Raw genomic sequence first — 57671 nt, 5'->3', positions numbered from 1 at the left:
GAGAGCATCATCACGAGGAGCATCATCGATGCCCGTCGCATGGCGCCCAGCCCCAAGGTCGAGGGCGCGAAATAGTTTTTCCTGTTGGTCTTACTCATTGTTGTTTATTGTTTGATTTTTATTGATTTCTCTGGTGAATGCATAAAAAAAGCCTTACGGCTTCACTTGCATTTCTGCAAGCCAAGCCGTATATGTCGCCTGTCGCGCCGCCCATCGGGCGTCGCTCCATTCTGATGTTTAGAGTTGAGTGAGTGAGTGAGTGAGTGAGTGAGTGAGTGAGTTAACGAATTATTTGACGTAGCCAAACAATTCGCGTTAAACATTGTTATCATCTCAATCTTTCTCATCGCCCATGGTTGAATATTCGGCTTCAAAGTTACGACAATTTTCTTAAACAGCAATATTCTTTCGTCAGTTTAACGTTGATTTTTGAACATTTTGTAGCATCTGGGCACAAAAATAATAGAAATAGGAGTAGTGAAATTTGGGGAATCCCAAATTTTCTGGTTAAGGGTTAAGGGTTCATGGTTAAGGTGATTAGCAAATAAAGGCTTTAATTAACTTGAATGAGGGCTTTAATCGGGTCGAATAAAGCCCTTAATCGGTATGAAAGTGGGCTTTAGTCGGTATGAAAGTGGGCTTCAGTCGGTAACAAAACAACAGTTAGTCGGTAACTGAGCGTCCTTCAGTCGGTAACTGACTTCCTTCCTCATTGCAACGGCAAAGGTACAACATTTAACATGCGATGTCAAGAGTTCCTGCCCCAAACGTGTACGAAAACGTGCACAATAAAACGGTGACGGTGACGGTTACAGTTTTCCAAAAATGAGAATCCCAAAATGCGAATAAAACATGTATATTTATATTACTATATATATAATATATATATTATATATATAGTAAAAGTTATAGTCAACCTTTTCAGTACGATTTCACTAAACTGTAACCGTCACCGTCACCACTTTACGTGCTTTTCTTTTCAGTAAAAGTTGTAAAAGTGTTTGCAAATTGAGAAAGCTGGGGTTCTCAGTGATCCACCACAAAGGTACAACATTTCTATCAAAAGAAAATATTTGGATAGGAAAGTGGATCAGGGAGAGTCCCGGATTTTCGGCGGATTTTCTTTGCCGCTCATAGGCAGACTGTCTGTCGCATCCTGCCAGCACGATGACATAAAAGAAGAGAAGTACCACCATTTCCCTACACGTAATTTTTAAAACCCTTGTTACCGTTGCCGCCTTGCAAAAGTGTTTGATTGTCAAGGGATTGTGGGTAACAACGAAGCGGCAACGGTGACAAGGATTATGAAGAAGTATCTCCTATGAAAGTAAATTCAGTGTGTTTACTCGGTAAATTCAGTGAATTTACTCACCAAATTCAGTGAATTTACTGAGATAGGAGGCATCGGAATAAAAAGCAACCAACAGGGGTGTGTTACGAAGGCGGCACCTCCTGCCTGCGAAGGTGCCGCTTCCTCGGGTCGAAGGCGGCACATTCGACCCTTGAAGGTGCCGCCTTCATAGGTTCACGGTTCAGGGTTCAGGGTTAGGGTGATTAGCAAATGAAGGCTTTAATCGGGTCGAATAAAGCCCTTAATCGGTATGAAAGTGGGGGTTAGTCGGTAACAAAACAACAGTTAGTCGGTAACAAAGTGGGCTTCAGTCGGTAACTGATTTTTATGAATTTTCGAAAAACATATAACCATATAACATGATGTGGCTCAAATGCCGATAAACAGGGGCTTTGCGGTATGTTAGATGTTCTAACAACATATAACATACATATAACATGGATATATCTTTTTGGTGAGATGTATGTTAGATGTATGTTACATGTTTGAGCAACATATAACATGCTTCAAACCCTTTGTACAAGGGCGTTTGAAGCATGTCATGTTATATGGTTATATGTTTTTGAAGAAATGATTATTCCTCTGCGGGAGCCTGACCGATGAGTTCCATGAACTCGTCAAGTTTCGGTGTGATGATAATCTGTGTACGACGGTTACGCTGCTTACCAGCCTCAGAGCTGTTAGGCTGAAGAGGGTTATACTCACCGCGACCACCAGCTGTCAGGCGTTTAGGATCGACACCATACTGATTTTGAAGAGCCTGTACTACAGAAGAGGCACGAAGACATGAGAGGTCCCAGTTGTTACGGATATTCTCGCGCTTGATGGGTACATTATCCGTATTACCCTCGATGAGCACGTCGTAGTCCTTATAGTCCTTGATGATCTTGGCAATCTTCGAGAGCGTCTCAGAAGCCCGGTCGCTAATCTCGTAAGAACCACTCTTATAAAGCATGTTGTCAGCCAGTGAGATATATACCACGCCCTTCAACACCTGAACGTCAACATCCTTCAGCTCCTCCTTGGAGAGCGAGCGGGTCAAGTTGTTGGTGAGCACCATGTTGAGCGAGTCACTCTTCGACTTCACCTCCACCAAGTGGCGGATATACTTATTCGACTCATTGATCTGGTCAACCAGTTTCTCAATGCTGACATTGTTCTGGCTAGTATTCGCCAGACTCTTTTCGAGTGCGTTTTGGAGTGCGGCGTTAGCCTTCTCCGCCTGGCTCAACTGTTGTTCAAGACTTGCCACGCGAGCCGTTGATGCAGCCAGCTTCTCTTTTGTGTCGGTATAATTAGTCTGAAGGGCTTTATTCTCCTCCTGACAAGCCACCAGTTCTTTTTTTGACGAGCAGCTTGTAATCAACATAGAAGCTGCAGCAATAGTCATCACTAAAATACTTTTTCTCATCATTCTATTTCTTTTGATTAAACATGAATACGGGTGCAAAGATAACGATTTATGTATTATTTCAAATCAAAACGATGTTGTTTTAGAATATTTTAAGTACCTTTGACTAACGTCGAAAGTACTCCCGTTCGAAAATGCTCAAATAAATTTGGCATTTTACTCACTTATTCGTACCTTTGACTAACGTCGAAAGTACTGCCGTTCGAAAATGCTCAAATAAATTTGGCATTTTACTCACTTATTCGTACCTTTGCAACAAAATTATAAATAAATCAAGGTAAAAGACATGATTCTCTTTTTCAAGACCCCCCAAAAGAGCGTGATTGCCACACAGGCAGACCATCAGCTCAATCAAGACGAAGTAAAGGAACTCTGTTGGCTTTATGGTGAGGCAGAGATGTATAATGAAGAGACGCTGGAAGGCTACTATGTCGGTCCGCGTCGTGAGATGGTGACCCCTTGGTCAACCAATGCCGTTGAGATCACCCAGAACATGGGACTGAAAGGTATCCAGCGTATTGAGGAATATTTCCCTGTTGAATCAGAGGACGCGGAGCATGACCCCATGTTGCAGCGTATGTACAAAGGGCTGAACCAGGATATTTTCACGATCAACATCCAGCCGGAGCCCATCAAGTACGTAGACAACCTGGAAGAGTACAACGAGCAGGAAGGACTTGCCCTTTCTCCCGAGGAGATAGAGTATCTCCATAAGATAGAGAAGGAGAACGGTCGTCCACTGACCGATTCCGAGATCTTCGGTTTTGCCCAGATTAACTCCGAGCACTGTCGTCACAAGATTTTCGGTGGTACCTTTATCATCGACGGCAAGGAGATGGAGTCAAGTCTTTTCGCGATGATCAAGAAGACCACCCAGGAGAACCCCAACAAGATTCTCTCTGCCTATAAGGATAATGTCGCTTTCGCCCAAGGTCCCGTTGTAGAGCAATTCGCCCCAGCCGACCAGTCGACCAGTGACTATTTCCGTATAAAAGACATTGAGAGTGTCATCTCGCTGAAGGCAGAGACCCACAACTTCCCCACGACAGTAGAGCCCTTCAACGGAGCCGCTACAGGTACCGGTGGTGAGATTCGTGACCGTATGGGTGGTGGTGTCGGCTCATGGCCTATTGCCGGAACAGCCGTCTATATGACCGCTTACCCCCGCATTGAGGATGAGGAGCGTGACTGGGAGAATATCCTTCCTGTCCGCCAGTGGCTCTACCAGACACCAGAACAGATTCTGATCAAGGCATCCAACGGTGCCTCCGACTTTGGTAATAAGTTCGGACAACCGCTGATTTGCGGATCCGTGCTGACCTTTGAGCACCAGGAGCCTAACGACACCAAATACGCCTATGACAAAGTGATCATGCTGGCAGGTGGTGTTGGTTACGGCACGAAGCGAGACTGTCTGAAGAAAGAACCCCAGAAGGGGAATAAAGTGGTGGTCGTAGGTGGTGACAACTATCGTATCGGACTCGGCGGTGGTAGTGTATCCTCCGTAGACACAGGTCGTTACAGCAATGGTATTGAGCTGAATGCCATCCAGCGTGCTAACCCAGAGATGCAGAAGCGAGCTTATAACCTCGTCCGTGCCCTCTGTGAAGAAGACACCAACCCTGTTGTGTCCATCCATGATCATGGTAGTGCCGGTCACCTGAACTGTCTCTCCGAGTTGGTAGAGGAGTGTGGTGGTGAGATCGACATGACGAAGTTACCTATTGGTGACAAGACCCTCTCCAGCAAGGAGATCATCGCCAATGAGAGTCAGGAGCGCATGGGTCTGCTCATCGACGAGAAACATATTGAGCATGTGCAAAAGATCGCAGAGCGTGAGCGTGCCCCGATGTATGTAGTCGGTGAGACCACCGGTGATGCCCATTTCTCCTTCAAACAAGGAGACGGTGTGAAGCCTTTCGACCTTGATGTGGCACAGATGTTCGGACACTCTCCCAAGACCATCATGCGTGACAATACCGTAGAGCGGAAGTATGAGAATGTAGATACTACAGGAACTATAGAGACGATAGATAAACTCGTCAAGCGAGTGCTTCAGCTGGAGGCTGTCGCCTGCAAAGACTGGTTGACGAATAAGGTAGACCGCTCCGTGACAGGTAAGATTGCCCGTCAGCAGTGTCAGGGTGAGATCCAGTTGCCGTTGAGCGACTGTGGTGTCGTTGCCCTCGATTATCGTGGTCGCAAAGGTATCGCTACCGCTATCGGTCATGCCCCACAGGCAGGACTCGCCTCCCCGGAGGCAGGCAGTGTCCTCTCTGTCGCAGAGGCACTGACGAATATCGTATGGGCACCCCTTGCCGACGGTATGGAGTCCCTCTCTCTCTCCGCCAACTGGATGTGGCCCTGTCGCAGTCAGGAAGGAGAGGACGCCCGTCTGTATACAGCCGTCAAGGCATTAAGTGATTTCTGCTGCGAGTTACATATCAACGTGCCGACAGGTAAGGACTCCCTCTCACTGAGTCAGCAATATCCCAATGGTGAGAAGATCATCTCCCCAGGTACTGTCATCGTCAGTGCCGGTGGTGAGGTCTCTGACATCCGCAAGGTGGTCAGTCCTGTTATCGTCAATGACAAACACGCCTCCATCTATCATATCGACTTCTCCTTTGACGAGCAGCGTCTGGGAGGTTCCGCCTTTGCCCAGAGTCTAGGTAAGGTAGGCAGTGACGTGCCGACCGTGAAGAACGCAGAGTATTTCGCTGACGCCTTCATGGCTGTCCAGAAGATGATAGAGAAAGGATGGATCATGGCAGGTCACGACATCTCCGCCGGTGGTCTCATCACCACCCTCTTAGAGATGTGCTTTGCCAACACCAAGGGAGGTATGCATATCAACCTGCACGACCTCTGTGCTGACGGAGACATCGTCAAGACCCTCTTCGCAGAGAACCCTGGTGTCGTCATCGAGGTCAGCGACGAGCACAAGTTCGAGTTCAAGGAGTTCATGGAGGACCTGGGTGTCGGTTATGCCAAGATCGGTTATCCTGTAGAGGACAGCCGTACCATCGTCGTGAAGGCTGGTGACGAAGAGCACACCTTTGATATCGACGCCCTTCGTGACACATGGTATAAGACCTCCTATCTGCTTGACCGCAAACAGAGTTTCAACGGTAAGGCAAAGGAGCGTTATGAGAACTACAAGCAGCAACCTATTGAGATGAAGTTCAACAAGAACTTCACTGGTACCCTTGCCCAGTATGGCCTGGAGCCTCGGAGAGCTCAGAGTTCTCAGAATACTCCGAAGGCAGCTATCATCCGTGAGAAAGGAACCAATGGTGAGCGTGAGATGGCATACTGTCTGTATCTTGCCGGCTTCGACGTGAAGGACGTGATGATGACAGACCTGATCAGTGGTCGTGAGACTTTGGAGGACATCAATATGATTGTGTTCTGTGGTGGTTTCTCCAACTCCGACGTACTCGGCTCCGCCAAAGGATGGGCAGGTGCCTTCCTCTATAATCCCAAGGCAAAAGAGGCCCTCGACAAGTTCTATGCCCGCAAGGACACCCTCTCCCTTGGTATCTGTAACGGATGCCAGTTGATGGTAGAGCTCGGACTGACAGGTGCCAAAGGTGCCAAGATGCTGCATAACGACTCCCATAAGTTTGAGAGTGAGTTCATCAGTCTGACCATCCCACAGAACAACAGTGTGATGTTTGGTTCACTGAGTGGCAACAAGCTTGGTCTGTGGGTAGCCCACGGAGAAGGAAAGTTCTCGTTGCCAGAGGCAGAGAGCACCTATAACGTGATTGCCAAGTATAACTATCATGGTTATCCCGCCAACCCCAACGGCTCAGACTATGATGTCGCAGGTATCTGCTCTGCAGACGGTCGTCATCTCTGTATGATGCCCCACTTAGAGCGTGCCATCTTCCCTTGGCAGAACGCCTGGTATCCACGTGAGCGTCGCATGGATGAGGTGACCCCATGGATAGAGGCATTCGTCAATGCCCGCAAATGGGTAGAGGGGAATAAAGATTAAAGATTTAAGATAAAAAATTAAATTGAATATCTATTTAGAGTCATTCAAGACTTTCTTTAAGATTGGCATGTTCACCCTTGGGGGTGGATATGCCATGATTCCTTTGATAGAGGAAGAGGTTGTCAACCACCACAAGTGGGTCAGCAAGGAAGAGATGCTCGACCTGATAGCCATCGCCCAGAGTTGTCCGGGTGTGTTTGCTATTAATATCAGTATCTTTATCGGTTATAAGTTGAGGAAGACCCAGGGAGCCATCGCCACAGCCTTAGGGACGGCACTCCCCTCTTTCCTGATCATCCTTGCCATTGCCATCTTCTTCCATCAGTTTGAGGACAACAAGGTGATTGCCGCTATGTTCAAGGGCATCCGTCCTGCGGTAGTCGCTTTAATAGCAGTACCGACATTCAATCTTGCCCGTCGAGCCCAACTGAACTGGTTTACGATATGGATTCCCATTGTGTCCGCCCTTGCCATCTGGCTGTTGGGTGTATCACCAATCTGGATTATCATTCTCGCAGGCATCGGAGGGTATGTTTATGGTAAGTTGAGAGTTGAGAGTTGAGAGATAAGAGAGTTTATGATATTCCTTTATTTATTCATCACATTCTTTGAGATCGGGCTCTTTGGTTTTGGAGGGGGCTATGGTATGCTGTCGCTGATACAGAACGAGACGGTAGAGCACTGGGGATGGCTGAACGCCGCAGAGTTTACGGATATCGTCGCCATCTCGCAGATGACCCCGGGCCCTATCGGTATCAATTCCGCCACCTATTGTGGTTATACGGCGATAAAGAACGCAGGCTATAGCGTCCCCATTGCTGTCCTCGGCTCCTTTACCGCCACCTTCGCATTGGTATTACCCTCCCTTATCCTGATGATCCTGATCAGCAAAATGTTCATGAAATACATGAACTCCCATCCCGTACAGTCTGTATTCAAAGGACTGCGACCAGCAGTCGTAGGACTCCTAGCCGCAGCCACCTTATTATTATGTACGCGGGATAACTTCTCGACTCCCTCAGAGAATCCCTGGCAGTTCTATATCAGTTGTGCGCTCTTCGCTGCCACAGCTTTCGGGACCGGAGTCTTGAAGATCAATCCCATCCACATGATCTGCTATAGTGCCCTGGCTGGGTTACTCCTCTTCTATTAGTTATTCCCACCTAAGCACAGCACCGTTCCGGCGTGCAGGATCAGCACCAGGGAAGTCCATCGAGTAAGGACTCCCCGTTGTCGGGCTCTTGCCGATATAGCGATGCGTACGCATAGACATCAGCATAAACTCATGGTCGAGATAGTCCTGCCATAAGAACACCTCCGCTTTCGACTCGTCTGTAGTCAGTCGCACATCACCAGCCAACCCATAGCCGGCACAGAACACATACCGTCCGTCCGCACATTGCAGGATCACCTTACCCTGTCCTTTATCTACCAGACGAAACAGTGTCTGCTTTTCAGACATGGTACTATCGGCATCATAAACCAGTCCGTGCTCCAGAGCAGCCATCGCCTTCCCTGTTCCAAGGTTGATGATACGGAACGTCTTACCATAAGGGATATTCCCACTACGATCCGCCTTCGGCTCCTGGACAGTAAAGTTGTCAAACTCCGCATAGCCGCCCCGCATTCCTTTATGATTGAAAGCGAAGAGCGACGGACGTGATCCTTGGAAGGTGATGAGCTGATACGACAGGGGCATCTCGCGCCCCAGCGGACGGTAATACTTACCGTTCAGCGAGAACTCATAGTGCGCCTTATCATTGTCGAAGTCGCCTACCAAACGAAGCCATACCTTCTGCAACGGTGCGTCGCAGGAGGCGATGCCCAGAGTGACGGTGTCGTTGGTAGCTTGCTCAAAGCAGCGCAGGAGCAAGCCATAGTGACCCTGCTCGACACCAATCCAAGAGCAGGGCACGTTGATATTGCCCAGTCCGGCAACGTCACCTTCCTTCATACCCTGTACATAGAGTTCTACAGTAACAATGCTGGTTGGTCCGATGGCACGCTGGGTCAGTGTATTACGAGCCCACATCAGTTGTTCGGCAGGCATGGACTGCAGACGAAGTCGTCCGTTCTTCAGGCTCCATTTCGTATCATCAGGGTTGTGGTTCCATTGCCATACCCTGCCAAGAGTCTTGCCATTGAAATCCTCGTTGCGCTGGTAGGGAGCATGGGGGGCTGTTTGTTGCTGTGGCACCGCAACAGACTGGACGGTGGGTTTGAACCACGTACGGGGTGCACGACCGAGGTTGCCCTCCAGTCCAAGCATAGGCCAACCATCCTTCCATGTGATGGGAGCAAGGGTCACTGTGCGTCCGATGCTATGGAAGTCCATCATCAACAAGGCCCACCACTGTCCACTCTGATCCTGTACGATACCTCCCTGATGGATATTCGTACAAGCCGTAGCATCCTCATCGACCTTTGGTATACCAAATTGCGTCCCATCCTGCCCGATACGATATTTCTCACCCTTGGGCACCTGTGTCAATGATGCCGCATGATAGCCGAATGTCTCATCAGCAGTAATAGTGATCGTCTCGTATGGACCCCAGATACTCTTAGAACGAGAGCACAAGGTACGACCATTGGGTTTATAGTCAGTAGAGATCAGGTAGTACATACCATTGATCTTGTACATGTGATGACCCTCACCCACAGCATTGCCCTCCGGTATAATCGTACGCTCGGTATCCTCAATAGGACCACTCATGTCCGGCTTCAATTCCGTACATTTCACCTCCCCATAACCATGAATAGCATAGATCTTGCCATCATCATCAAAGAGCACACTCAGGTCGTAGATACGTCCCTGCATGTTATGGTGCTTCCACGGACCACGAATATCTTTCGAGGTATAGCACTGCAACCCCTTGCCATTGACATTCGAATAGACATAGAACTGTCCGTTGGCATAACGGATGCACGGAGCCCAGATACCCTGTCCATAGATCTCCTGATGGTTTCTCAACGAGAAAGCATCATCCCCGAAGTCAAAACGGTCAAAGCAATAACTGATATTCTCCCAGTTCACCAAGTCTTTCGAATGCAGGATGACCAGTCCTGGTACTGTATGCATCGTCGTACCAGCAAGATAATAGTCATCACCCACCCGCAGGATATCAGGGTCTGAGAACTCATCATAGAACAACGGGTTCGTATAGGTCCCGTTCCCATTGTCCGCCGTCCACGACTGCGCGGCAGATGGAAGAGGCAAGAGGTAAGAGGTAAGCAGTAATAAAAGGATCCGTCGCATAACTATGAACTATAAACTATAAACTTTCAACTAATTCCGGCCATCCGTCGGCAGTCCAGTGGATAGGACGCTGTACCAAGACAGCCGCCCCCTTATGTTCCACACTATAGCCATGACTGATATATATATCCTCGCCATTAAAATGGTAGACAGCACAATGTCCGACAGCCTCAAACTTTTTCTTGTCACCAGCGATGACCGGAGTACCACCGCCCTCTCGCATATCCACACCATCACGATCCACGTATGGACCATCCACCGTCTTGCTGCGTCCTACCACCACGCGATAGGTACTCTTGCTGCCCATGCAACAATAGTCCCAGGACACGAAGAGATAATAATAATCTCCGTGTCTCATGATAAACGGAGCCTCGATAGCGTTCGTTCCAGCATACTTAGAGGTAGGATTCTCCATACGGTTATGGTTCTTGGGTGAGTAGCGGCGAGCTATCGTTCGAGGAATCTCGCCCTTGGCGATATGCATCGTCGTATCCAAGCGGGCCATTTGTATGCCATCCCAGAAAGAGCCCCATACCATCCAAGGTTGGTCGTCCTCATCAATCACGAAGTTAGGATCAATAGCGTTCCAGTTGTCCCTGTTCGCACGAGAAGTCACTATACACCCCTCATCTTTCCAGATAGGAAAACTCAGGGAGGGAGTACTTAACAAACCTATTGCCGAGCCGTTCTTGCCAAAGGTAGAACAACTATAGGCAAGCCACCATTTGTCATGCCAACGGATGATATCCGGAGCCCACACATGATATTTGAATCCAGGTACAGAGTCCTGTGTCCATCCCGGCATCACCGTCATCACAGGCTCAGGCATCACCGTCCATGTCTTACGGTCCTTGGAGGTCATCTGCTGGATACCCATACCTGTGCAGAACAGATAATAAGTGCTGTCCGCATACGCCATCACCGGGTCGTGCGTCATGGGTGTCTCCGTCTGGAAAGCCCTGGGCGGATGTCCTTTGCGTTGGGGTTGAGAATATAGAGTGGTGCTCATTGCGAGCACCACTACTATAAATAGAATTCGTTTCATCGTTTAGTTTTTTACTATTGCAGAGGAGCCTTATAACCCCAGATGGTAACACCAGTCTTACTGTCAAGAGCAGTGAAGCAAGGAGCCTTTGTATCCGTCGGCTCCAACGTCTGAGGAACCATGACACCCTTATAGTCTGAACCAATATTGATGGTGATATATGACGTACCAGACTTGATTGACCAAGTACCAACAGCTCCACCGGAGATAGAACCATCAGCATTCAGGGTCACATCAACAGGCGCAGCATATTCCTTGGCAGCATGATCCAGTCCATATCTATGAATCAGCAACTTATAAGCACCAGGGATGTCTGTTGTAGCCACCTTCTGTGCGACAGCAATACCAGCACTCTTGATACCTTCACCAGTGTACTCAAACGGAGCGGCGACGAGCCAGCCTTCCTCGTTCTGATAAACCTGGTGAACACGTACCTGGTGACCCTCTCCCTGATCCTGGAAACGCGTATGATATACCAGATAGGTACGTCCGTCTTGTGCGGCAATGATACTGTTATGACCCTGGGCACGCTCACCCCAAGCACCTACAGTCTGGGCACCCCACTCATCATAAGCACCGAAGATGTTTACACCACGGAAGCCGTCATTTTCCGTAGGACCGAAGTTCAGCTGGTAAGTATCATAAACGGCAGAAGTTCCCTTGCTGTCAACAAAAGGTCCGTCAGGATTCAGTGAACGGAACACACGCATCTGATAACCACCAGCAGCATCCAGACCACCATAGGTCATGAACAGGAAGTAATAGCCACCGATAAACTCGATATAAGAAGCCTCACCAGAGACATAATGACCACCTGCGATCTTCTTACCGAAGTAAGGATCTGAGGTCTCGCTCTCTGCATAAGTGACATCATAGTCACGCAGACCAGTCTCCTCGTCGAGCTCCAGCATGAAGATACCACCGCTCCAAGAGCCATAGGACATCCACAACTTGCCATTCTCATCATAGAACACACAGGGGTCGATACAGTTAGGCCAGTGATTGCCGTAGTTATCGCTTGGAGCATAACGTGAAGGCAGAGAAGCCTGCTCACCCAGGACAATCTCCAAATCGGTAGACTTATAGGAGTCACCAGAACGGAATCCACTAATGACAACAGGTGACTGATAACGATAAGGACCAACGATGTTGTCAGCTGTCAGCATGATGATACTTGAATACCAGAAATCACCGTTAATGCTGAGATACATACACCACTTACCCATCTTCTTGTTGTAGATGACATCAGGTGCCCACATATTACCACCGATATCGTATGTCTCACTACCACGCTGAGACCAAGCAAGAGCGTTGAAGTTGAGGTCGTACTCTACTCCACCCTTCTTTACCTTAGTCACCTGAGGAGTGGTAAACGCATCTTCATTAGCAGCATCTTTGCTGGTAGCAGTAGCCCAAGGAGCAGTAAATGCCTCCCATGACATCATATTGTTACACTTAGCAGCGGCACGGTGTGAGCCGAAGATATAATAGCTGCTTGTCGTCGGATCCCAAACCACACTTGGATCATGAACACTGACACGTTTCAATGCCGACGGTCCCTCTGTCTGAGGATCATCGTCAGTAGATTCTGAAGACGAAGTCGTGAAAGACACCTCATCTGAATAAACGATATCATAACTCGTCTGGGCGAAACCACGAACGTAGTAGGTAGTGCTCTTGGCAAGACCGCCAATGGTCAGAACCATATCCTTACTGGTAGAATATACCTTATCATCACTAATAGTAGGATTAGGGGAAGTAGAGTAACATACACCACGATGGGTGATGTGCGAGCCAGTAGCCGTCAAAGTCACAATAGCAGAGCTACCGGAAACAGATGTCACCGTGGGGGCAGTAACCGTCAGAGGACGGTTTACCTCATTAACGTCGTTGCTACAGGCTGTTGCCATCATTCCGATGGCAAACAGCGCTAATAGTTTAGATATATATTTCATAATACGATTCTTTTTAAATGATTATTCAAATACCAAGTGAGCACCCTCACAGGTGAAACGGAAGTAGAAATTATCCGGATCAATGGTATTAATACCTAGGTAGTCCTGAGTATAGTCTTTTCCATCAGTACCATGCATCACGATCTTGATATCTGCTGTACCATCACCATTATTCACGATTTTGGCAGTACACTTAGCACCATTCATAGCATTACGCCACGCAGCCCACGCAGCATCGTCAGCGCCAAAGCCACCAATCTTCTGGAAGTTAGCATTACCGTCAATACCGGCACCCCAGCCCCAGCAGTCGGCACGTACTACGCCATACTCAGTATTATCAGCCTTATTCAGAATGATAACAAAGTTCTTGAAGTTGGCATCGCCAGCAGTGTAGTTGATGAAGTTGACGGTACATTCAGTATGAGCCGGTACTTGCACATTGGGGGTGAATACTGACCACCATGGAGTGGTATTATCCGTAGCACCGATTGCATTGTCGAATACAAGGTGAGCACCCTCACAGGTAAAGCGGAAGTAGAGATTATCCGGATCAATGGTATTGATACCTAGGTAATCCTGAGTATAGTCTTTTCCATCAGTACCATGCATCACGATCTTGATATCTGCTGTACCATCACCATTATTGGTAATATAAGCAGTACACTTGGCACCATTCATAGCACCACGCCAGGCAGCCCACGCATCATCGTCAGCGCCAAAGCCACCAATCTTCTGGAAGTTAGCATTACCGTCTATACCGGCACCCCAGCCCCAGCAGTCGGCACGTACTACACCGTACTCTGCGTTATCTGCCTTATTCAGAATGATAACAAAGTTCTTATAGTTGGCATCGCCAACAGTGTAGTTGGTGAAGTTCACCACCTTTGTCTCCTTGGGAGCAACCTTGATATTATCGGTAAATGCTGACCACCAAGGAGTCGTATTGTCCTCAAGACCAATCATCAGCGGAGTAGGAACAACAACCGTCTCTGTGAATGCGGAGAGTTCTTTTACGATACTGAATGTCTTGCTGGCAACAACAGGCTTGCTACAATTATTACCCATGTATGTCTTGTTGTAAATGGCAACAAGCGTCTTCTGTCCCAGCTCCTCAAAATCAGGAATAACCTCAAACTGCAGTTCCTCAGCGGTTACATCCTTGGTAACACCCTCTGCGAAAGTCACCGTAGCAGTAACATTAGCGATAAACTCGCTAAACTCTGTGCCAACCACCACTTCACTCGGAACACCATTCAGTGTAAGGGCTGTAGGCTCACTATCCTCTACGTCGACATCTCCAAACTCAACGTGGCTGTTATCCACAGTGAAAGAGAAATACAGGTTATCTTTTTCTACAGAGATACCGGTGTACTCTTGAGTATAGGTGTTACCATCAGCACCTAACATAGTGATTTTAACATCAGCTGTACCGTCACCATTATTATAGAGATTCATCGTACACTTTGACAAGCTCATGGCTTTTGCCCAAGCACCCCAGTCACGATTTTCGTTTTCTATCTTCTTAGAGAAGTGCGCATCCGACTCCTCACCTGCATAGCCTGTACCCCAGCCCCAGTTATCGGCACGAAGCACAGCATATTCAAAGTCCTTTGCCTCATTACGCAGAATGAGTACGAAGTTATTCCAGTTACTGGAACCACCATAGTTCATGAACTTAATCTGGTAAGCCTTGCCGGCTTCAGTCTTGTAATCATCTGTGAACACAGTCCACCATGGTGTAGTGTTGTCTGTGGCACCCAATACATTGGGATTGGGAGTGACAGAGATGATAGACTCTTCCTCTTCATCACCGCCCATCTCAGCTAGCCAGTCAGGAGCACCTACGTTATAAAGGTCTCCACCCTCACAACTCGTCATAGTCAGCAAGGCAAGGGCTGCCATGAAAAAGACAGATGCTAATTTATTGATATATTTCATAATTGTATCTTTTTACAGTTTCACTTTACTTTTTGGGCAACTCAACAACTGGATGAATCTTCCATCCCTTCTTTGAGAAGTAGCCGGAGTTGTCTCTATTAAGATTGGCAGAATTTCCTCTCAGGTTAGCATTATTGTTCAATGTTGACTGGAAGATAGGCAGGAACTCATGTCCTGGAACATAGTCGTCGAATGAACTGATAACACCAGTATCACCATATTTCACCTCATCCTTCACCTTTGAGCAGTCAGGAGTCAGGATGTATGCGGAATGCTCCTTCATCTGCTTCAAACGATCTGGGGTATGGAAGAATCCCCAGCGGATCAGGTCGAAGCCACGACCGTGCTCACAACCGAATTCCGTCGGACGCTCCACGTTGGCAATCTGCTCGAAGAGTTTATCGGCATTCCCTACATAATCAGACAACTGCAGGTCTTCCAGATTGGCGCGACGTCGTACCTCATTAATCCAGTCGATAGCCTGCTGCGTGGGACCGCTCACCTCATTCTCGCACTCAGCGGCACGCAACAGTACATCAGAGTAACGCATCAATCGGAGGTTGATACCACATCTCAGACCAGTGATAGCAGAGGAATAAAGGTTTGTGCGCAGGTTAGTCCACTTGGCAATAGGCAGACCACCATTATCGCTTGGACGTGTAACTGACTTCACCTGTTTGGGTGTCTCTCCTGGCGCAGGCTTCACATAAACATAATCCTCTTCTGTCAGCGTCTCTGTATAGTATGAGTTGCCAAAAGCATAGTTGTCCCACTCTGGCTCATAAGTAGCAATCGTCCAATAAAGGCGGGGGTCAAGAGAGTTACCCTTTGTCCTCTGGCTTTTGTAAAGATGGTAGAGCCAAGGAGAAGCAGACAGGTCTGCCCAACCACTTGCATATTCACCAGCGAAGTTAGCCTCTAAAGCATGCCCTTGGGCAGAGTTCTTACTAACATTCACCTGAGTCCACTCATCGTCTGAGCCCTGTTGGGTGCCATAATCCATGAACTGGATCTCAAAAAGGCTTTCGGCATTGTTCTCGTAAGCGGAACCTTCACGGAAGTTGTCACCATAATCCTTCACCAACTCATATTTGCCATATGTGCCGGCAATAATGGTTTTCAGCACATCGAGAGCCTCGCTGTACTTATGACGTTGCATCAGAGCACGGGCATAGAAGCCTGCGGCGGCTCCCTTGTTGGCACGACCTTTCGCCCACTCACCACCTAAATCCTTAGTAGGCAGCAGTTCCAAAGCTTCCTCAAAGTCTTTCTCCACCTGATCCATGACGCGGTCATACTGGTCGAACTCATCCTCATCGCCTTCCTGCCAGTTATAAGCATACAGACCTTCCATCGTGGAGTAGTCGTTGTAACTGGTAATAAGTGCAGGATTCTGGTAATAGTTGGCAAGATTAAAGTAAGCGAGACCACGAAGGAACAATGCCTGTCCCTTGATACGCTTCATCGTTTCCGTCAGTACTGTATCATCCTCACCGCATTTGGTGATGACAAAATTACAAACGTTGATGGCAAAATACTGGTCACGCCAGATCCAGTCTGCGGCAACATCGTAGGTGGCAGCCGCATTGAAATGGTCAATACCTAAATACCATGCATGTTGTGGGTTCCACATCTCATCACCGCGAACCGCATCATGAGCATAGCCGACACGAGCATAGGTGCCTTCCATACGCATGTGATGGTAACATGCAATCACAGCCTCCTCCAAGTCATCTACTGTATTACCGAAGGTTGCCGTAGTCGGTTCGTTAGGGTTTGCCAAGTCCAGTTTTTCGCTGCACGAAGTCAGCGAACCGATACCCAATATCAGGGCAAATGTTACTTTATATAGTTTCATAATAATTACCTCTTTTATATATTAGAATGAGAAAAGAATACCAGCCATAAAAGTGCGTGCGCTGGGGTAAGAACACCAGTTGTTACCTGGCTGGAAAGGAGCACCGGCAAAGTCTACATTGTAGCCCTTATACTTGGTAAAGGTATAGAGATTCTGAGCCGATACATAGACACGGGCACCGGAAACCACTCCCTTAAACCACTTGTCGGGGAAGTTATATCCTAACTCGATGTTGGCAATCTTCCAGTATGCAGCATTCTGGATCCTACGGTCACTGAACAAGTCGTTCCATGGCTGAGACGCAGTGCTTTCTATATAAGTACGAGGAACATTGGAAATATATGTCAGACCATCGTCAGACCATCGATTGGCTCCTGATACAGAAACCTCCTTGTTGAGATAGCCATAGGAAGAGGTCAGTGTGTTATACAGACCGTCTGTAACATGATAGTTCATCGCACCGAAGGTAGAGATAGCCAAGTCGAAATTCTTATACTCGAAACGTGCGCTGATGCCGAAGTTTACCTTAGGCATACCACTGCCGATGGTCGTGCGATCATAGGTGTCAATGACACCATCGGGTGTACCGTCAGGACCACTGATGTCCTTATAAAGACAGTCACCGACATTGGCACCAACCTGTGCGGCGTGATCGTCCAAGTCTGCCTGTGTGCGGGCAATACCCTCATAGATATAACCGTAGAACTGACCGACTTCCTCACCTACCCTTGTGATACAGTCGCCTTCCAAATATGGCTCATTGGTGAAACCGAGCGAGGTCACCTTGTTCTTCAGAGTGCTTAGGTTGGCACTCACCTGCCACTTGAAAGGATGGTCGTTGTTTCGATAGGTAGCAGAGAACTCGAAGCCACTGTTCTGCATGGTAGCAGCATTCATCGTCACCTTATAGGCGGGGTTATTCAAAGAACCTGCGCCTGCCGTTGTGGGAACAGGAACACTGTACAACAACTCAGACGACTTGTTCTTATACCATTCTGCGGTGAACTCTAAACGGTTATTGAACATGGCGAGGTCGATACCAATATTGGTTGTCTTCTTCTTCTCCCATGTAATATTCTCATTCACATATCTCTCAATAGCAGAACCAGAAACTACATTGTTACCAAAGCTATAGAGAAGGTATCCATAACGCATTGTTGCCTGATACATGTATTCTCCGATATTCTCGTTACCGAGTTCACCGTAACTGGCACGGATCTTGAACATGTTGACGATGTCACGGCTGATTGGGAAGAACTTCTCCTTGTCGAAACGCCAACCTATAGAAACAGACGGGAAAGTACCCCAACGGATATTTTTGGTCAGACGGGAACTACCGTCACGACGGATAACGAAAGAGAAAAGGTACTTGCTGTCATAATCATAGATCAGACGACCGATGAATGAGGTCAGAGCATGCTTGCTTTCGTAGGAGCTGGAATTTCTGTCGCTTGCATTACCCAATTGGAGGAAATAAGGCTCTGGGAAGTTCTTTCCCTCACCCCATAGAGAGTTGTAGTTTTCCTCCTCATAGGTGATACCGCCTAATAAATTAAAATGGTGTAATCCGAATGTTCCGTCATAGGTAATGGTATTTTCCACCAGGAAGTCAGACCATTGACGTGTTTCCTTGCTTAGTTTCTCATTACTCTTATCCAAATATACTTTACCACTTTGGATCCATGCTGATGTCCAGTTCTTATACGATGCATAGGTCTTGCTGTAAGAGAGGTTGAGCTTATAGTTCAATTTGTGATTCTTGCTGTCGATACCAATCATCTTCAGCAGGTTCACATCAGCAGAACCGGTAGCAAGTACACGGTCCACCAAAGTGTTACGTGTAATCAAGTTGTTGACCAACAGAGGGTTGGCACGCATGATAGGTCCATGCACTGACTCGTAGTAAGTGCCATAGCCATAACTGTCATAACTGTAATTCTTGGCAGCAGAGACAACATCGTCCAGATACCATGTTGACTCGTCGTATGCTTTGATAGTTGGCGGCATCAGCAAAGAGTTGCTTAACACGTTGGCACCGTCCATACCATAAAGTCCCTGGATGTACTCCTGATCATTACCGATACCAATACCATCCTGGTTGGAGTGAGAGTAAACGAGGCTGGTATGGAAGTTGATGAACTTCGTCTCCATCGTGTTGTTCACACGTGCCGTAAAACGTTGGTAATTAGGACCGGCGCCCTTTAAGGTTCCCTTCTGCTGGAAATAGTCAAGACCCACATTATATGTATTATGTGCGCCACCACCACTCAAGTTAACATTGTGGTTCTGGCGGAATCCTGTCTTAAATGCCTCGTTTATCCAGTCGGTATTGGTGTTATCCTGGAATGCGTATCTGCCAGTCTCGGCATTATAGTTGTAACCGCCAGGCAGAGCTCTTTGGACACCTGATACCTGACTGGTGTTGGCAAAAGCCTGTCCTAAGTATTGGCTATACTGATCGGCATTCATCATCTTATACTCACCAGTAGGAATCCAGTCAACACCGAAATAACCTTTATAGTCCACCTTCAGGGGTTGATCCTTCTTACCGTTCTTAGTCGTGATGATTACCACACCATTAGCAGCACGGGAGCCGTAGATGGCACCTGCTGACGCATCCTTCAACACCTGAATGGTCTCAATATCGTTAGGAGAGAAGTCACGGATACTGGTACCCATGGGCACACCGTCAATAACATACAACGGAGCGGTACTGCCAAAGGTACCCAAACCACGAATTTTTACAGCAGGGTCTGCACCAGGCTGACCGTCAGAGGTAATCTGCACACCGGCGACCTTACCTTCCAGCATCGTAGAGATGTTGGAGTTAGAGACACGCTTCAACTCATCAGCGTTGACGATAGAGACAGAACCCGTCAGGTCTGCCTTCTTCTGTGTACCGTAACCCACGACGACCACCTGATCGAGAACCTGAGAGTCAGACTCCATCTGGATGGCATCAATCACAGCACGACCACGGACAGCGATTTCACGGTCCTTGTAGCCCACATAACTAATCACGAGAGTTGCGTTAGAGGCTGCGTCAATCGTGAAGTTACCGTCAATATCGGTCACACTTCCCGTCTGAGCACCCTTCACTCTAACTGTTGCACCAATCAGGGGTTCCCCGTCCTGGTCCACAACCTGACCCTTGACTTTGATCGTCTGCTGGGTCACTGCCGCCTTCACAGACACAGGAGAGACGGTAAGTCCACCCATGACACCGAAAGACAGCATCAAAGAGAATAATACTTCTTTTCTCATTGTTAATGTTTTTAGGTTAGAACTATTGTTAATTATTAATAATTTGACGGCAAAGATATTGCTTTTGTACACTTCAAAGGTGGACAAAATAATATAAAAGGTGGACAAAATGTATTGAAACGCTAATTATCCTCTACATAATTGCTTGGACTACACCCAAACTGGTTTGTAAAGCAACGAGTAAAATACTTAGGATCGTTGAAGCCTACCTTATAGGCTATTTCAGTAATGTTACGATTCGCATCGTTTTCGAGCAACAGGCGTTTGGCAATGGTCAAACGATAGTTGCGGATAAACTGACCTGTGCTGACACCAGCTTCGGCATTGAGACGTTTAGACAACAACGGTTTACTCATGCCTATCGCCTCCGCAAATTCCGTCACACCGAACTCGCTGTCAGAATAGTGAAGTTCCATAATCTCCATGGCACGGTCCATGAAAGGCTTATTAGAACGCATCACTTCCTTCTTGTCTGCCTCCACACTCTTATGGAGACTTTTCTTCATCTTCTCATGGTTGTCAAGAATGTTCTGGATACGAGTCTGCAACTGCTGTGGTTCCTCCGCCTCCTCCAACACCTTGCGAATGGGGGTCAGCAACTTCTCTGACTCCTGTTTCCTCCATTCTCTCTCCTTATAGCGATAGAACCAGACAACAAAAGCGATGAGAGCGAAGACAAGCAACAGGTTGAACCACCAGCTCTTCCAGAAATAGGGAGCGACAGACACCTGGACAGAGATCATCTGCTCATCCTCACTACTCAAGTCACTACTGTATTTCACCTCAAAGGTATAGTTGCCGGGCTTCATACTCGTATATCGCACGGTATGCTCCCCGGGCTTCAAACTGATCCAGTCGTCTTCGAAACCTTTCAGGCGATAGCTGTAATGACCTGTTGTCTCACCAGCGTATGTCAAAGCAGAGAAGGCAATGGAAAACGATTTGGTAGACTCATGCAACCGGATGACTTTCGCCTGTGTGATGTCTAAATCAATAACATCACTGTTATCAACAGTTACAGTTTGGTTGTCAACCATCAACTGCGTGAAGGTGAGATGGACAGGATAAACGGCATCCCGATTTTCGTCCACCACCTCTGTCAGACCATTCATCCCTCCCAGGTAAAGCGTTCCATCGACGCCTTTGACAGCAGAGTTCCAATAAAAGCGCTGACAGAGAAGACCGTCTTTCTCCCCATAATTAATAAAGGTACGCGTGAGAGGGTCAAACAAAGAAACACCGTTTACCGTAGTAATCCACAACCTTCCTTTGGCATCTTCCACAATACCACGGACCGTATTGTTTGCCAAGCCGTCATCTGTCGTAAATGACTCAAAGGTCTCTTTACCCGACTGAGGGTCCACCACACGCCGGTAAATGCCATAACCATTAGAGCCAAGCCACAACGTACCATCCTTTGCCTCACAGAAGCAACAAATCTTCTCAACAATACGAGAGTCAGGATGATCAAGTTTCGCAAAGAGACTCCTATACCGGAACTTGCCTTCTCCCATCTGGCGAGAGCGTAAGTCAATGTCACGCAGTCCTGTGATACATCCTATCCATAAATGGGCTTTCTTATCGATATATCCGCCGATACACCCTCTGATCAGGTCATTACCCTCAAAAGGCACTTCCAACTTACCCGTTTTCAGGTCATAATAGAACACACCATCATTAGAACCGACCCACAGGGCATCATGGTATTTGTCGTAGACCAATACACCTATATAGTTTGTCACAGCAGTCAGCTCCGCAGGCATATCAATATGTGTCAGGACTTTGTCTTTAAGAGAGATCTTGTTAAGACCACCGCCCCATGTGCCAATCCATAACTGTCCATGGGCATCTGCCTCTAACACCGAGACAGAGTTATGCGAAAGGGCAGAATTCTGCATCGTCCAATGCTCAAAGCTCCGACTTCCTGCGGCTTTCCTGTTCAGTCCACCCTCCACCGTACCTACCCATAGGGTTCCATCAGGCTCAACATACATCGCATTCACCGGACGAGGTGACAACGAGCCAGGATCAGCAGGCTGATGGGCATAGTTACGAAGCAATAACGGACGAGGAGACAGTTTTGCGATTCCCGCAGTCTCCGTACCTATCCATACCTGACCATCACGCACCATCAGACAGTGTACAAAGTCACTGGGCAATGGATTCTCCGCACTAGTATTATCCCAATGAATAAAAGAATCCTGTTGATCCGTGAGGATATTGATTCCTCTTAAGGAACCTATCAGCAACCTGCCATCAGGAGCCTTCGCCAAGGAAGTCGTGAAATCATGAGACAATGACGATACCTCGTTGGAGTGATGGAAAACCTGTAACGAATGCGTATAGGGAGCATAGACAAAAAGCCCATTATTAGTGGATATCCATATTTTGTCATCACGCTTCAGTAGGTCAGTCACATAAAGTCCCTGCAACTGGCTCATCACAGAAGCTATCTCCTCACGGACGATCTTACCGTCACGCTCGGCAAGACGGTAAAGACCTCCGTCAACACATGCCCATACCGTACCATTCTGCTCGATGTCCTCAATACACACGTCTGGGGTATTACCGATATAGCGATAATGACTGACATAACTGACATTCCCCTTCTCATCAAAGGTATAGCGATAGATGGTGTCAGTGGTCACCTGCCATATGGCACCTTTGGCATCGTGATAGACGGCAACGGAGGGTCTGTCGAGCATCCTGCTGATATTATCCTTGCCATAAGGAGGGGTCGTGCGGCTCATCGTCCTCATATCGATAACATCAGTACGTTCATCGTATGCTATCCAAAGACGCTGGAACAGGTCTTCCGTCATCCCCTTACAGGAGATACTACTTAGGCCTTGGGAACTTTTCTGTCCGATAGGCATAAAAGAGAAACCGTCATAACGCACGGCACCGCCGCCATAGGTGGAGATCCACACAAACCCTTTACTGTCAACAAAAAACTGGTTGACATTATTATTCGGAAGCCCAGTGGAAAGGTCAAGGGTGGTCATTTGATAATGACCTGTCAGCGCATCTTGTGCCGACAGACTGCCTGTAAGTGCCACAAGCATCAATATAATAGGTATTATCTTCCGCATAACAATGCCACAAAGTTAGCGCAAAATAGAGAAAAAACAAAGAAAAACCTGACTTTTCTTCATCATCGGGACACGTTCTGTCAAGACTCCCGTCTTTTGAGACACTATTCCCCAAACAAAAAATGCGCCCCCTGGAGGGAGCGCATTCGTCTTTGTATCTAATTGTGATTAGAGAGCGAACTTGTAACCAAGAGTAATCTGGAATACACTGTTGCGGCATGTCTTGTTGCTGATACCCAATAACTCAGCAGCATCTGCGTCTATATCCTTGTAAACCTTGGTCAGACCAATGTTGTAACGTGCATCCAGAACAAAGCTCTTGTACTCGTAAGAAATACCTACAGGAATAGAGAAATCAAACTTCTTGCAACCATCCTTAATGTCTCCGTCAGTGTGAATTGCAATACCACCATTCTCATAGTCATACTTTTGCTTTGCTCTTACTAGGAAACCAGGCTGAATACCTGCCTTAATGGCAAGACCAGGAATTACATAGTACTGAGCCATGATGGGGATGTTGATGTAGTCAAGTTTCTCACTACCAGATCCAACTTTGGGCTTGTCACCCTGCATAGAATACAAAAGTCCAAGAGTTACACCAAAATTCTCAGCAACACCATACTCAGCCTCAACACCTGCAGCGAGACCTACTTTTGCTTTACTATCTGAATTGGTTACTGTAGAGATATTGATACCAACCTTTGGCTGCAAGGTAATCTGACCAACCTCGTTCTGTGCGTTTGCGCTAACTGCTGCAATCATCATAGCAGCGATCATCATAATCTTTTTCATAATGCTATTCAAATTTAGTGAATAATGTTTATTAACTCTGCTGCAAAGATAGAATAATTTTTTTAAATGACAATGAAATTTAGTTAAAATTTGCACTTTAAAATGCATTTTTCTTGTTTTTCGCTAAATGAAGGACATTTTAGGTTGTAAAAACAAGCATTATTCTCCAAACTTCCCAATGAATTGTAGGAAAAGTAAATCGGGTAGGAAGTTAAGTTCCTGCCCGATAATTGTCATATAGATTTATCTTTATTTCTTCAATTCACATGGACGAAGAATGTTTTTCAGCACAGCAGGCATAGCCTCCTGACCATCCCTTGTACGGATAGCACGAGTAGCGCTGCGGCGTGCTCCAGCATTTTCAGGTACCTTATACAAGTATGGATAAATCAACCAGTCATAATATCCACGACCATAAGTGCTGCTGAACTCTGGTGCGCTGCATCCCCACATGAACCAACAGTCAATCACCCTTTCGCTTTCTCCGAATGTTCCAGTCAGTTCGTCAATGTACTGGTCACCCTCTTCGAAGACAACATTCATTGTGGCACTCTCTGTTCCATTATAGGTAGACCAATATCCTTCGTGATTACCCCAAGCAAGGAAGAAGTATAAGGCTGTTCCATAATTACCGATAGGTGATCCTGCAGGACCCACTGTCAGCTCATAGTCACCTGTCTTTACGAACGGATAAGTAAGCGTCAATCCTTCCATGTAATCATAGTACAGACCTTTGTCATCCAACATTGATTTATAATAATATGTCTTACCGGTTTCTGCGTCCGTATACAAGAGGTAATATTGTCCAAACAACTCATACTGCTCGATAGTAACAGTCTTTGTCAATGAGCCAGAAGTCAGTGTAATATTACCTGAACGTTGCACTTCCGTGCTTGCCGCAATGCTCACCTCCAGTTTGTTCGTCTCCTCATTGAAAGTAGCAGTTAACCAGTCAGCATCGCTAGTAACCTCTACCTCAATACTACGAATTACTGGAATAGAGAGTTTTGAGGCCTTGTTAGTGGAAGACACATACTTGTCTTTCGCTACTTCCAGCACGATACCACCCTGCTTAATAGTGATCGTCTCGGTGACACCCTCGCCCTGAACGGTGATATGGCCTTCACGAGGATTCTCATCCACGTTGTGCATGATGGTGACATTAATAACGTGATTCTCCGCATCATAGACAGCTGTAATCCATTCAACATCTGAAGTTACTGTAAGAGGCACTGTCGTCTCCGCTTCAATCACATACTCCTGAGTAGAGCCGTTCACATCTAATTCCCCAACAGACAATGAGAGAACCAAGCCATACTGAACAACGCTTATCAGCTGCTCGTCACCATTGCTGGCAGTAACAGTGACATGAGTAGCACGTGACTCACGCATAGGGTTGGCTGTAGCGGTAGCCACAATCGTATTGCCATTGACAGCAACGGACAGCCATGAGGCAGCTGAAGTAGCCTTAATTCCCGTTCCTGTTACTTGAATAGTGGCAGTGCCACCTGCAGCGGCAATCGTTGTCTCAGCACGCTCCACCTGCACAGAGTTTACTTTCTCCGTGTAGTCATCGCTGCTACAGGATGTCCACATCAGACATCCCATAGCCAAAACGAATAAACCTAATATCTTTTTCATATTACAATATTTCATCGATTATTAATTATCGGCTGGAATTAAAACCTGATCCTTTACCAGTTTCATGACGTTCTTATCATTGTTAACATCCGTCAAAATAAAGTAGGTAGGATTCTTCGCATCATCATTTGTCAACTTGAATGTACTGAAGAACGGTGCAATGGCACTGGAGAAATTACATTTAGTATTGTAGTAGCCACCATTTCCAACAAAGCCGGCGTTTCCAAAGGTTATCAAATCCTCGCCTTCTGTCTCAACACTGAATTCACAGGCTCCGACATAACCGCCACTATTGAACCAATATCCGAAAGCAGCAGTTCCTTTGAAGGAACCATTTCCGATAAAGCAGTAGTAAACGGTTTCGCCCTCTTCTTTCATACAAGCATCTGTGAATCCTAACAAAGCAGGCTTACCTACCTCGCCCAAGTTACTTGCTGCAAGATACCAGGAACCTGCCTGGAATACATCAACAGGATCAGTAGATACAGTGATAGATAGACCCTTGGTGTCAATCAAAGGAAGAGACTCTGCCCCGTCGACATAAAGGATACCAGAAATAATATTGTCTCCTAAGGTGATAGGCTGGTTGAAGAGAACGCCTTCATCCGTGAAAGTAAAAGGAACCGTCAGGGTCTCTTTCTCACCATTCTCATTGATATAACTAATGGTATAGTTATCGCCATACATGAACTTCGCCGTAAACGAACCGTCAACGTATTTCATTACCGCGAATTGAGACATACCCTCTTCAACAGCATCAGCAGCATTTAAATACTCTGATGCATCTATCTTAAGGCGCTCCATAATAATAGTATTACCATACTTCTTGCCTTTCAGTTTAATGGTGTTCTCATCCTCACTGATGCTCATGATGACAAACTCATAGTCAGCCTCCCATCCGTCAACCTCTGTGGGCGCACCATTCTTGTCCTTATCAGGGTCACCCCAGTTATGCAGCATATCATTATATGTATCAAAGGCGAGAACTGGTCCCTGGTCACGAGTCAGTTTATATGTAGAGGTAAGAGCGACATACTCGCCGGCAGCATCTACCACCCCTGCCTCACGCATCGTTACTTTGCCATTTTTAAATGACATGGTAATATTGATACCTCCGTAAGTGTAATCATGACCTAAATAATAATGCATTACCCAGCCTTTCTCTGCGCTTGTCAACACTTTTTCAGCACTCTCAATCGCCGTATTAATACGCTCGGCGGCAGACTGCTCGAAGATTTCATCGTTGTCATGCAGACAAGACTGAAGTCCCAGTCCCACTGCTGCAAACATTATATATAAAAATAGTTTCTTCATAACCTTGGAATTAGTTTAAGTGTTCGAAATCAAGTTTCATATACTCTGCGGAACGACGCTGAACACATGCACGCATCTCCTCCAAGTCGATATTCCAGTTCTCACGCATGTAGTTGCGGATATGAGCCAGTTTCTGCTCGATGATAGCCTGACCCTCTTTACCAGCATATGCCATCTTGGAAGCCCACAACGCATCGTTGTTGGTCAGATACTGAGAATAGAGCTCTGCATAGTCCTCACGAGGCTCCACCATGGCATAGTTGCGGATAAAGCCCTTAGGCAATGCCTGTGTATTGGTGTTATACTGATACCAGTCACCACTCACATAGTCACCCTCAGAAATAAGGTCGAATGTAGGATCATAAGGTTTCTTCTGGTTCAGGATATGCTGGAACTCATGGTGCAGCGTGGTGAAATACCACTTGTTCAGTGCATCATAGTCATCCAAGGGGACTCCATAGCCACCATCAGCCACGCCTAGATTATTCACATTATAAAGAGTAATCTTATAACCACCCTCGGCAGTACCCATTACCACTGTTCCATTGCTCTCCATGGCGAGGGAACCAATGAATTGGAGCGTACGGGGGACGTTCACTTTGACAAAGTCAGGACCTGCCACCTCTGCGTAGGCATCGAACCAAAGATACTTCACAATGATAGCCAACTTGGCACACTTAGCAGAGTCTGCCGGGGTCAGTGTATATTTGTGGTCAATCTCAATATCCTTCATACGATAGAGCACATCTATATTATAAGGATAAGTGAAGTTCTCCAGCAGCCACTGTTCAAATTTGTCGTACTGCGTCGTGGGGTTGGTGGGGAAGATACTCTCTCCACCAGGTTTATCCTCAGAGCAGGCAGTGAAGTTCAACATCACTGCAGCAGCTATAAGTAAAATATATATTTTTTTCATTGTCGTCATTTTTTAGTATTCTTACTCAAAAAAGTATGATGCATCAGAGAAACGCTCTTCGCCTTTGTCAGCAACAGTCACACGGTCATTACCTTCCAGACCGGCGGTAATAACATCTTGTGGCAACTGGATGGCACGGCGTGGGTCTTTCGCTGTCATGGTATCCGTCACACCTGTGATGACGTTGTCGCTGTCCGTCTGACGACGGTAGATGACAATACCATAACGCTTCACATCCTGCATACGGAATCCCTCATGAACAGTCATGATACGACGCATGTGAATGATTGCTTGCAACAGGCTCTCCTGATCTGAACCATCTTCGTCTATCTGATAGACTGGAGCCTCGAAACGTTTCTTGACCGTAGGCTCTTTTGGTTGGTAGTATGCAAGATTCTTGTAGAAAGTCACCAATTGGGTCAGCGTATATTTCTTCGGACTCCTCATGTATACTGAGAGTAGCGTATTATAGTCATTAACAGCCAACTGTAGTTCACCACTCAATGCGTAAGCCTCTGCACGCTCCAGCAAGAGTGTTTCAATATTGAATACAGAGAACTCAGAATGTGCATAACCAATACCTGCCTGAAGGTCGGTATACTCAAACTCGTATGGGATTTTTCCGTGGAATAAGTCAGCACAAACAGGATTATACCACACAGAGTTCTTGAACAATGTTCTATCACTAGCTTGTCCCCAAGGACCGATAGAACAAATGTCCTCATCGTATGAGATACGGTAACTATGTGCATACTGGTCTCCATATTGATAACCTCCATAGATAACGGCGCCCCACTCAGAGTAAACTGTCTGCAAGAACATATTTGTCTTCTCGTTAGCATTGACGTATGCTTCTGGACGAACCTGACGGTTAGCATTCAGTGACGCATAATAGTCCCAGTCACGAGCCTTGGCAGCGGGGGTGGCGCCTAACGCCTTGCTAGCATACTGGATGGCCTTGTCGAAATCACCTTTATAGAGGTAGAAACGGGCTGCAAAGGCATTACCGGCATCCGGCGTGAAGTGGAACTTAGGTTTATCATAAGAACTACCCAGCAAAGGAAGTGCTTTCTGGATGTCCTCATCAATCTGACTATATAAATCTTCCAAAGTTCCACGCTCATATACTTGTCCAACTACCGTCTCTGGATGAGTTGGGTAAGGAAGTCCTTTCTCCTGTGCTGCAGTTGCTGGATTATAGGCGTTACAGAATATCGTGGACAACTGGAACATGGCATATGCACGACACATCAGCGCCTCACCCAGCTGCTCGCTGAACTTAGCCTGATCACCACTAGCCTCGATAAAATCGATAGCCGCATTGGCAGAAGCGATGGCACGATAGTGGGAATTCCACAACATCTGAGGTGATTCATCATCACCCGTCTCTGTGATATCCTCCCAGTGGTAAGCTTGACGCTGGAAACGGTCTGCCTCAGACCAGTCAGGACCAATACACTCGTCCGTATTGTCGGAATACATCTCCAACAGATAAGCAGGATGACGATCCGGATAGGCACTCACTAACAAACCTTTGACATCATCCACTGTCTGAAGCTCCATACGATTATCAGGCAGTTTGTCCAGCCAGTCGTTGCAGGAGGTCAGTCCCATGCTCAAGGCAATGATGGATAATCCTATATATTTCTTCATAATAATATCTTTTTTACTTTATATACTGTTATACCTTTTTAGAATCCCACCTTCAGTGTAGCTGTGAACTGCTTGGGCACAGGGGAAGAAACACCACCAGAGCGGAAGAATTCAGGATCCTGACCGTTCAGCTTCTTGTCGGCATAAATCAGGAACAGGTTGGTTGCCTGAAGTTTCAGAGAGAGGTTGTTCAACGGCTTAATCCAAGTCTTGGGGAAGTCATACTGCAAGGAAATCTCCTTCATGCGGATGAAGTCACCCTTGGCGATACGCACATCAGAGTAATTATAGGCATTATAGCCATAACGCAGGTAACGGTTGTTATCATATTGCGTCTTGCTCAAGATAACAGGAACGTTCGTGCGGAGCTCGTCACCAGGAACCATCCAACGATCCTTGAACTCCTTCGTCATAGAGGTCAGATCAGTATATTTACCTGCGAAGACAGGATCCAGGCGAACTACATTACCAAAGCTGTAAGTGATAAAGAGGTTCAGGGTGAAACCCTTCCACTTGAAGAGGTTACCGAAAGAGCCCTGTACTGTCGGGTCTGTCGGTCCTTCATACTTCAGAAAGTCCAGTTTCTCACGCTCCTGGAAATTGATGTCATAAGTAGTGATCTCACCTGCCTCATTCAAGAAGGTAGGCATACCATCCTCGTTCAGACCCATGAAAGGAATAGAGAACAAGGCGCGGACAGGATAGCCCTCACGACGACCACCGAAGTTGGTAATCAAGTCGATGACACGATCACGGCTAGCAAGGTTGGTAATCTCTGTCGTGGAGTGAGAATATACCAAAGAGGTTGTCCAGCTGAAGTCTTTGTTCTTGATGTTGGTGGTACTGATTGACAGCTCCTGACCACTTGACTTCATGTCGGCGGCATTTGCCCAGCGGATGATCTGACCACCGATACCCTGTGTGGCAACAGGACCAATCTCATCGAAGTTCCTACGAGAATAGATATCGAAGGCGACATTGATGCGGTCGTTCAGGAAACCTGCCTCGAAACCGAAGTTGAACTCGTGCTTCTTCTCGTAGGTCAGCTCACTGTTCTCCAGGTCGCTCAACTCGATACCCGTCTCCTTGTCTTGAGTGAAAATACGGTAGGGGTTATATGCCTTAAACACATTGGTAGAGCTACAATAAGCTGTGGGAGGAGGTGTAGCGGTCAAAGAGTAAGACAGCTTCAATTTCAGGTGAGAGAGCACCTTATTGAACTTCTCGAAGAACTTCTCCTGGTCTACGTTCCAAGAACCAGAGATGTTCCATGTCGGAGTCCAACGGGCGCTGCGGCTCTTACCCATGGCGTTAGATCCCTCATAACGATAGGTACCGTTGATGACGTAACGGTTGTCAAAGCCATAAGTGGCATTCGCGAAGAAAGCTACTGAACGAGAGTTCGTATTACTCAATGAATAATAGTCTGTATTCTCCTCCAGGCTCTTCTTGAAGAACTGGTATACATAGTAAGGAATCTCACCCTTTGCATATTGCATACCCCAGCCGTTGAACCAAGAGCGGCTACGCTCGATACTGGTACTCTCCATACCTCCGAAGGCATTTACATAGTGCTTGCCGCCAAAGGTGTGGGTGTAGTTAGCTGTCAGACGGAAGTTAAGGTCTGTCATTTTGTTATCTGTACGTTTGTACATACCACCATTAGGAAGAACGGTGATAGGCAGCGCGTACAACTTATCCGGGTCAGTATACAGATACTTGTTGGCATCACGGATGATAGAGTTACCTGCAGCACGATAAGCCTCTGCCTGGTTAGAGTCATCCAGGATCTTATACTCCTGGGATGTCGTTGTATATTTCAAGGCACCCAGCGCTGACAGTTCGAGGTCAGGGATGGGCTTGTACTTCAACTCTGCCTGGAACTTGGTATCAACGAAGTTCACGTCGATATAGTTGGTATTCAACTCATGCATGATGTTGAAAGGAGCATAGTTGGACTGATAGTAGGTGTCAGGATCCAAAGCACGGGAAGTGTTCAACGCATAAGAATAGGGGTTGATATCGAAGTCACGCTTCACATTACCGGAAACGACGTCGACATCCTGACTCAGCGTACCAGGGGCGCGCTGCTTACGATAGCTGCCACTACCAATCAGGTTAATGGTCAGGTTATCCAGAATCTTATGGCTGACATTCAAGTTCATGGTATAACGCTCTACCTTAGACTGTTTGTACCATCCTGGATCAACCATAGCAGAGATAGAAGCGTAGTAGTTTGACTTTGCCGTACCACCGCTCACGCTGAGAGAGTGGTTCTGCTGGATAGCGCCAGAGAAGAGCTCAGAGAACCAGTCTGTATTGCGGAACTCCGCATTCTGCAGATAAGCATTACGGGCAGACTCTGTGTTGGCAAGTGCGAAAGCACCAGTCTCTGGGTTATAGGTATTAATCAACTCATACATCTTACCATAGACACCATAATCAGAGCCGTTCAATACATCACTGAAGGTCAACCAACCCTTATCCTGCAACTCACGATAGATGCCCATCTGATCCTGAGAGTTCAGGATGTTGAAGTTGGAGTAGCTGGGCTTCAGACGAGTGGTGAACTCACCCGTATAGTTGATGTGAGCCTGTCCTGACTTACCTTTCTTGGTGGTAACGACAATCACACCAGCCATGGCGCGGGCACCATAGATAGAGGTAGCACTACCGTCTTTCAGAATCTGGAATGACTCAATATCATCAGAGTTCAAACCTGCGATAGCTGAGGAAATCAGCGTCTCAGGGTCACCAGAGGACAAAGCGTCTGCGTCGATATCCGTTACGTCCTCCATGATGACACCGTCAACAACCCACAATGGCTTTGACGAACCATAAATAGACGTAGCACCACGCACACGGATCTTGGGAGCTGTACCAAAGGTACCTGTCACGTTCTGCACGCTGACACCGGCAGAACGACCTTCCAGAGAACGGCTCACGTCGGCAATACCGTTCAGAAGGGCATCTTCTGCGTTCACCTTATCGGTGGCACCTGTAAACATACGGCGGTCCATACGAGTCATACCCGTTACAACAACCTCCTCAAGGGCGGCACTGGGCTGCAACGTAATGGTCATACCGCTTTTAGGAGTCACTGTCTGTGTCTCCATACCGATATAGCTCACTACAATCTTTTTGCCGGAGGGTACTGAGATGGTGAACTGACCGTCGGCATCTGTTACAGTACCTGTCTTCTGTCCCTGTACCAAGACTGTAGCGCCGATAATGGGCTGGTTGTCTTCTCCAGAGATGACGGTACCAGAAACTTTCGTTTGGGCAAGTGCCATTCCTAAGCTCAGGAACAAGCACGCCATAAACATCGTTAGTCTTTTTTCCATAAACACTCTCTTGTTAATATTTTATTTTGAATATACTATTTTTATCCAATCAACGTCTTATTAACATACACCTCCCCGCGCGAGGTCCACGCACAAGATTTTGCAAAATTACAACAATTATTCACAATCCGCAAATAATTTTTATAAAAAACTACCTTTTTGCGTCCATTTTTAACATTTTACCTCCTTTCTGTACCAAACTATTGTGATAAATTGCAAAAAATGATCTATAGAGAGAAAAAGGGGGAAAGCTCCTATATAATATAATTAAGGTACGCGCGCGAGACTTTCTACACATAATTTTTTAAACCCTTGTCACCGTTGCCGCCTTGCAAAGCTATTTGATTGTCAAGTATTTGCGAGTAACAACGAAGCGGCAAGGGTGACAACGATGCCACTTTTTTTGCATTTTTAGGGGTATTTTACTTGCAATTTTGCTCGTTTTTTTGTAACTTCGCAGCATCATATTTCAAATCAGATCTTTAACCTACTATCGATTATTCTATATGGTAGAGAACGACTTTATTTTCAACGAAAACACAGGTAACTTCCTGATGTGTTTCAATCGCGAGTGTACAACTTGCAGTGAATGCCTGCGCTATGTCGTGGGACAACAGATTTCCCAGAAGCGGACATGGGGGCTGACCGTATTTCCGAATGCCCTGCACGACGGCAAGTGTGAGTATTTCCAGAAAGCCGAGCTGGTGGAACTTGCCTACGGGTTCCATAAGGTGTATGCCGGAGTGCCGAAACATCTGCGCTCCTCCTTACGCCATGATATCACTGGTTTTCTGGGCAGCGTGGGCACTTACTATCGTTATGACAAGGGTGAGCGTAAGCTGTCACCTGCCCAGCAGGAGGTCATCAAAGGCTACATGGCAGAATACGGAAGCAAAGAGGAGCGTCCTTTCGACCACTACGAGATCGGCTACAACATGAGAGATTAATCAGCCACCCGCCGTCCCATTGCCTGGAACAATGTATTCCAGTGCTTGGAAACCATGTATCAGGATAAAGGGGAGCAAATGTTCCATGGGGTGGAACAACTTGTTCCATAGGGTGGAACAAAGTGTTCCATAGGGTGGAATAAACCGACAACCGTAACATAACTCAACATAACTTACTAAGGAATATGAAACTAACATGTATCAAAACAGACAAGAAGAACAAACAACACGTGAGTCTGGTACCCTTTGAGTCCTTCATGGAACGGGTACAGGAAGACAACTATTTCGAGGATGTGGACGCACTGCGTACCTTTGTGCGATATGCAGAGTCGTGGAGTATCTTTGAGAGGATGCACAGACTACCTGTCATCTACCCGTCGGCTGTCATGAAGACAAACAAGGAAGGCAACCTCATCGCCCAGCAGTTTAACGGACTCTTCACCTTGACCATCTCCCCTCTTAAGGACGAGGAGGAAGCAGAGGCAGTCAAACGCATGACCGCCATCCTGCCAAGTACGATGCTTTCCCTGCTGGGAAGTAGTGGCAGGAGTCTGAAAGTCATCGTGAGGGCATGTCGCCCAGATGGCTCCCTGCCCCAGACGGAAGAGGGGATGGAGGCGTTCTGCAAACAGGTATACCCAATCCTCTGCGGACTCTATGAGCCTTTGGTGACGATGACACAGACTGCGGATGTCCTGCAGGTGGCACCTGCCATCCGGGGAGAGGGACAACCCTCGTGGATGACTGGTTTCCGCATGACGGCAGACCAACACCCTTACTGCAACACGGAGGCGACACCCTTGCTCATCCCCGATGGTATCACGATGTCGGAGAAAGGAAAGGTGACGCTCGCCGATACGCAAGAAAACGCCTCGGAAACAGTCATCCAGAACACGAAAGAACTCATTTCCCTGATGGATCAGCGTTATGCCTTCCGCATGAATATGGTGATGGGCTATGTGGAATACCGGTCGAAAGAGAAATGGCACTATGGATGGCGACCTGTTGACGAGCGGGTGCAGAACGGTCTTGCCATGGAGGCACGGCTGGCTGGTCTGAACGTGTGGGACAAGGATATCACCCGTTACCTGCGCTCCAACTTGGTACGAGCCTATAACCCTGTGGAGGAATACCTCTGGGGGCTGTATCGCAAATGGGACGGACACGACTATATCACCGACCTTGCCAAACGGGTGCCTACCAAGAATCCCCATTGGGAGGAGTGGTTCCGCATCTGGTTCTTAGGGATGGTGGCGCAATGGCTGGGAAAGAGCCGCCGCTATGGAAACTCCATCGTGCCCCTGTTGATCTCCAAACAGGGCTTTAACAAGTCGACATTCTGCAAGTCGCTGATTCCCACGGATATGCAATGGGGCTATAACGACAGCCTCGTCCTCTCGGAACGTAAATCGGTATTGCAGGCGATGAGTCAGTTCCTACTCATCAACCTCGATGAGTTCAACCAGATATCACCTAAGATACAGGAGGGTTTCCTGAAGAATCTCGTACAACTCGCCTCCGTGAAGGTGAAACGTCCCTATGGCAAACATGTAGAGGAGTTCCCACGTCTAGCCTCCTTCATCGCTACGGCTAACGTGACGGATATCCTCTCTGACCCCACAGGAAGTCGTCGTTTCATCGGTATCGAACTGACAGGACCTATCGATATGTCACAACCCATCAATTACGACCAGCTCTATGCGCAGGCTGTGGCATTGATAGACCAGAACGAGCCCTATTGGATGGATGAAAAGCAAACCTTGGAAGTCATGGAGTCGAACCGCCAGTTTAAACTCCGTTCCCCCGAGGAGATGTTCTTCGAGGAATGCTTTAGGATACCTGAGCATGAGGGAGAGGGACAATATATGACGACTGCCGCCATCTTCGCCGCCGTCAAGAAGAAAGGCGGCTCCGCCATACGAACTGGTAACATCCGTGTCTTCGGACAATTCCTCTCTAATATCGACAATATCAAGCGCCGACGCACTCATTTTGGTACGGAATATCTCGTCATTCCATACCAAAAACACTAATCGTTGTCACCGTTGCCGCTTCGTTGTTACCCACAAATTCCTGACAATCAAGCTGTTTTGCAAGGCGGCAACGGTGACAAGGGTTTTTAAAAATACGTGTAGAGAATTCTGACCTATCTACTCGTAATTTAAGAATTAACGAAAAATATTTTGATATTCTAAAAAATTACCTTATTTTTGTACCCAAATACAAGCGTGTAATAATGAGAGTCATTTCAAAAAGCACAATAGTAGAATACTATACAAAGGTACCACAGGCAAAAACCGCATTAGAAGAGTGGTATGAGAAGACAAAGAGGTCTGAGTGGACATGTTTTGCTGACATTAAGAATACATTCAACAGTGTCGATGCCGTTGGTAACCAACGTTACGTGTTCAATATTAAAGGCAATGACTATAGATTGGTGGTACTTATTCAGTTTACCCCAAAAACGGTTTACATTCGTTTTGTGGGAACTCATAAGGAATATGATGCAATTAGGGACATTCAAAATATTTAGGACATGGCACAGATAAAGAGTGAAGCTGCTTATCGTGCAGCATTGCAAAGAATAGAAGAACTCCTTCCGCTGGTGAATGACGAGACGCCTGCTGATGACAAGAACTATCTGGAATTGGACATGATTTCAGATATGGTAGAGGAATATGAGGATATTCATTACCCAATAGGAAAGCCCTCATTGGTTGACATCATCAAACTTCGCTTGTATGAGATGGGGCTCAATCAGACTAAACTTGCGGAAATGCTTGGGTTAAGCAATGCCAGAGTCAGTGAGATTATGAATGGTAAAAGTGAACCGTCACTTAAGATAGGAAGAGAGTTAAGTATAAAACTGAATATTGATCCAGCTATTGTATTAGGTATTTAAATTGATAACCATAAAAACTATGAAGGGCAGGAATTTGTGTTCCTGCCCTTCATAGTTTAGCTCACTAATACCACCAGGTACTTGCTGGTAGACCAGAACAGTTGCGGGTTGGTGATGCGGAGCACATACTGTTTGTTGGCATCACGCTCCAGTACATAGCTGGAAGCAGGGTGAGCCGTCAGCAGTTTTGCCGAACGGGAATAGAGCTTGATCTCTTTGTCGACACGGATATCAATCTTCGTGAAATACTCACGATTGAAATTCGACTGGAGCACCTTGCCGTCCTCGATGATACGCTGTTCCTTCAACTCTTTCTTCGTGCCGAACACAAACCAGGCGGTATTGAGCGCCTTGTCCTGAGCCGAGATGGTCTCTGCCTTCTGTGAGATCTCTGCTTTCTGCTGAGAAGTCTCCACGGTAAGGTCGGCAACCTCATTACCCAGTTCGGTAAGACGGATGTCACGAGACTTCAAGTCGAGTTTCAACTGGTTGATCTCCTTGTCTTTCGCCTCCATCTGTGCCACGAGGTTCTCGATGGTCTTACGTAACTCGTCACCCTTCACGGAACTGGTACGCAACTGGTTCTTGAGTTTGTTGATGAGCTCACGGTTGTGCTGCATCGTCTGCTGGATCTGTGCGATATTGTCACGGATACGCTGGGTACGGTTGGAGCCCTCACCATCCTTGGCAAGTGTCACACGGTCCTGGGCGGCATTGATGGCGCGGAAACCCTCCTCGATCTCGTTGAAGGTAGCCATCATGTCATTAATCTCATTGTCTTTCTGCTGGATGATACGGTTCAGCGAGTCAGCCTGCTGTGCCATCATCAAATCCTCTGTCTTCGGTCCCTGCTGTTTGCAGGCTACCACTGCTACGGCACCAAGTGCCAAAATCAATAACTTTTTCATATTCTTATAATATTTCATTTTTAATCTTTAATTTTTCATCTTATCGTCCTGCAAGGACGATAACAAACTCCCCTCGCGGCTCATGCTCAGTGAAATGGGCGATGACCTCTTCCAACGTGCCGCGGACACTCTCCTCGTGTACCTTACTAATCTCCCGACAGACACTCACCTGGCGGTCTGCACCCATCACCTCCGCAAACTGCTGTAAAGTCTTCAGCACCCGGTAGGGTGACTCGTAGAACACCATCGTGCGCTCCTCGTCGGCAAGACTCTGTATCTTCGTCTGACGACCTTTCTTCTGAGGGAGGAAACCCTCAAAACAGAAACGGTCACAAGGAAGACCGCTGCTCACCAAGGCTGGTACGAAAGCGGTGGCACCCGGCAGCGTCTGTACCTCGACACCGGCACGGACAGCCTCCCGTACCAGATAGAACCCAGGGTCGGAGATTCCTGGTGTGCCGGCATCACTGATCAGGGCAATGGTCTGTCCTGCCTGCAGGCGTTCCACAATAGCGGCACTCGTACCATGCTCATTGAACTTATGATGGGAAAGGAGATGCTGCTGAATCTGGAAGTGCTTCAGCAGGATACCTGATGTCCGCGTATCCTCAGCCAGCACGAGGTCGGCTTCTTTCAGGATACGGATGGCACGGAGTGTCATATCCTCCATATTGCCTACAGGTGTGGGAACAATATATAATATGCCCATGACGGGTGCAAAGATACTGCTTTTTGCATAAATCTTCCGTCCTTTAACTCCCTTTAACTCCATATTCTCCTTTAAGTCCACTTTTTTTACTTATCTTTGTGGCATGATTTGCAAAAATAGCATGCTTTAACCCAAAAATGATTTTTATTATGAAACAGAGAAAGTTTAATCTGATGTACTTGCTGCTGATTGCAGTATTTGTACTCTCATCGTGTGCGAAATCCTCTAAGAACTCTAAGTTCATCCCTGCTGACGCTGCTGTTGTCAGCCTTGACATCAAGCAGATGTTTGAGAAGAGTAAACTGGGCGACAACGAGGATGCCAAGAAAAAAATGCTGGAGACCATAGAGGAGAATGCCAAGAACCAGGACACCAAGGACCTCATCAAGAAAATCGTAGAGGATCCTGCCAAGGCTGGTGTTGACCTGCGTGAGCCTATTTACATCTTTACCGTAAAGGGGGAAAAGAACGCCGCTATTGGTACGATTCTCGACAAGGACGACTTCGCCCAGCTTATCAATACTGCCGCTAAGGAAGGTGGCGAGGATGGCTGCAAGGAGAAGGACGGCATCATGTATCTGCAGGACGACAAGAATATCATCGCCTTCGACGACGCTACTTTCTTTGCCTCTGAGAGCTATAGCCTCGACGACATCATCGCTAAGTTCAAGAACGACGACACCAAGGACACGATGGCTGAGAGCGACGATTTCGCCAAACTCATTGATTCCAAGGGTTTCGTCAAGGCTCTGATTCCTATGGAAGCCCTTGAGGACCAGGTAGATGCCAACTCCAAGAAGATGCTGCCAGAGGGTGCGGAGCTGAAAGACCTCAGTCTCCTTCTCGGTCTTTCCACCGACAAGGGTGAGGCTAAGTTCTCCTTTGAGTGCATCGCCAAGTCTGACGCTTGGAAGAACTATATCAAAAGTTCTACCGATATGTGCGGCAAGATCAGTGGTGACTACCTGAAATATCTCCCGAAGGGTGCCTTCATGATGTACGCCAACATCAATGGTAAGAAAGTATTTGAAATGTTTGACAAGAATGGTGTCTTCAGTCAGGCAGGCATAGAGGACCAGAAGGACATGATCAAGAAGATCCTGGAGGTTATCGATGGCGACTTCGCTATTGGTGTGGGAGAGTTCAAGGGTGAACTGCCTGAGGTTGGAGCTTACCTGAAGACGAAGGATGCCAGCATTGCCGATATGGCTAAGGAGCAAGGTCTCAATCCTGAGAAGGGCCTGGACTTCGGCTTCAAGGATGGTGCTACCTATGTAGCCGTTGGTGAGAATGCTGCTTTCACCGAGGTGAAAGACGGTTTCGACAAGGGTGTTATCAGTGGACGCCGTGTTTATGTATACCTTGATGTCGCTCTGATCAGCAACCTGGCTGGAAAGGTTAACAACGATGCTGCTAGTGCCGCACAAATGGCAAGCGACCATATCAAGACTGTTGAGTTCTTTGACACCAGTGATACTGCTGGTGAGCTCATTCTGAAGATGAAGGATGCCGACAAGGATCCTGTCGAATACCTCATAGACCTGATAGCAAAACAGTTCTAATCCTTTGAATAAGTTACTCTACAGGCTATTAAGCCGACATATGAACGCAGGACAGTTGGCGGGCTTCGTGCTCGCCAACCTCTGTGGTATGACCATCGTCCTGGCTGCCATCCAGTTTGCAACCGATGTCATCCCGATGTTCACGGGTAGCGACAGTTTCATGAAGCCGGGACAGATGGTGATGGCTAAGCATGTGAGTACGATGCGCACACTGACTGGTAAGGCTCCTACCTTCTCGACAAAGGATATTGAGGAAGTGCGTAAACAGCCTTTTGTCAGCAATGTGGGGTCTTTTACTCCCTCCCTTTTCAGCGTCGTCGCCACCATTGGCAGTGAACGAATGGGCGTTCAGTTCTCTACGGAGATGTTCTTCGAGGCAGTACCTGATGACTTCATGGATATCGACCTCTACCGTTGGAAATGGGAGCCCGGCAGAAATGAGATTCCTATCGTACTGCCCCGCAACTATCTCAATCTTTATAATTTCGGCTTTGCCAGCAGTCAGGGACTACCCGTCCTCTCCGAAGACCTTGTGTCGATGGCGAAGATACACTTCCACCTTCGTGGCACAGCAGGAAGCAAGGAGTTGACAGGTCATGTCGTGGCATTCTCCAAGAGACTCAACACCATCCTCGTCCCACAGAAATTCATGGACGAGATGAATGCCGCCCTCTCTCCTGACCGGGAGGCTAAGCCCTCACGACTCATCGTCACCGTCAGCAATCCCACTGACGAGAAGATCGCCGAGTTCCTCGCCACAAAAGGTTATGAGACAGAGGCGAATGATAATGAAGCGGCACGTACTGCACATTTCCTGCGTATCATCATCAGTATCGTCCTCGCCATAGGACTCATCATCAGTGCGCTCGCCTTCTACGTCCTCCTGCTCAGCATCTTCCTGCTGCTGCAGAAAAACACGGAGAAGATTGACAATCTCTTGCTGATAGGCTACTCCCCACAGGCTGTGGCACGTCCTTATCACTTGCTGACGATCTGTCTCAACACACTGGTTCTTGTGTCATCCATCGTCATCGTCTTACTATTGCGCGGATACTACCTCCCACTCTTCGGACAACTCTATCCCAGTTATAGTGCCGCAAGCCTCATCCCTGCCCTTCTCACGGGTGTCGGACTCTATCTGTTAGTAGCCCTCCTCAACTACTTTGCCATCCGTCGTAAAGTGATGAGTGTATGGCACCTCCATGAGCATTAAAATAAAAAGATAGAATGATATAAGCCTACTCTTCCAGTTTCACTTGTTCTAACCAGTGGCGGACGCTGATGCCCGTGCAAGCAAGGAAGGCACGTGAGAAGGTGTTATAGCTGACGAAGCCGCTGTCTTTTGACAGCTGTTGGAGTGTGGGGGGGGTATTTCCCCCTTTTAGAGCTTCACGATAGAGCGACTGGAAGTGGTTGATGCGTAACTTGTTAATATAAGTATAGTAGGTAAGACCCTGCGAGGCGAAATAGCGGCCCAGGTAGGTGCGATTGGTATTGCACACCTGGGCCACTGTCTTGAGTGACAGGTCGTGCTGCAGGTAAAGCTGCGCCTCCTCGCAGTGCTTACGCAACAGAGCACCCGTCTTGGCGATAATGATGTCCTCCCTGGTGATTTGGTCTGTCAGGGTGTGGGCTGTTTCGTCAGTCTCTGCTTCCTGTTCCTTTGGCAGCTTCTCCACCCCGGCCTCCGCCGTCAACGGCTCCAGTATTTGCTGATGGTCAATGTACCAGACAATGATACCGATGAACAGGATGTCAGCAAGGTGGAAAATGTATGATAAGTCTACGCATATCTGCATGTCGCTTTGGAACAGCATCAGCAGATAGTTGATGAGGGAAAAGAACATGGAGCTTAGAATAATCCAGCTCCAGGTGACCTCCTTATGCTCCAGGTCTGCGTAGTTGTCAGCCAGGAAGCGGCGGTAGGCTATTGCAGCTCTGATGTACCAGCCGATGAAGAAGACCACTTCAGCTATGTACATGCCATATACTGCCCATTTCCACCACGCGTGTCCAGTGAGCAGCCACCCCGTCAGGGGCATCACTGCCAGCATGCTGATCAGCAACAGCCGGTTGTCCCAGTGCCGGCGGTCTTGCAGCAGTTCGAGCAAGAAATGCAGTACCACGGGACACCATATTGTCATGTCGACTGTGACAGATACCATCTGCAGGAGCTGCAGGTCATCAGCAAGCCATAGCACCATCGGGATATTAGTCAGATAGATGAGTGTGTAGATAAAAATCAGCCTGCCCGCCTTGCGCCGCAGGCGCTGGTCGGTGACAAGCTCGCCGCCGAAAGCGTTACGCCTTGATGTCAGCAGATACACGGCCATCATTATAAGGATGGTCAGCATCACTGCGAAGTGAATGAGGTATTGGTAAAACGCTATAGTTGTCATGTAGGTTTCCCTTAGTTAACTGTATTTACTGCAAAGGTATGAAAAAAAAAAGAATAAAAAAAAGAGACCATTTCTTTTGCATAGAGAACTTGCTTCCGTAAGTTGTCAAACAAACAATTTCCGATTGTCAAAGAAACAATTTTTCTTCATTCAAACAACCTGCCGCCCGATTGTACAATTTATTTTTACACAAAACACGCAAAAGATACTCCTTTTAAATAGGAAACGATAATTTTGCAAATCGAATTTACACGAAAAATATCTTTTTTATAACAATTTAACAATAACTAAATTTTAACGACATGAAGAAAAGACACTTACTTTTCACAACGCTTGCCCTCGCGCTGGGCACCTTCACAGGCGGCAGCGAGGCAATGGCGCAGACCAGTTGGGATTATGTCTACACACAGGAGGAGACCAATTCTGACACCTGGGCAGCCCTGTCGGAGGGTTCCACTACTGGTAAAACGCTGGGTGGTTCAGGAACCACCTCCTATTATCGGCTGACGAAGTCGCTGAACTTCACCAACACCACTGCCGGTGGCAGCGGACTGACCATCCTGGGTACGGTATATCTCTATCTGCCTGCAGGCGTGAATATCACCTGTGTGGGAGCCAACGCCAACGGTGCAACGGGTGCCGGTGCCGGTATCGAGCTGACTGAAGGCAACACACTCTACATCATCGGCGGCGGCAATGGCGCCACAGTGACTGCCACGGGCGGTAACGCTGCCAACGGTGGCAATGGCGGCAATGGCCAAGACGCAGCTATAATAGGTGGTTGGGATGAATGCTCTGGTGTCGCTGTTGGCGGTGGTGGCGCTGGCGGCAACGGCGGCGGCGGTGCTGGTGCTGGCATCGGCACATGCGGTGGCAATGGCGGTGCTGGTGGTAGTGCCGAAGGCATGGAATGGTTTTATTCAACTTTTGGCGTGAAAGGCGCAGATGGCGGTAGCGGTTCTGCAGGTACCAGCGCCCAATCCATGGGTCAATTGTATGTAGTCAATGGCTTCACAGTGAATGCTAAGGGCGGCAGCAAAGGCTCTGCCGGTACTGCAGGAAGTGCTGGAAAAAGTTGTATGCGCTACGGAGGTAATGAATACAGTGTCACTGGTGGCGGTGGCGGCGGTGCTGGTGGCTTCGGTGGCGCAGCTGCTAACATCGGAACGGGTGGCCCCGGCGGCGGCGGCGGTGGCGGCGGTGCCAAAGGCTCACAGGATCGCGAATCTACGGGTTACTACGGATTTGAATCACGTGGTGGTAGAGGTGGTATGAATGCAGACGGCACTTATGCCAACGATGGTGGTGAAACTCGTGTATCTTGGCAGGCTATTACTGATGGTCTATGTCTAACTAATGCCGAAAATAGTTGGTTGGAAAGTGCTACACAAACGTGGCGAGATGATCTCGATAGTAAAGGTGGCTCTGGTGGTGGCACCGGCTCATCCAGTGCAGCTGGCTCGATGAACACCGGCGAGAAGACGTACACCATTACTTTGCAGCCCACAAAGACAAAGGTGAACGGTACGAATCTTGATGCTGTCACCAAGACATATGCTCCTTCTACACTTACGACGTTCATCCTCCCGAAGAACAAGAGCGGCTACCAGTGGGCATTGCTCGTCTATGGTAAGAGCTGTAAGGCTGACGGTACGGCAGGCAGTGTCTTCACTACGGCAACAAAGGAATTCTTTGGCGGCGAAGAGACAGACGATGCATTGCGTACAATAGTGCTCAACGACGTCTATGGCGACATGACCTTCGTAGAGGTGGCAACCACCTGTAAGCTCAAGAGTTCTGGCGACAACAGCGAGACGCTCACCGACTTCTTCTACAATGAAGCGATTATGTCGCAGAAGTACCCGGTTACCGTTCGTCTGCAGAACCGCACGCTCTACACAGACGACAAGTATAACACCCTCTGCCTGCCTTTCGGCATGACACCTTCTCAGTTTAATATTTCTATTCTGCAAGGAGCCACAATATATGAGATGAATACAACCGCTACAGGCTACTATCCTGACGGGACGCAAATACCAGATGCGATGTATAGGAAAGAAGGTCCAGTGCTTTACCTCAAGTTCGATCTTGTAAACGCTTCTACTAATGGGCTTGAAGCCGGCAAACCTTATTTGGTGAAGTGGACGTCAGGCACCAACTTTGTGGACAACACCTCAGATGGCAACACTCGCCATGAAGTAGACTTCTACAACGTGACAGTTACAAAACTGGCGCCTCAGGCTCCCGCTGCTAATGGTGTCACTTTCCAGGGCACGTTCTCGTCATCGGCAACGCTGACCGCCGGCGACAAGACGAAGTTGATTCTTGGTGCTGACAACAAGCTCTACTATCCCTCTAAGAATATCAACGTGGGTGCCTGCCGTGCTTACTTTATCATCCCTGCAGCAGCAGCCTCCGCACGTGAGATGGTGTTGAGCTTCGACGACGAGATGACTACCGCAATCCAGACGCCTAAGCTCAATAATGGCAGTAAGGATTCTGACACCTTCTTCAACCTGAACGGTCAGCGCCTCAGCGCTCCCCAGAAGGGAATTAACATCGTGAACGGTAAAAAGGTATTGGTAAAATAATCATTTAAACATATTTAGAACAATGAAAAAGAATTATATTGCGCCCACCATGCAGGCAGTCCCCGTGCAGACCACTAAGATGCTCTGTGCAAGTGTTAAGTCGAATGTTCTCTTTGAGTATGGAGGTGAGACTCCTTCAGGCTTCTCTGAGGACGATATCCGTTAATATGACATAAATATATAGGTAACAATGAAAAGACTATCTATAATGACACTCCTCGCCCTCTTTGCGGCAACCCTGACACATCAGGGTAGCGCTTGGGCGCAGGATACGGATACGAAAGACGACAACTGGGGTCAGGTGAAGACCATCACCAGTGAGTGGACACACATCACCGAGGGCTCGACCTCGGGCTACGAGCTGAAAGACGCTTACTACTACGTGACGGAAGACCTCACCTTCACCAATACCATCAGCGGTCCCGGTCAGGGCAGCGGTATGTATGTGCAGGAAGGCAAGACTGTGAACCTCTACATCCCTGCCGGTGTGACGCTGACCGTAAAGGGTGCTGACGCTCAGGGAACCACAGGTGCCGGTGCCGGTATCCTGCTGCCTTCGGGCACTACGCTCAACATCATCGGCAACGGTACGCTGAAAGCCACGGGCGGTAATGCTGCCGATGGAGAGAAAGGCGGTAACGGAACAGACGCTATTTTTACTCCTGATGAAGATGGCGATGAAGGTGAAGCCGATGAATGGGCATGGCTCTTAGGCTCAAAAAGTACTGCTGGACGTGGCGGCTACGGTGGTTATGGCGGCGGTGGTGCCGGTGCCGGTATCGGTACGGCTGGCGGCAATGGCGGCGAGGGTGCTGCCATGCTCTCTTCGGAGGACGACCGTGTACCTTCATCAAGACCGGACTGGGAAGGTGGCGACCTCGCTGGACGTGCTGGTGATCCCGGTAGTGCCGGCTCGGCAGCAGTAGCTACTATGGGTACGCTCAACATTGCAAGCACCATCACGCAGCAGATCAGTGGCGGTGCCAAAGGTAATGGTGGTGCTGCTGGTTATACAGGTAAAGGAGTTTTCAACGGTGGCAATGTCACAATGGATATTGAGATTCAAACGATAAATGGTATTCCTATCCCTATTCCTGAATTTGACATCACAGACTTGCAGTCAATTGCCGGCGGCGGTGGCGGCGGCGGCGGCGCCGGAGGTGGCAGTGCCCATGCTATCGGTACCGGTGGTGCTGGTGGCGGAGGCGGTGCCTCGGGTGCCTGCGGCAGCGGTTGTGCAAAGAACGGTTGGATAAACGACAACTGGGGCTCTGTAGGTGCCGGTGGCGGTCAAGGTGGTTATGGCCCCGAGGACAATAATGGTGCTGCTGGTGTTACTTTCTGGTTCCAGGGTGATGACAACATCTTCGACGATGAAGACAATCACAAGCCTGGTGGCACTGGCGGTGCTGCTGGCACACCCGTAAGCGCTGACTTGGCTTCGTCGGTTGGCGAAGCTGTCGCTCCCACATACAATGTTAAGTACTATGCCATTGGTGTGACACCCACTAAGAATACTGATACCTTCCAGCCAAGCAACAGTACTAAGATCACCTTGCCTTCTCTGAACCAAGGCGACAACAAATACAAGTGGATCTTGAGCATCTATGGTAATGTGCTCGGAGAGACCTCTGGTCATTGTGGCGGTCCTAACGGTGATGTCTATGCACCGGGCGATGAGGTTGACCTCAGCAACATCTATGGCGACATCGAGTTCTGTGCCGTTTATGTAGGCTGTGAGATTGAGTGTGCCGACACATGGTCAAGTGGTTACCAGTTACTTTATAACACTGCATTTACTCAAAAATACACCATTGTCGATCTGAAGGGTCGCAAGCTCTATAAGGACGGCTACTGGAACACGCTGACACTGCCCTTCAGCCTTGATGCCAGCAAGCTGGCTACCACCTGTCTGGCCGGTGCCGACATCCGCCGGTTCGATAACGCCAGTTGGGACAGCGAAAACCAGAAGCTGACCATTAACTTCAGTGACTCAAACGAAGGTAAGATTGATGCCGGTGTGCCCTACATCATCCGTTGGGGAACACCCGAAACAGCTACCGGCGAGGTTATTTACAATCCGAGCTTCACCAATGTAACTATTGAACTGTTTGATAATAAGGATCTCGACGAAGACGAAGATCGGGAGACTGCCGACACGTACGAGAAAGAGGACAATGGTCTCCGTTTCCAGGGCTTGATTGCTCCGGTTCAGGTGACCTCTGGCAGCAAGACGCTCCTGCTCGGTGCAGAGAACAAGTTCTATAAGCCTAATGATGTATTTTACGTCTATGCCACCCGCGCCTACTTCACCTATACCAGCGGTAGCGGTATCAGTATGGCCCGCGAGATCACGCTTGACTTCGGCGACGATGAGCCGATTAGCACGTTCATCGAGAATGTCGAGGCGGATGGTCTTCGTCAGAACACCATCGAGGGTATCTTCAACCTGAATGGTCAGCGCCTCTTTGCTCCTCGCAAGGGGCTGAACATCATCAACGGTAAAAAGGTAATTATCAAGTAAGGACTAAGGTCTGAGGATAACAAAACGAAAGAGTCCATTTCTTTGCCCCAAGTGAGGCAGGAAATGGACTCTCTGTTTCTTGACTTCGTCAATATATGACACTCCTCAACTACTTTGCCATCCGTCGTAAAATGATGAGTGTATGGCACCTTCATGAGCACTAATAGAAAAAACATCCCAAGAAATTTGGCAGATTCAAAATTTAATCGTACCTTTGCAGGCGATTTTGAAAAAATCACCTAAGGTTGATCCGTTAGCTCAGTTGGTAGAGCACAACACTTTTAATGTTGGGGTCTTGGGTTCGAGCCCCAAACGGATCACAGAAAAAGAGAGGTCAACGCCTCTCTTTTTTCGTGTGTATAAAGACCTTTATTAATTACCACCAGCCATGATGATGGACACCATCTTCACGATATCCGTCACATTTACAAGGCCATCACCATTCAAGTCAGCAGCATCTTTATTAAAATCATCAGAAGGTTTCTCCATGATGTAATTCACCGTTGCTACGATGTCCGTAACATTCACAAGGCTATCACCATTGACATCACCAGGGATGTAGCTCCCTCCTTCTACTTCGCATGCCATATTTGCGGCGCTTACCCATCCTACTTGATTAGGATAAACATATACAAAATCAGCATCAAGTGAATATCTTACCCCTTTAACCAAATTAGTAAACTGCGCTGTCAAAGTCGTTTCCTCTCCAACGCCCAGTGAGATCTCTTTCATGAAAGTCTCTTCTTTCCTTTCACCATCCTTCACCAACGCGTCATCATCATTAGTACGAAGCCCAATGCATACAATATCATTATATGTATGTTCACCCTCATTCTTGAATTTGACAGTAGCATTGATTGTTGTTCCTTTAACCATTGTTAATGCCCATCCAGGGTTTTTAGGATCATCGACAATTTCACTATTAGCTATATCAATCTGACCAGTAAGGTTTTGTGGTAAGGACTCTTCAAATGTTTGTGGCTCGCTAGTCCATAGGACATTTGTTCCAGCATAATCACTGGTAATCTTAAGTGTATGTTTTCCTGCTGTTTCAGGACCAGGGAAATTGATATAAACGTCGCCTGTTTCATTATGGTTAAGGTATGAAGATGTTTCGCCTACAGGATAGCCTTTAACTCCATCCCAAAGGTAGAACTGGTTTTCGTAATTATATCCTTTATTGGTCCAATTTACAATAGCAGTCATACCTCTAAATGTTTTTCTTTTGCCCTCAAGTTTCACATTATTAATCTGATAGATATCTGTCAGTTGATATGTGTATTTCAATGTGAGAGTGGTCCCGTCAATTGTAAGTAGAATGATATTGGGGTCAATATAATAATCACAATAATTCCATGAGTCGGCACTACCCAATCGATACATCTGTCTTAATTCGTAGTCACCGTTATCAAGGGAAGCTCCTAAAGAAAGATCGTCTGACTTGTCGAGCCACTCGTTATTTTTGATGGTGACATTGGTATTGGGGTCGAATTCCTTTACGATGGTTCCATCTTTACAAATCACCCAACGGTAATCAATTGTTATATCCTTACATGCCCAACTGCCAAAACTTGCATTTACGTTGATGTCAAAGTCTTCTGTGCCTGTTCGTGAATAAGTGCTATTATTAAATGATGATTGGCTGTAGACTCTGAGCAGACCACTGTTTTCACCATTGTCAGGTTCCAAACCGATAGTTGCACCTTGTCCCATGCACCATCCATTTGCTCCCAATAAAAAATCATTATTATTCAGTATAGACAAGGCATAATAACCATCATTCAGTCCACCCCATCCCCAATTGACGTGGAAGAGTCCTTGTCCATCATAGCCATCTACAATGAACTGATGTCCTACACCGACAAAGCCTTGATATGGTACTGGTCGCTTTTCTTTAAGTTCATTATATATTATTTCTTCCCAGTCTTGAGTGGTAAAGTTTGAGCGGGTTATCTCCTGAGCTGTCTTGCTAAAACCAAAAATGTTTTTCATTTGCTCACGAAAATGTCCAGCACCTGAAATAAAAGCCGTATAATCCATCTTTACCGCCTGTCCGCAATAACGCATCAGTTCTGCAACAGCATCACAAGCTTCACCAGTATCCTCATAATGATATATGTATTTCATTTTGTCCCATTTGAATGTAGTAGCAGGTAACTCTGGAACAAAAATTCCTTGGCTAGTTGTATATGATTCCAATGGACCAACAACGGTCTTAGGCCATTTGTGATAATACATAATTTGAGCCATCATGGTGGCTACACATCCTGCCACACACCTTATCTCTCCATCCAAAGGACACATACCATTGAAAGGAGGTTCTTGGGCCCAATGGCAAGAAAGCAACGGAGCTATAGCACCTCCAATAGCACGATGGGAACTGACTTTTGGTAGTGAGGAAAGACGCAAAGCATTAATTTGCTGCTCATAACCTTCCAACCATTTCTTGGTGTTCTCCGGTAATTTGTTGATATCAATGTTACCCTGGTCGGCGTAACCTAAAATGGGTTCTGTACGATCGTCTGCACTGACTATAACGAAACCACCATTCTGTTCTGCATTGAAAATATAGAAAGAATTACCTCCAATAGCAGCTGCACGACGCAGATTCTTCTGTTTGAACTGCTTGCCTTGCATAAACTGTTGCGCTTTCTGTAATGCCTGCTCTTCTGTCACCTCTCCTGCAAAAGAAATCAAAGAGAGGAAGAGACTTGTGATTAAAAAGGTTAGCTTCTTCATATTTTTATTAGTTATTATGTCGCAAAGATAGAGAATATTTCTTAAAGTCCCAAGTTTTTCAAAAGAAAAACATTTAGAATTTTGCGAAGACACCTACCCTTCTACCCTAATACGCTTGAAATACCGATAAATAAAGGAATTGAGACTAGGTACCTGTTTACCAAACACCTACCTGCTCTCAAACGCCCTGTACATCGTGGTTTGAGGCATGTGTAGGTAGGAGGGTAGGTGTTTTTGCGTTTTTTTATTTTGTATTTTGCTCACTTCTTTGTACCTTTGCACCCGCTTTTAATGCAATGATCCGTTAGCTCAGTTGGTAGGGCACAACACTTTTAATGTTGGGGGCTTGGGTTCTTTCAGTCGCTTTCGCTTTATGAAAGCGTTTCTGCGAAACGATGACGAGCCCCAAACGGATCACAGAAAAGAGGTCATAAAGACCTCTTTTTTATTTTGTGAGTAATTTCACGATCTCTTCCAGCCATTTTTTATCGATTTCATCAAAAGTGTTGAGGTCGCGACTATCGATATCAAGGACTGCCACCACCTCATTCGATTCGTTAAAGACGGGGACGACAATCTCCGAACGGGAGAGACTGCTGCAGGCGATATGACCAGGGAACTCCTCCACATCAGGGACGATGATTGTTTTCTGACGCTGCCATGCAGTACCACAGACACCACGTCCGAAGGGGATGTGCATACAAGCGACACTGCCCTGGAAAGGACCCAGACGCAACTCCTTTCCCTCCCCGTTCTCCTTTTCTTTTACAACATAAAAACCTGTCCAGAAAAAGCCCATCTCCTCATGGATGGCAGCACTGATATTCGCCATCACAGAGACTGTATCCGTCTCTCCTTGTATCAATGACTTGACCTGAGCGGTCAGCAATTTGTATTTCTCTTCTTTCTCCATGACTGCAAAATTACAAATAATTATCAATTCTCAATGGTCAATTCTTAATTATTTTGTACCTTTGACTTTCAGTCGAAAGTACTCACGTTCGAAAATCATCAAATAAAATTTGGCTTTTTGCTCACTTAATCGTACCTTTGACTTTCAGTCGAAAGTACTCACGTTCGAAAATCATCAAATAAAATTTGGCTTTTTGCTCACTTAATCGTACCTTTGCACTCAAATATAATAAATAAGGAAAGAATGGCAGAAAAAAAATTCAAGAGAACGACTGTGACCTCGGCACTGCCCTATGCCAATGGTGGTGTGCATATCGGTCACTTGGCAGGTGTGTATGTGCCTGCCGACATCTACGTAAGATATTTGAGACTGAAGAAAGAAGACGTGCTGTTTATCGGCGGTTCCGACGAGCATGGTGTACCCATTACCGTCCGTGCCCGTAAGGAGGGTATCACCCCACAGGATGTGGTAGACCGCTATCATAAGATGATCAAGGACTCTTTCAAGGAGTTCGGTATCTCGTTCGATATCTACAGCCGTACCACCTCAGAGACCCATCATAAGTTTGCAGCCGAGTGGTTCCGTAAGCTCTATGACGAGGGTAAACTGGTGGAGGAGACCACAGCACAACTCTATGACGAGGAAGCCAAGCAGTTCCTTGCCGACCGTTATGTGACTGGTGAGTGCCCCCATTGCCATAACGAGGGGGCCTATGGTGACCAGTGTGAGAAATGCGGACGTGACCTGAGTCCTACGGAACTCATCAACCCCAAATCGACCATCAGTGGTTCTACCCCTGTGCTGAAGGAGACCAAGAACTGGTATCTGCCCCTGAACGAGTATCAGGAGTGGTTGAAACAGTGGATCCTCGAGGAGCATAAAGAATGGCGTCCGAATGTCTATGGACAGTGTAAGAGTTGGCTTGACATGGACCTGCAGCCCCGTGCGATGACACGTGACTTGGACTGGGGTATTCCTGTACCCATTGAGGGAGCAGAAGGAAAAGTACTTTATGTCTGGTTTGACGCCCCCATCGGTTATGTCTCCAATACTGTTGAGCTCTGCGAGAAAGAGCCTGAGAAGTGGGGCAACTGGGAGAAATGGTGGCAAGATGAGGATACCCGTCTGGTACACTTCATCGGCAAGGACAATATCGTGTTCCACTGTATCATCTTCCCCACCATGATGAAGGCACACGGCAAATATATCCTGCCAGACAATGTGCCTGCCAATGAGTTCCTGAACCTGGAAAACGACAAGATATCCACTTCCCGCAACTGGGCGGTGTGGTTGCATGAATACCTCGTGGACATGCCCGGCAAACAGGACGTACTGCGTTATGTGTTGACGGCAAATGCCCCAGAGACCAAAGACAACAACTTTACATGGAAAGATTTCCAGGACCGTAACAACAACGAGCTTGTAGCTGTCTATGGAAACTTTGTGAACCGTGCCTTACAACTCACCAAGAAGTACTGGAACGGTGTCGTTCCTGCCTGTGGTGAGTGGCTTGACGTTGATCGTCAGGCAATTGAGGAATTTAAAAATGTAAAAAGTAAAATAGAAGATAATCTCAACCAGTTTAAGTTCCGCGATGCCCAGTTTGAGGCGATGAACCTTGCCCGTATCGGCAACCGTTATATCACGGAGTGTGAGCCGTGGAAGGTATGGAAGACTGACCCAAAGCGTTGTGAGACAATTCTGAACATCTGTCTGCAACTCACTGCCAACCTCGCTATCGCCTTCGAGCCGTTCCTGCCGTTCTCAAGCAAGAAACTACGTGAGATGCTCCATCTTGAGAATTTCGAGTGGGAGCAGTTAGGCAGCACTGAGTTGTTAAAAGCTGGTCACCAGTTAGGAGAGCCTGCTCTGCTCTTCGAGAAAATTGAGGACGAGACCATTCAGAAGCAACTCGACAAACTAGAGGCTACCAAAAAAGCTAACGAGGCTGCCACCCATCAGGCTTCGCCCATCAAGGATACCGTTTCTTTCGAGGACTTTGAGAAACTCGATATCCGTGTAGGACTGATTAAGGCTTGTGAGAAGGTGAAGAAATCGAAAAAGCTCTTGCAGTTCACTATTGACGACGGCACTGGTACCGATCGCACCATCCTCAGTGGTATTGCCGCCTTCTATGAGGATCCCTCTGTCTTGGTAGGCAAGCGCATCCTCTTCGTTGCTAACTTTGCCCCCCGTCAGATGATGGGTATCGAGAGTCAGGGTATGATTCTCTCTGCCGTCGATTTCGATGAGAGCCTTAGCGTTGTGACCACGACGAAAGACGTGAAACCTGGAAGTCAAGTAGGATAAAGAATAAAAAAATTACCCATGATAACGATTACTCCCAAAGAAGGCATCACAGATGCCAGGAAGCTAGGCCTGCCTAAGTATACCATCTTAGGTATACAACACCTTTTCGCCATGTTTGGTGCCACTATCCTGGTACCTGTACTCACTGGTCTGTCTGTGTCGACAACCCTGCTGTTTGCCGGTATCGGAACCTTAGTGTTCCACTGCATCACCAAGTTGAAGGTACCTGCATTCTTAGGTTCCTCGTTTGCCTTCATCGGAGGCTATCTCTCTGTCAAGACACTGGGTGTCGAACAAGGTATGACAGAGACCTTGGCATTGAGTTATGCGTGCATAGGTGTCTTCTTTGCAGGTATGTGCTATTTTATCATGGCTGGTTTCATCAAGACTTTCGGCATCGATAAGATTATGCACTACTTCCCACCAGTAGTGACAGGTCCTATGATCATCGCCATCGGACTCGTCCTGTCGGGTAGTGCCATACACAACTGTACCACCAACTGGACACTGGCACTTGTTGCCATCCTGACTGTTATCTGCACTAGCATATGGGGCAAGGGCATCATTAAGATTATCCCTATCCTCCTTGGTGTGCTGGTCAGCTATGCCGTGGCTGCGGTAACTGGTGAAGTAGACTTCTCAGCATTACACGAAGCAGCATGGGTTGGCTTGCCCGTCAGCAGAGAACAGACAGTACTGGCTGTCCTCGATCATATGGACACCACCTTTCTGATCTCCACCATTATTGCCATCATGCCCATAGCCATTGCCACCATTATGGAGCATATTGGTGATATGTGTGCCATCTCCTCTACTGTAGGCAAGGACTATCTGAAGGAACCCGGTCTGCACCGTACCCTGATGGGAGACGGTCTTGCCACCGCATTGGCATCTCTCTTCGGAGCCCCAGCCAACACGACATACGGAGAGAATACTGGTGTACTGAACCTCACCAAAGTCTTTGACCCTGCCGTCATCCGACTGGCTGCCATCTTGGCAATACTTCTTTCCTTCTGTCCTAAGTTCGCCTGCTTGATAGGTCTGATGCCTGCTGCTACCATTGGTGGTGTCAGTCTCATTCTCTATGGTATGATATCAGCTGTCGGTGTACGCAACCTGGTTGAGGCGGGCGTAGATTTCAGCTCGTCACGTAATGTGTTTGTGGCAGCCTTGATCCTAGTCATTGCCATTGGTGTGAAATATGGTGCTGAGGATAATGTGAACATCGGTCCCATCCACTTCTCCGGACTGGCTCTCTCTGCCCTCGTAGGTATCGTTCTCAACGCCTGTCTTCCCAACAAACTCGGCATGAAGGTAAAGAGCGTCCATGGCAAGGAGAAACCCCAAGACGACAATCAAGTTGGATAATCTTCTAAAGCAAAAGCAATAAGAGATGCAGGCGATTATCTTGGCGGCTGGTATGGGTCGCAGACTCGGAGAATACACGAAGAACCAGACGAAATGTATGGTTCCTGTGAATGGAGTGCGACTGATTGACCGGGTATTGGGACAGTTATCAAAGTTACAACTCCAGCGGGTCATCATCGTCACTGGTTATAAGGGGAAAGAGCTCCGTGAGCATATAGAGAGCCTCCCCTTGTCCTCCTCCAAAAGGAAGGGGCTAAAAGTAGAGTTTGTTGAGAATCCCATCTACGACAAGACGAACAATATCTACTCATTGTCACTGGTAAAAGACCAATTACAGGAGGATGACACCCTGCTCATCGAGAGTGACCTCATCCTCAGCGACCGTCTCTTTGAGATGATACTGGAGAATCCCTACCCGAACCTTGCCCTCGTTGCCAAATACGAGACATGGATGGATGGTACGATGGTCCGCATCGACGCCGATGACAATATCGTCAACTTCATCTCTAAAGACGCCTTCGACTACAACGATGTCTCTTCCTACTATAAGACTGTCAATGTCTATAAGTTCGACAAACAGTTCCTGAGAGAGAAATATGTTCCTTTCCTCGATGCCTATACCAAGGCGGTTGGACTGAATGAGTACTATGAAAATGTGCTGCGCATCATCTCCCTCCTGAGCGGACATGAGTTGAAGGCACTACCTATCGGAAATGAGAAATGGTATGAGATAGACGACAAGCAAGACTTGGATATTGCCGAGGCTTTGTTTGCTGACGAGAAAGACGTGCTACGTAAATACTACGGACGCTATGGCGGTTTCTGGCGCTTCCCCCAGATGCTTGATTTCTGCTATCTGGTAAACCCCTATTTCCCCAGTCAGCGAATGAAAGACGAGCTACGTGCTAACTTCGATATCCTACTCACGGAGTATCCATCGGGTATGAAGGTCAACACCCTCATTGCCAGCAAGTGCTTTGGAGTGAGCGAGGATTATATTGTTCCTGGTAACGGTGCCGCTGAGCTCATCAAAATACTGATGGAACAGTCAACTCACAAGGTCGGTTTCATCCGTCCCACTTTTGAGGAATATCCTAATCGCTATGATAAAGAGCAGCAGGTGACCTACGTGCCACGGAATGATGACTATCGCTATACGGCAAACGATCTGATGGCATTCTTTGGTGATAAAGGCATCCAGCAGTTGATGCTCATCAACCCAGACAACCCCTCTGGCAACTTCATCCCCAAGACGGACGTGCTGCGCCTTGCCCAGTGGTGCGAGGACAACCATATCCGCTTGGTTGTCGATGAGAGCTTCGTTGATTTCAGCACGGATTATGCCACCAACTCCCTGCTCAGCGATAAGACATTAGAGGACTATCCCCACATGGTTGTGATGAAGAGTATCTCAAAGAGTTTTGGAGTACCAGGGTTGCGTCTGGGTATCCTCGCCTCCTCAGACAAGGGGCTGATAGCCACCATCAAGAAAGAGGTGAGCATCTGGAACCTCAATTCGTTCGCAGAGTTCTACATGCAGATTTACAATAAATACGAGAAAGACTACCAGCGCGCCTGTGCCAAGTTCGTAGCAGAGCGTGACGACTTCGGATGCCAGTTGGGCACCATCCCTTTCTTCCGTGTCATGTCCTCCCAGGCTAACTATTTCCTTTGTGAAGTACTGCCTCCCTATACTGCCAGTGAGATTGTCATCTATATGCTCAAGAAGCATAATATCCTGACTCGGGATTGTAGTGGGAAACCTGGCCTTGCCCCCCACAAACAGTATATGCGTATTGCCGTCCGCAACCATGAAGATAACAGCCGCTTGATTCAAGCACTAAGGGAACTGCCCCAATCGTAGACTTGTTGGATATGAGGACCATCGATATGATGTTCTTGCATCAAACGATGGATGATAGCAAGACCATAAGGAAAATCTTCTGTGAAATAACGACTCTGGAAGTCGGGAACAAAACCGTCTCCTACTTTCCTCATGGGTGAAAGGAGACCTTTGAAGGCTTCGATACTATGCAACTTACGTGTCAACGAAGCAGCATCCGTACTCTCATAATAGTCTAAGACAGTAGGGATACTACCAGGGGTGACGGGCAGTACTTCCAACAAACGAAAGAATTCAGCATCCATATCTATCAACAACTGGGAGGCTTCGTCCGTCCAGTCACTATAGAATTGGGGTTGTACAGGATAGACGACTCCTTCATGCCAGTCATGCCACATACTATATAGTCGAGAAGTGTGCAACAATGGGTTACTATTGGTGAGACTTGCCTCGTAATAGTTGGCAAGCAACTGAACAGGCGTATCAAGCATCTCTTCAATGATCCTTGCCAAAACAGCACCATCACCTCGCTCCACTGCCATACTCAGTGACGGCTTATAACCTAACAGGTGAGCAGACTTACCATAGTCCTCTACACGAGCAATAAAGGGAACGCGCTGAAAACCGAATAAGGGCACCGTCTCTGGCAGTATTTTCATCGCCTCAAAGAAGAAACCCGTACTGCTGACAATACTACCCACAGGAGTCTGAGACTTCAGGTAAGGGAGAATTGTCTGTAAAGTATCAACGATGCCATAACCAGGAAGACAAAGAAGTACGATATCTGCTTGTGGAATAACTTCTGCCGCATTGGAAGTAATCTGTTGTAGCGTTCCCTCAATGGTCTTGCCATCTGGTGTATAGATGTGCAACGTCTTATTCCATTGTTCTGGACGACGCGTCAACAGACTGACCTCGTAATCCTTCTTCGCTGCCACAAAACCTGTGATGACATGTCCGAGGTTACCTCCTCCGCAGATACAAATCTTCATAACCAATACGCTTCAAACTGATGTGTCGTCCGCTGATCTTCGGGCGGCAGTTTCATATAATTACCGTAAGTACGTCTGAGATAGTCATCATAGCCAATCATTACCTTATAGACACGTTCCTCAAACTTCAT

The 57671-nt window shown here is 47.4% G+C and carries 37 protein-coding genes and 2 tRNA genes (2 of these 39 running past the window's edge); 17 read left to right on the top strand and 22 right to left on the bottom strand.

All coding sequences use genetic code 11. From position 1 onward, the window contains the following. A protein-coding gene (locus tag BM257_RS12540) for a M26 family metallopeptidase (RefSeq protein ID WP_143096857.1) crosses the window boundary here: on the bottom strand, positions 1-98 show its start. Its footprint begins 3673 nt before the window's first position; only the first 98 of its 3771 coding nucleotides appear in the window; its start codon is at positions 96-98; its stop codon lies beyond the left edge, outside the window. Between the two features lie 1827 nt (positions 99-1925). Beyond that, complete coding sequence (locus tag BM257_RS12530) at positions 1926-2762, bottom strand: OmpA family protein (RefSeq protein WP_369821325.1); 837 nt, start codon at positions 2760-2762, stop codon at positions 1926-1928. A gap of 286 nt (positions 2763-3048) precedes the next feature. Here BM257_RS12530 and purL point away from each other — a divergent pair, with 286 nt between their 5' ends. From purL to BM257_RS12515, 3 genes are read left to right on the top strand one after another with little or no spacing between them, the layout of a single operon-like run. Continuing rightward, on the top strand, positions 3049-6765 hold the full coding sequence (purL, locus tag BM257_RS12525) for a phosphoribosylformylglycinamidine synthase (protein WP_092073254.1): 3717 nt from the start codon (positions 3049-3051) through the stop codon (positions 6763-6765). 22 nt (positions 6766-6787) lie between these two features. Further along, on the top strand, positions 6788-7327 hold the full coding sequence (locus tag BM257_RS12520) for a chromate transporter (protein ID WP_177216117.1): 540 nt from the start codon (positions 6788-6790) through the stop codon (positions 7325-7327). 15 nt (positions 7328-7342) lie between these two features. Further along, entirely contained in the window at positions 7343-7918 is a 576-nt protein-coding gene (locus BM257_RS12515; protein WP_092073252.1) for a chromate transporter, read from the top strand. On the opposite strand, the gene BM257_RS12510 is transcribed toward BM257_RS12515, so the two are convergent. From BM257_RS12510 to BM257_RS12450, 13 genes are all read right to left on the bottom strand, one after another. Continuing rightward, complete coding sequence (locus BM257_RS12510; protein WP_092073249.1) at positions 7919-10021, bottom strand: glycoside hydrolase family 43 protein; 2103 nt, start codon at positions 10019-10021, stop codon at positions 7919-7921. A gap of 16 nt (positions 10022-10037) precedes the next feature. After that, complete coding sequence (locus BM257_RS12505) at positions 10038-11066, bottom strand: family 43 glycosylhydrolase (protein WP_092073246.1); 1029 nt, start codon at positions 11064-11066, stop codon at positions 10038-10040. A gap of 14 nt (positions 11067-11080) precedes the next feature. Beyond that, positions 11081-13021 carry a glycoside hydrolase family 43 protein gene (locus BM257_RS12500; protein ID WP_255405827.1) on the bottom strand — a complete coding sequence of 647 codons (1941 nt, stop codon included), beginning with the start codon at positions 13019-13021 and terminating at the stop codon, positions 11081-11083. 21 nt (positions 13022-13042) lie between these two features. Next, positions 13043-14959: a hypothetical protein gene (locus BM257_RS12495; protein WP_143096856.1), complete on the bottom strand. Its 1917-nt coding sequence runs from the start codon at positions 14957-14959 to the stop codon at positions 13043-13045. A gap of 25 nt (positions 14960-14984) precedes the next feature. Beyond that, positions 14985-16817, bottom strand: coding sequence for a RagB/SusD family nutrient uptake outer membrane protein (locus BM257_RS12490; protein ID WP_092073240.1), 1833 nt, complete (start codon positions 16815-16817; stop codon positions 14985-14987). A 21-nt stretch (positions 16818-16838) separates the two neighbouring features. Next, positions 16839-20081 (bottom strand): SusC/RagA family TonB-linked outer membrane protein, encoded by a 3243-nt coding sequence (locus BM257_RS12485; protein WP_092073237.1) that lies wholly within the window; start codon positions 20079-20081, stop codon positions 16839-16841. A 122-nt stretch (positions 20082-20203) separates the two neighbouring features. Next, entirely contained in the window at positions 20204-23173 is a 2970-nt protein-coding gene (locus BM257_RS12480; RefSeq protein WP_092073234.1) for a two-component regulator propeller domain-containing protein, read from the bottom strand. Between the two features lie 168 nt (positions 23174-23341). Beyond that, a complete protein-coding gene (locus BM257_RS12475) occupies positions 23342-23965 on the bottom strand; it encodes a porin family protein (protein WP_092073231.1) in 624 nt (207 codons plus the stop codon). 249 nt (positions 23966-24214) lie between these two features. Beyond that, positions 24215-25606: a BACON domain-containing protein gene (locus BM257_RS12470; RefSeq protein WP_177216116.1), complete on the bottom strand. Its 1392-nt coding sequence runs from the start codon at positions 25604-25606 to the stop codon at positions 24215-24217. 21 nt (positions 25607-25627) lie between these two features. Beyond that, positions 25628-26920 (bottom strand): DUF4302 domain-containing protein, encoded by a 1293-nt coding sequence (locus BM257_RS12465; protein WP_092073225.1) that lies wholly within the window; start codon positions 26918-26920, stop codon positions 25628-25630. Between the two features lie 10 nt (positions 26921-26930). Beyond that, complete coding sequence (locus tag BM257_RS12460) at positions 26931-27836, bottom strand: zinc-binding metallopeptidase (protein ID WP_092073222.1); 906 nt, start codon at positions 27834-27836, stop codon at positions 26931-26933. Between the two features lie 21 nt (positions 27837-27857). Next, the gene (locus BM257_RS12455) at positions 27858-29489 is read right to left on the bottom strand and encodes a RagB/SusD family nutrient uptake outer membrane protein (RefSeq protein WP_092073219.1); all 1632 of its coding nucleotides are present in this window, start codon (positions 29487-29489) and stop codon (positions 27858-27860) included. Between the two features lie 38 nt (positions 29490-29527). After that, positions 29528-32833, bottom strand: coding sequence for a SusC/RagA family TonB-linked outer membrane protein (locus tag BM257_RS12450; protein WP_092073216.1), 3306 nt, complete (start codon positions 32831-32833; stop codon positions 29528-29530). Between the two features lie 506 nt (positions 32834-33339). Between BM257_RS12450 and BM257_RS12445 the strand changes: the two genes are divergently transcribed. The 4 genes from BM257_RS12445 to BM257_RS12430 all read left to right on the top strand — a co-directional run bounded on the left by BM257_RS12445 (position 33340) and on the right by BM257_RS12430 (position 36682). After that, the gene (locus BM257_RS12445) at positions 33340-33780 is read left to right on the top strand and encodes a DUF6078 family protein (protein ID WP_092073213.1); all 441 of its coding nucleotides are present in this window, start codon (positions 33340-33342) and stop codon (positions 33778-33780) included. A gap of 185 nt (positions 33781-33965) precedes the next feature. Further along, entirely contained in the window at positions 33966-35813 is a 1848-nt protein-coding gene (locus BM257_RS12440; protein WP_092073210.1) for a VapE domain-containing protein, read from the top strand. Between the two features lie 203 nt (positions 35814-36016). Continuing rightward, positions 36017-36313 (top strand): type II toxin-antitoxin system HigB family toxin, encoded by a 297-nt coding sequence (locus tag BM257_RS12435; protein ID WP_092073207.1) that lies wholly within the window; start codon positions 36017-36019, stop codon positions 36311-36313. 3 nt (positions 36314-36316) lie between these two features. Next, positions 36317-36682 carry a helix-turn-helix domain-containing protein gene (locus tag BM257_RS12430; RefSeq protein WP_092073204.1) on the top strand — a complete coding sequence of 122 codons (366 nt, stop codon included), beginning with the start codon at positions 36317-36319 and terminating at the stop codon, positions 36680-36682. Between the two features lie 56 nt (positions 36683-36738). Here BM257_RS12430 and BM257_RS12425 read toward each other — a convergent pair whose 3' ends face one another. After that, positions 36739-37590: a Cbp1 family collagen-binding glycoprotein adhesin gene (locus BM257_RS12425; protein ID WP_092073280.1), complete on the bottom strand. Its 852-nt coding sequence runs from the start codon at positions 37588-37590 to the stop codon at positions 36739-36741. A gap of 40 nt (positions 37591-37630) precedes the next feature. Then, positions 37631-38299 (bottom strand): 16S rRNA (cytidine(1402)-2'-O)-methyltransferase, encoded by a 669-nt coding sequence (gene rsmI / locus BM257_RS12420; RefSeq protein WP_092073277.1) that lies wholly within the window; start codon positions 38297-38299, stop codon positions 37631-37633. Between the two features lie 149 nt (positions 38300-38448). On the opposite strand from rsmI, the gene BM257_RS12415 reads away from it, so the two are divergent. Further along, positions 38449-39861, top strand: coding sequence for a DUF4836 family protein (locus tag BM257_RS12415; RefSeq protein WP_177216115.1), 1413 nt, complete (start codon positions 38449-38451; stop codon positions 39859-39861). A 40-nt stretch (positions 39862-39901) separates the two neighbouring features. Further along, the gene (locus BM257_RS12410; protein ID WP_092073197.1) at positions 39902-41074 is read left to right on the top strand and encodes a hypothetical protein; all 1173 of its coding nucleotides are present in this window, start codon (positions 39902-39904) and stop codon (positions 41072-41074) included. Positions 41075-41099: 25 nt separating this feature from the next. Here BM257_RS12410 and BM257_RS12405 read toward each other — a convergent pair whose 3' ends face one another. Continuing rightward, complete coding sequence (locus tag BM257_RS12405) at positions 41100-42260, bottom strand: helix-turn-helix domain-containing protein (RefSeq protein ID WP_092073194.1); 1161 nt, start codon at positions 42258-42260, stop codon at positions 41100-41102. Between the two features lie 302 nt (positions 42261-42562). On the opposite strand from BM257_RS12405, the gene BM257_RS14945 reads away from it, so the two are divergent. The 4 genes from BM257_RS14945 to BM257_RS12385 all read left to right on the top strand — a co-directional run bounded on the left by BM257_RS14945 (position 42563) and on the right by BM257_RS12385 (position 47695). Continuing rightward, positions 42563-44851: a hypothetical protein gene (locus BM257_RS14945; RefSeq protein ID WP_177216113.1), complete on the top strand. Its 2289-nt coding sequence runs from the start codon at positions 42563-42565 to the stop codon at positions 44849-44851. A gap of 22 nt (positions 44852-44873) precedes the next feature. After that, a complete protein-coding gene (locus BM257_RS14940; RefSeq protein ID WP_177216112.1) occupies positions 44874-45017 on the top strand; it encodes a hypothetical protein in 144 nt (47 codons plus the stop codon). A gap of 24 nt (positions 45018-45041) precedes the next feature. Next, entirely contained in the window at positions 45042-47375 is a 2334-nt protein-coding gene (locus BM257_RS14620; protein WP_143096855.1) for a hypothetical protein, read from the top strand. 247 nt (positions 47376-47622) lie between these two features. Beyond that, positions 47623-47695 (top strand) — tRNA-Lys (locus BM257_RS12385). Positions 47696-47747: 52 nt separating this feature from the next. On the opposite strand, the gene BM257_RS12380 is transcribed toward BM257_RS12385, so the two are convergent. Beyond that, positions 47748-50114, bottom strand: a complete 2367-nt coding sequence (locus tag BM257_RS12380; protein ID WP_092073185.1) for a C10 family peptidase — start codon at positions 50112-50114, stop codon at positions 47748-47750. 298 nt (positions 50115-50412) lie between these two features. On the opposite strand from BM257_RS12380, the gene BM257_RS14935 reads away from it, so the two are divergent. Continuing rightward, positions 50413-50531 (top strand) — tRNA-Lys (locus tag BM257_RS14935). Between the two features lie 28 nt (positions 50532-50559). Here the strand turns inward: BM257_RS14935 and BM257_RS12375 are convergent. After that, the gene (locus BM257_RS12375) at positions 50560-51027 is read right to left on the bottom strand and encodes a GAF domain-containing protein (RefSeq protein ID WP_092073182.1); all 468 of its coding nucleotides are present in this window, start codon (positions 51025-51027) and stop codon (positions 50560-50562) included. A gap of 228 nt (positions 51028-51255) precedes the next feature. Here BM257_RS12375 and metG point away from each other — a divergent pair, with 228 nt between their 5' ends. Genes metG through BM257_RS12360 form a run of 3 tightly spaced genes read left to right on the top strand, consistent with a single transcriptional unit; the run spans position 51256 to position 56569 of the window. After that, positions 51256-53337 carry a methionine--tRNA ligase gene (gene metG / locus BM257_RS12370; RefSeq protein ID WP_255405828.1) on the top strand — a complete coding sequence of 694 codons (2082 nt, stop codon included), beginning with the start codon at positions 51256-51258 and terminating at the stop codon, positions 53335-53337. A gap of 18 nt (positions 53338-53355) precedes the next feature. After that, positions 53356-54705 (top strand): uracil-xanthine permease family protein, encoded by a 1350-nt coding sequence (locus tag BM257_RS12365; RefSeq protein ID WP_092073176.1) that lies wholly within the window; start codon positions 53356-53358, stop codon positions 54703-54705. A gap of 25 nt (positions 54706-54730) precedes the next feature. After that, a complete protein-coding gene (locus tag BM257_RS12360; RefSeq protein WP_092073173.1) occupies positions 54731-56569 on the top strand; it encodes an aminotransferase class I/II-fold pyridoxal phosphate-dependent enzyme in 1839 nt (612 codons plus the stop codon). Here the strand turns inward: BM257_RS12360 and BM257_RS12355 are convergent. Together BM257_RS12355 and BM257_RS12350 are read right to left on the bottom strand one after the other, a co-directional pair. Continuing rightward, entirely contained in the window at positions 56539-57540 is a 1002-nt protein-coding gene (locus tag BM257_RS12355) for an NAD/NADP octopine/nopaline dehydrogenase family protein (RefSeq protein ID WP_092073169.1), read from the bottom strand. The two genes, BM257_RS12360 and BM257_RS12355, sit on opposite strands and share 31 nt — an antisense overlap. Continuing rightward, a protein-coding gene (locus BM257_RS12350; RefSeq protein WP_143096854.1) for a LicD family protein crosses the window boundary here: on the bottom strand, positions 57537-57671 show its end. The gene runs 651 nt beyond the window's last position; only the last 135 of its 786 coding nucleotides appear in the window; the start codon falls outside the window, past its right edge; its stop codon occupies positions 57537-57539. Before BM257_RS12350 ends, BM257_RS12355 begins: the two co-directional genes overlap by 4 nt.

Origin of the sequence: Prevotella sp. tf2-5 (genome assembly GCF_900115435.1) — a bacterium.
Taxonomy (GTDB): domain Bacteria; phylum Bacteroidota; class Bacteroidia; order Bacteroidales; family Bacteroidaceae; genus Prevotella.
Note: the sequence above shows the minus strand (reverse complement) of the source record. Positions and strands in the feature narration are given on the sequence as shown.

What these genes read in the sequence shown, in the direction of transcription:
- BM257_RS12435 (WP_092073207.1), top strand. Translation starts at nt 36,017, where the DNA reads ATGAGAGTCATTTCAAAAAGCACAATAGTAGAATACTATACAAAGGTA.
- BM257_RS12450 (WP_092073216.1), bottom strand. Translation starts at nt 32,833, where the DNA reads ATGGAAAAAAGACTAACGATGTTTATGGCGTGCTTGTTCCTGAGCTTA.
- BM257_RS12415 (WP_177216115.1), top strand. Translation starts at nt 38,449, where the DNA reads ATGAAACAGAGAAAGTTTAATCTGATGTACTTGCTGCTGATTGCAGTA.
- BM257_RS12445 (WP_092073213.1), top strand. Translation starts at nt 33,340, where the DNA reads ATGGTAGAGAACGACTTTATTTTCAACGAAAACACAGGTAACTTCCTG.
- rsmI (WP_092073277.1), bottom strand. Translation starts at nt 38,299, where the DNA reads ATGGGCATATTATATATTGTTCCCACACCTGTAGGCAATATGGAGGAT.
- BM257_RS12380 (WP_092073185.1), bottom strand. Translation starts at nt 50,114, where the DNA reads ATGAAGAAGCTAACCTTTTTAATCACAAGTCTCTTCCTCTCTTTGATT.
- BM257_RS14620 (WP_143096855.1), top strand. Translation starts at nt 45,042, where the DNA reads ATGAAAAGACTATCTATAATGACACTCCTCGCCCTCTTTGCGGCAACC.
- BM257_RS12515 (WP_092073252.1), top strand. Translation starts at nt 7,343, where the DNA reads ATGATATTCCTTTATTTATTCATCACATTCTTTGAGATCGGGCTCTTT.
- BM257_RS12490 (WP_092073240.1), bottom strand. Translation starts at nt 16,817, where the DNA reads ATGAAACTATATAAAGTAACATTTGCCCTGATATTGGGTATCGGTTCG.
- BM257_RS12470 (WP_177216116.1), bottom strand. Translation starts at nt 25,606, where the DNA reads ATGAAAAAGATATTAGGTTTATTCGTTTTGGCTATGGGATGTCTGATG.
- BM257_RS12405 (WP_092073194.1), bottom strand. Translation starts at nt 42,260, where the DNA reads ATGACAACTATAGCGTTTTACCAATACCTCATTCACTTCGCAGTGATG.
- BM257_RS12365 (WP_092073176.1), top strand. Translation starts at nt 53,356, where the DNA reads ATGATAACGATTACTCCCAAAGAAGGCATCACAGATGCCAGGAAGCTA.
- BM257_RS12485 (WP_092073237.1), bottom strand. Translation starts at nt 20,081, where the DNA reads ATGAGAAAAGAAGTATTATTCTCTTTGATGCTGTCTTTCGGTGTCATG.
- BM257_RS14945 (WP_177216113.1), top strand. Translation starts at nt 42,563, where the DNA reads ATGAAGAAAAGACACTTACTTTTCACAACGCTTGCCCTCGCGCTGGGC.
- BM257_RS12425 (WP_092073280.1), bottom strand. Translation starts at nt 37,590, where the DNA reads ATGAAAAAGTTATTGATTTTGGCACTTGGTGCCGTAGCAGTGGTAGCC.
- BM257_RS12375 (WP_092073182.1), bottom strand. Translation starts at nt 51,027, where the DNA reads ATGGAGAAAGAAGAGAAATACAAATTGCTGACCGCTCAGGTCAAGTCA.
- BM257_RS12500 (WP_255405827.1), bottom strand. Translation starts at nt 13,021, where the DNA reads ATGAAATATATATCTAAACTATTAGCGCTGTTTGCCATCGGAATGATG.
- purL (WP_092073254.1), top strand. Translation starts at nt 3,049, where the DNA reads ATGATTCTCTTTTTCAAGACCCCCCAAAAGAGCGTGATTGCCACACAG.
- BM257_RS12430 (WP_092073204.1), top strand. Translation starts at nt 36,317, where the DNA reads ATGGCACAGATAAAGAGTGAAGCTGCTTATCGTGCAGCATTGCAAAGA.
- BM257_RS12440 (WP_092073210.1), top strand. Translation starts at nt 33,966, where the DNA reads ATGAAACTAACATGTATCAAAACAGACAAGAAGAACAAACAACACGTG.
- BM257_RS12460 (WP_092073222.1), bottom strand. Translation starts at nt 27,836, where the DNA reads ATGAAAAAAATATATATTTTACTTATAGCTGCTGCAGTGATGTTGAAC.
- BM257_RS12505 (WP_092073246.1), bottom strand. Translation starts at nt 11,066, where the DNA reads ATGAAACGAATTCTATTTATAGTAGTGGTGCTCGCAATGAGCACCACT.
- BM257_RS12455 (WP_092073219.1), bottom strand. Translation starts at nt 29,489, where the DNA reads ATGAAGAAATATATAGGATTATCCATCATTGCCTTGAGCATGGGACTG.
- BM257_RS12355 (WP_092073169.1), bottom strand. Translation starts at nt 57,540, where the DNA reads ATGAAGATTTGTATCTGCGGAGGAGGTAACCTCGGACATGTCATCACA.
- BM257_RS12360 (WP_092073173.1), top strand. Translation starts at nt 54,731, where the DNA reads ATGCAGGCGATTATCTTGGCGGCTGGTATGGGTCGCAGACTCGGAGAA.
- BM257_RS12495 (WP_143096856.1), bottom strand. Translation starts at nt 14,959, where the DNA reads ATGAAATATATCAATAAATTAGCATCTGTCTTTTTCATGGCAGCCCTT.
- BM257_RS12530 (WP_369821325.1), bottom strand. Translation starts at nt 2,762, where the DNA reads ATGAGAAAAAGTATTTTAGTGATGACTATTGCTGCAGCTTCTATGTTG.
- BM257_RS12510 (WP_092073249.1), bottom strand. Translation starts at nt 10,021, where the DNA reads ATGCGACGGATCCTTTTATTACTGCTTACCTCTTACCTCTTGCCTCTT.
- BM257_RS12480 (WP_092073234.1), bottom strand. Translation starts at nt 23,173, where the DNA reads ATGCGGAAGATAATACCTATTATATTGATGCTTGTGGCACTTACAGGC.
- BM257_RS12465 (WP_092073225.1), bottom strand. Translation starts at nt 26,920, where the DNA reads ATGAAGAAACTATTTTTATATATAATGTTTGCAGCAGTGGGACTGGGA.
- BM257_RS12475 (WP_092073231.1), bottom strand. Translation starts at nt 23,965, where the DNA reads ATGAAAAAGATTATGATGATCGCTGCTATGATGATTGCAGCAGTTAGC.
- BM257_RS14940 (WP_177216112.1), top strand. Translation starts at nt 44,874, where the DNA reads ATGAAAAAGAATTATATTGCGCCCACCATGCAGGCAGTCCCCGTGCAG.
- BM257_RS12410 (WP_092073197.1), top strand. Translation starts at nt 39,902, where the DNA reads ATGAACGCAGGACAGTTGGCGGGCTTCGTGCTCGCCAACCTCTGTGGT.